Source organism: Streptomyces sp. NPDC058619 (genome assembly GCF_042717785.1).
GTDB lineage: Bacteria > Actinomycetota > Actinomycetes > Streptomycetales > Streptomycetaceae > Streptomyces.
This window is the reverse complement of record NZ_JBHXQN010000011.1, coordinates 3033-58620: the sequence shown is the minus strand read 5'-3', so window position 1 is coordinate 58620 and position 55588 is coordinate 3033. Positions and strand designations below refer to the sequence as shown.

At 73.8% G+C, this 55588-nt stretch carries 51 protein-coding genes, 1 other RNA gene, 2 pseudogenes and 1 riboswitch (1 of these 55 running past the window's edge); of the genes and pseudogenes, 30 read left to right on the top strand and 24 right to left on the bottom strand.

Annotated features, from left to right (window positions below; translation table 11 throughout):
* Nucleotides 1-360, top strand: the 3' portion of a protein-coding gene (locus tag ACFWTC_RS13670) for an RNB domain-containing ribonuclease (RefSeq protein ID WP_383925023.1). 1083 nt of this gene lie to the left of the window's left edge; the window shows 360 of its 1443 coding nt (coding positions 1084-1443); its start codon lies off the left edge, out of view; it ends in the stop codon at nt 358-360.
* Nucleotides 361-407: 47 nt separating this feature from the next.
* Here ACFWTC_RS13670 and ACFWTC_RS13665 read toward each other — a convergent pair whose 3' ends face one another.
* Both ACFWTC_RS13665 and ACFWTC_RS13660 read right to left on the bottom strand, forming a co-directional pair.
* Nucleotides 408-536, bottom strand: a complete 129-nt coding sequence (locus ACFWTC_RS13665; protein WP_383925026.1) for a hypothetical protein — start codon at nt 534-536, stop codon at nt 408-410.
* A gap of 8 nt (nt 537-544) precedes the next feature.
* Nucleotides 545-747, bottom strand: a pseudogene (locus ACFWTC_RS13660) (MerR family transcriptional regulator); the annotation flags it as partial.
* A gap of 78 nt (nt 748-825) precedes the next feature.
* Here ACFWTC_RS13660 and rnpB point away from each other — a divergent pair.
* Together rnpB and ACFWTC_RS13650 are read left to right on the top strand one after the other, a co-directional pair.
* An RNA gene (rnpB, locus tag ACFWTC_RS13655) (RNase P RNA component class A) lies at nt 826-1228 on the top strand.
* 148 nt (nt 1229-1376) lie between these two features.
* A complete protein-coding gene (locus ACFWTC_RS13650) occupies nt 1377-1727 on the top strand; it encodes a hypothetical protein (RefSeq protein ID WP_383925029.1) in 351 nt (116 codons plus the stop codon).
* Between the two features lie 95 nt (nt 1728-1822).
* Here ACFWTC_RS13650 and ACFWTC_RS13645 read toward each other — a convergent pair whose 3' ends face one another.
* The 3 genes from ACFWTC_RS13645 to ACFWTC_RS13635 are packed head-to-tail and all read right to left on the bottom strand — an operon-like array spanning nt 1823 to nt 4799.
* Nucleotides 1823-3202, bottom strand: coding sequence for a bifunctional RNase H/acid phosphatase (locus ACFWTC_RS13645; RefSeq protein ID WP_384027867.1), 1380 nt, complete (start codon nt 3200-3202; stop codon nt 1823-1825).
* The gene (locus ACFWTC_RS13640; protein WP_383925068.1) at nt 3202-3945 is read right to left on the bottom strand and encodes a zinc ribbon domain-containing protein; all 744 of its coding nucleotides are present in this window, start codon (nt 3943-3945) and stop codon (nt 3202-3204) included. Before ACFWTC_RS13640 ends, ACFWTC_RS13645 begins: the two co-directional genes overlap by 1 nt.
* Nucleotides 3942-4799, bottom strand: coding sequence for a Nif3-like dinuclear metal center hexameric protein (locus ACFWTC_RS13635; protein ID WP_384027868.1), 858 nt, complete (start codon nt 4797-4799; stop codon nt 3942-3944). Before ACFWTC_RS13635 ends, ACFWTC_RS13640 begins: the two co-directional genes overlap by 4 nt.
* A gap of 336 nt (nt 4800-5135) precedes the next feature.
* Between ACFWTC_RS13635 and ACFWTC_RS13630 the strand changes: the two genes are divergently transcribed.
* Nucleotides 5136-6206, top strand: coding sequence for a hypothetical protein (locus ACFWTC_RS13630; RefSeq protein WP_384027869.1), 1071 nt, complete (start codon nt 5136-5138; stop codon nt 6204-6206).
* Nucleotides 6207-6253: 47 nt separating this feature from the next.
* On the opposite strand, the gene ACFWTC_RS13625 is transcribed toward ACFWTC_RS13630, so the two are convergent.
* The 3 genes from ACFWTC_RS13625 to ACFWTC_RS13615 are packed head-to-tail and all read right to left on the bottom strand — an operon-like array spanning nt 6254 to nt 9177.
* Nucleotides 6254-7195, bottom strand: coding sequence for a 3-oxoacyl-ACP reductase (locus ACFWTC_RS13625; RefSeq protein ID WP_383925040.1), 942 nt, complete (start codon nt 7193-7195; stop codon nt 6254-6256).
* A gap of 24 nt (nt 7196-7219) precedes the next feature.
* Entirely contained in the window at nt 7220-8296 is a 1077-nt protein-coding gene (locus ACFWTC_RS13620) for a Zn-dependent alcohol dehydrogenase (protein ID WP_383925043.1), read from the bottom strand.
* A gap of 26 nt (nt 8297-8322) precedes the next feature.
* Complete coding sequence (locus tag ACFWTC_RS13615; protein ID WP_383925046.1) at nt 8323-9177, bottom strand: MaoC/PaaZ C-terminal domain-containing protein; 855 nt, start codon at nt 9175-9177, stop codon at nt 8323-8325.
* 262 nt (nt 9178-9439) lie between these two features.
* On the opposite strand from ACFWTC_RS13615, the gene ACFWTC_RS13610 reads away from it, so the two are divergent.
* The gene (locus tag ACFWTC_RS13610) at nt 9440-9799 is read left to right on the top strand and encodes a DNA-binding response regulator (protein WP_383925071.1); all 360 of its coding nucleotides are present in this window, start codon (nt 9440-9442) and stop codon (nt 9797-9799) included.
* 164 nt (nt 9800-9963) lie between these two features.
* Here the strand turns inward: ACFWTC_RS13610 and ACFWTC_RS13605 are convergent, their stop codons facing one another.
* The 5 genes from ACFWTC_RS13605 to ACFWTC_RS13585 all read right to left on the bottom strand — a co-directional run bounded on the left by ACFWTC_RS13605 (nt 9964) and on the right by ACFWTC_RS13585 (nt 16646).
* Nucleotides 9964-11151 (bottom strand): lipid-transfer protein, encoded by a 1188-nt coding sequence (locus tag ACFWTC_RS13605; RefSeq protein ID WP_383925047.1) that lies wholly within the window; start codon nt 11149-11151, stop codon nt 9964-9966.
* Nucleotides 11152-11204: 53 nt separating this feature from the next.
* Nucleotides 11205-13337: an acyl-CoA dehydrogenase gene (locus ACFWTC_RS13600; RefSeq protein WP_384027870.1), complete on the bottom strand. Its 2133-nt coding sequence runs from the start codon at nt 13335-13337 to the stop codon at nt 11205-11207.
* 105 nt (nt 13338-13442) lie between these two features.
* Nucleotides 13443-15449 carry a serine/threonine-protein kinase gene (locus ACFWTC_RS13595; protein ID WP_384027871.1) on the bottom strand — a complete coding sequence of 669 codons (2007 nt, stop codon included), beginning with the start codon at nt 15447-15449 and terminating at the stop codon, nt 13443-13445.
* A 128-nt stretch (nt 15450-15577) separates the two neighbouring features.
* Entirely contained in the window at nt 15578-15838 is a 261-nt protein-coding gene (locus ACFWTC_RS13590; RefSeq protein ID WP_384027872.1) for a DUF397 domain-containing protein, read from the bottom strand.
* Nucleotides 15798-16646: a Scr1 family TA system antitoxin-like transcriptional regulator gene (locus ACFWTC_RS13585; protein WP_383932204.1), complete on the bottom strand. Its 849-nt coding sequence runs from the start codon at nt 16644-16646 to the stop codon at nt 15798-15800. The genes ACFWTC_RS13590 and ACFWTC_RS13585 overlap by 41 nt, the downstream gene beginning before the upstream one ends.
* Nucleotides 16647-16730: 84 nt before the next feature.
* On the opposite strand from ACFWTC_RS13585, the gene ACFWTC_RS13580 reads away from it, so the two are divergent.
* The 5 genes from ACFWTC_RS13580 to ACFWTC_RS13560 all read left to right on the top strand — a co-directional run bounded on the left by ACFWTC_RS13580 (nt 16731) and on the right by ACFWTC_RS13560 (nt 21123).
* Entirely contained in the window at nt 16731-17216 is a 486-nt protein-coding gene (locus tag ACFWTC_RS13580) for an ATP-binding protein (protein WP_383932206.1), read from the top strand.
* A gap of 41 nt (nt 17217-17257) precedes the next feature.
* Nucleotides 17258-17899: a class I SAM-dependent methyltransferase gene (locus ACFWTC_RS13575; RefSeq protein ID WP_383932207.1), complete on the top strand. Its 642-nt coding sequence runs from the start codon at nt 17258-17260 to the stop codon at nt 17897-17899.
* Between the two features lie 111 nt (nt 17900-18010).
* Complete coding sequence (locus ACFWTC_RS13570; RefSeq protein WP_383932209.1) at nt 18011-19006, top strand: N-acetylmuramoyl-L-alanine amidase; 996 nt, start codon at nt 18011-18013, stop codon at nt 19004-19006.
* 151 nt (nt 19007-19157) lie between these two features.
* The gene (locus ACFWTC_RS13565) at nt 19158-19988 is read left to right on the top strand and encodes a hypothetical protein (RefSeq protein WP_383932211.1); all 831 of its coding nucleotides are present in this window, start codon (nt 19158-19160) and stop codon (nt 19986-19988) included.
* A 124-nt stretch (nt 19989-20112) separates the two neighbouring features.
* Nucleotides 20113-21123 (top strand): LLM class F420-dependent oxidoreductase, encoded by a 1011-nt coding sequence (locus tag ACFWTC_RS13560; protein ID WP_383932213.1) that lies wholly within the window; start codon nt 20113-20115, stop codon nt 21121-21123.
* Nucleotides 21124-21237: 114 nt separating this feature from the next.
* Here ACFWTC_RS13560 and ACFWTC_RS13555 read toward each other — a convergent pair whose 3' ends face one another.
* Nucleotides 21238-21660 carry a hypothetical protein gene (locus ACFWTC_RS13555; RefSeq protein WP_383932215.1) on the bottom strand — a complete coding sequence of 141 codons (423 nt, stop codon included), beginning with the start codon at nt 21658-21660 and terminating at the stop codon, nt 21238-21240.
* A 130-nt stretch (nt 21661-21790) separates the two neighbouring features.
* On the opposite strand from ACFWTC_RS13555, the gene ACFWTC_RS13550 reads away from it, so the two are divergent.
* A complete protein-coding gene (locus ACFWTC_RS13550) occupies nt 21791-22243 on the top strand; it encodes an adenylyltransferase/cytidyltransferase family protein (RefSeq protein WP_383932217.1) in 453 nt (150 codons plus the stop codon).
* 124 nt (nt 22244-22367) lie between these two features.
* On the opposite strand, the gene ACFWTC_RS13545 is transcribed toward ACFWTC_RS13550, so the two are convergent.
* On the bottom strand, nt 22368-23009 hold the full coding sequence (locus ACFWTC_RS13545; protein WP_384027873.1) for a hypothetical protein: 642 nt from the start codon (nt 23007-23009) through the stop codon (nt 22368-22370).
* 136 nt (nt 23010-23145) lie between these two features.
* Here ACFWTC_RS13545 and ACFWTC_RS13540 point away from each other — a divergent pair, with 136 nt between their 5' ends.
* Nucleotides 23146-23448 (top strand): hypothetical protein, encoded by a 303-nt coding sequence (locus ACFWTC_RS13540; protein ID WP_384027874.1) that lies wholly within the window; start codon nt 23146-23148, stop codon nt 23446-23448.
* A gap of 67 nt (nt 23449-23515) precedes the next feature.
* On the opposite strand, the gene ACFWTC_RS13535 is transcribed toward ACFWTC_RS13540, so the two are convergent.
* The 3 genes from ACFWTC_RS13535 to ACFWTC_RS13525 all read right to left on the bottom strand — a co-directional run bounded on the left by ACFWTC_RS13535 (nt 23516) and on the right by ACFWTC_RS13525 (nt 26737).
* Complete coding sequence (locus ACFWTC_RS13535) at nt 23516-24604, bottom strand: prenyltransferase/squalene oxidase repeat-containing protein (protein ID WP_383915408.1); 1089 nt, start codon at nt 24602-24604, stop codon at nt 23516-23518.
* Nucleotides 24601-25335 (bottom strand): class I SAM-dependent methyltransferase, encoded by a 735-nt coding sequence (locus ACFWTC_RS13530; protein ID WP_267725400.1) that lies wholly within the window; start codon nt 25333-25335, stop codon nt 24601-24603. Before ACFWTC_RS13530 ends, ACFWTC_RS13535 begins: the two co-directional genes overlap by 4 nt.
* A gap of 85 nt (nt 25336-25420) precedes the next feature.
* Nucleotides 25421-26737 carry a glycosyltransferase family 4 protein gene (locus ACFWTC_RS13525; protein WP_384027875.1) on the bottom strand — a complete coding sequence of 439 codons (1317 nt, stop codon included), beginning with the start codon at nt 26735-26737 and terminating at the stop codon, nt 25421-25423.
* Between the two features lie 239 nt (nt 26738-26976).
* On the opposite strand from ACFWTC_RS13525, the gene ACFWTC_RS13520 reads away from it, so the two are divergent.
* Complete coding sequence (locus tag ACFWTC_RS13520; RefSeq protein WP_383915406.1) at nt 26977-27600, top strand: TetR family transcriptional regulator; 624 nt, start codon at nt 26977-26979, stop codon at nt 27598-27600.
* 194 nt (nt 27601-27794) lie between these two features.
* Here ACFWTC_RS13520 and ACFWTC_RS13515 read toward each other — a convergent pair whose 3' ends face one another.
* A complete protein-coding gene (locus ACFWTC_RS13515) occupies nt 27795-28028 on the bottom strand; it encodes a ferredoxin (RefSeq protein WP_383915405.1) in 234 nt (77 codons plus the stop codon).
* A complete protein-coding gene (locus ACFWTC_RS13510) occupies nt 28028-29506 on the bottom strand; it encodes an aldehyde dehydrogenase (RefSeq protein ID WP_384027876.1) in 1479 nt (492 codons plus the stop codon). Before ACFWTC_RS13510 ends, ACFWTC_RS13515 begins: the two co-directional genes overlap by 1 nt.
* A gap of 208 nt (nt 29507-29714) precedes the next feature.
* Between ACFWTC_RS13510 and ACFWTC_RS13505 the strand changes: the two genes are divergently transcribed.
* From ACFWTC_RS13505 to ACFWTC_RS13475, 7 genes are all read left to right on the top strand, one after another.
* Complete coding sequence (locus ACFWTC_RS13505; RefSeq protein WP_384027877.1) at nt 29715-30845, top strand: MBL fold metallo-hydrolase; 1131 nt, start codon at nt 29715-29717, stop codon at nt 30843-30845.
* 113 nt (nt 30846-30958) lie between these two features.
* Nucleotides 30959-31039: riboswitch (cobalamin riboswitch) on the top strand.
* Between the two features lie 128 nt (nt 31040-31167).
* Nucleotides 31168-32418: a prenyltransferase/squalene oxidase repeat-containing protein gene (locus ACFWTC_RS13500; protein ID WP_384027878.1), complete on the top strand. Its 1251-nt coding sequence runs from the start codon at nt 31168-31170 to the stop codon at nt 32416-32418.
* A complete protein-coding gene (locus ACFWTC_RS13495) occupies nt 32418-33200 on the top strand; it encodes an SCO2322 family protein (protein ID WP_384074191.1) in 783 nt (260 codons plus the stop codon). Before ACFWTC_RS13500 ends, ACFWTC_RS13495 begins: the two co-directional genes overlap by 1 nt.
* A gap of 497 nt (nt 33201-33697) precedes the next feature.
* Nucleotides 33698-34780 carry an energy-coupling factor transporter transmembrane component T gene (locus ACFWTC_RS13490; RefSeq protein ID WP_383915419.1) on the top strand — a complete coding sequence of 361 codons (1083 nt, stop codon included), beginning with the start codon at nt 33698-33700 and terminating at the stop codon, nt 34778-34780.
* Nucleotides 34777-36708, top strand: coding sequence for an ABC transporter ATP-binding protein (locus ACFWTC_RS13485; RefSeq protein WP_384027879.1), 1932 nt, complete (start codon nt 34777-34779; stop codon nt 36706-36708). Before ACFWTC_RS13490 ends, ACFWTC_RS13485 begins: the two co-directional genes overlap by 4 nt.
* Before the next feature lie 101 nt (nt 36709-36809).
* Nucleotides 36810-37595 carry an ECF transporter S component gene (locus ACFWTC_RS13480; RefSeq protein ID WP_383915418.1) on the top strand — a complete coding sequence of 262 codons (786 nt, stop codon included), beginning with the start codon at nt 36810-36812 and terminating at the stop codon, nt 37593-37595.
* 345 nt (nt 37596-37940) lie between these two features.
* Nucleotides 37941-38384 (top strand): transglycosylase SLT domain-containing protein, encoded by a 444-nt coding sequence (locus tag ACFWTC_RS13475; RefSeq protein WP_383915399.1) that lies wholly within the window; start codon nt 37941-37943, stop codon nt 38382-38384.
* Between the two features lie 293 nt (nt 38385-38677).
* On the opposite strand, the gene ACFWTC_RS13470 is transcribed toward ACFWTC_RS13475, so the two are convergent.
* On the bottom strand, nt 38678-39847 hold the full coding sequence (locus tag ACFWTC_RS13470; RefSeq protein WP_383915398.1) for a steroid 3-ketoacyl-CoA thiolase: 1170 nt from the start codon (nt 39845-39847) through the stop codon (nt 38678-38680).
* 241 nt (nt 39848-40088) lie between these two features.
* Between ACFWTC_RS13470 and ACFWTC_RS13465 the strand changes: the two genes are divergently transcribed.
* Complete coding sequence (locus ACFWTC_RS13465) at nt 40089-41333, top strand: cytochrome P450 (protein WP_383915397.1); 1245 nt, start codon at nt 40089-40091, stop codon at nt 41331-41333.
* Nucleotides 41334-41506: 173 nt separating this feature from the next.
* Here ACFWTC_RS13465 and ACFWTC_RS13460 read toward each other — a convergent pair whose 3' ends face one another.
* Complete coding sequence (locus ACFWTC_RS13460; RefSeq protein WP_383915396.1) at nt 41507-43549, bottom strand: phosphatase PAP2 family protein; 2043 nt, start codon at nt 43547-43549, stop codon at nt 41507-41509.
* A gap of 362 nt (nt 43550-43911) precedes the next feature.
* On the opposite strand from ACFWTC_RS13460, the gene ACFWTC_RS13455 reads away from it, so the two are divergent.
* A complete protein-coding gene (locus ACFWTC_RS13455) occupies nt 43912-44250 on the top strand; it encodes an antibiotic biosynthesis monooxygenase family protein (RefSeq protein WP_383915395.1) in 339 nt (112 codons plus the stop codon).
* A gap of 77 nt (nt 44251-44327) precedes the next feature.
* Here the strand turns inward: ACFWTC_RS13455 and ACFWTC_RS13450 are convergent, their stop codons facing one another.
* On the bottom strand, nt 44328-44723 hold the full coding sequence (locus ACFWTC_RS13450; RefSeq protein WP_383915394.1) for a nuclear transport factor 2 family protein: 396 nt from the start codon (nt 44721-44723) through the stop codon (nt 44328-44330).
* A 105-nt stretch (nt 44724-44828) separates the two neighbouring features.
* Between ACFWTC_RS13450 and ACFWTC_RS13445 the strand changes: the two genes are divergently transcribed.
* Nucleotides 44829-45434 carry a GNAT family N-acetyltransferase gene (locus tag ACFWTC_RS13445; RefSeq protein WP_384027880.1) on the top strand — a complete coding sequence of 202 codons (606 nt, stop codon included), beginning with the start codon at nt 44829-44831 and terminating at the stop codon, nt 45432-45434.
* A gap of 83 nt (nt 45435-45517) precedes the next feature.
* On the opposite strand, the gene ACFWTC_RS13440 is transcribed toward ACFWTC_RS13445, so the two are convergent.
* On the bottom strand, nt 45518-47587 hold the full coding sequence (locus ACFWTC_RS13440; protein WP_384027881.1) for a DHA2 family efflux MFS transporter permease subunit: 2070 nt from the start codon (nt 47585-47587) through the stop codon (nt 45518-45520).
* A 676-nt stretch (nt 47588-48263) separates the two neighbouring features.
* Here ACFWTC_RS13440 and ACFWTC_RS13435 point away from each other — a divergent pair.
* From ACFWTC_RS13435 to ACFWTC_RS13405, 7 genes and pseudogenes are all read left to right on the top strand, one after another.
* Nucleotides 48264-48872 (top strand): peptidoglycan-binding protein, encoded by a 609-nt coding sequence (locus ACFWTC_RS13435; protein WP_383915391.1) that lies wholly within the window; start codon nt 48264-48266, stop codon nt 48870-48872.
* A 189-nt stretch (nt 48873-49061) separates the two neighbouring features.
* Complete coding sequence (locus tag ACFWTC_RS13430; protein ID WP_383915390.1) at nt 49062-49748, top strand: HAD-IA family hydrolase; 687 nt, start codon at nt 49062-49064, stop codon at nt 49746-49748.
* A 474-nt stretch (nt 49749-50222) separates the two neighbouring features.
* Nucleotides 50223-50817 (top strand): annotated as a pseudogene (locus ACFWTC_RS13425) (IS5 family transposase); the annotation flags it as partial.
* A gap of 457 nt (nt 50818-51274) precedes the next feature.
* Nucleotides 51275-51928 (top strand): HNH endonuclease family protein, encoded by a 654-nt coding sequence (locus tag ACFWTC_RS13420; protein ID WP_384027882.1) that lies wholly within the window; start codon nt 51275-51277, stop codon nt 51926-51928.
* Between the two features lie 117 nt (nt 51929-52045).
* Entirely contained in the window at nt 52046-53719 is a 1674-nt protein-coding gene (locus ACFWTC_RS13415; protein WP_384027883.1) for an alkaline phosphatase D family protein, read from the top strand.
* A gap of 285 nt (nt 53720-54004) precedes the next feature.
* A complete protein-coding gene (locus tag ACFWTC_RS13410) occupies nt 54005-54643 on the top strand; it encodes a DedA family protein (RefSeq protein WP_383915387.1) in 639 nt (212 codons plus the stop codon).
* Nucleotides 54644-54829: 186 nt separating this feature from the next.
* Nucleotides 54830-55384, top strand: coding sequence for a hypothetical protein (locus ACFWTC_RS13405; protein ID WP_383915386.1), 555 nt, complete (start codon nt 54830-54832; stop codon nt 55382-55384).
* Nucleotides 55385-55588: the final 204 nt, after the last annotated feature.

The window sequence follows — 55588 nt, the reverse complement described above, 5'->3', positions numbered from 1 at the left end:
GGCGAGCTGTGCGTGGCGGCGGCCGCCGGGGCCGGGACGCCCGAGTGGGTGCTGTCGGCGCTGGCGGCCCTGCCGCGGGAGATGGCCGACGGCACGCGGCGGGCGAACGCCGTCGAGCGGGAGTGCGTGGACCTGGTCGAGGCCGCCCTGCTCAGGGACCGCGTCGGGGAGGCCTTCGAGGCGACGGTGATCGACGTCCGGGAGCACGAGCCGCTGGTCGGCACGGTCCAGTTGGCGGACCCCGCGGTCGTGGGCCGCGTCCAGTCCGCCGGGCCGGCGCTCCCGCTGGGCGAACGCGTCCGGGTCCGGCTGACGGAGGCGGACCCCGGCACGGCGAAGGTCCTGTTCGCCCTGGCCTGAGCGGACGATGTGGACGGTGCGGGCGGGCCGGGCCGGGTCCGGGGCCGTCAGGCGGGCTGCCGCAGGGCGCCCACCAAGGCGCGCGGATCGTCGGCGTGGAAGCGGATCGTACGGGCCTCGCCCCGCCCGCCGAGCGGGCGGGTGAAGGGCAGGGGCCGGTTCAGCTCCACGGTCACCGAGGTCTGGCTGGTACGTCGCGGACCTCGTCGAGGGCGAGGCCGAGCTCGGTGAGCCGGCGCACGCGGGCGAGCAGGACGGCGTCGCGGATGCTGTAGGCCGGTAGCCGTTGGGGCGCCGCTCCGGTTCCGGGAGCAGCCCGACATGGTGGTAGTGCCGGATCGCCCGGGTGGTGAGCCCGACGAGCGCGGCGATCTCTCCGATCCGCATGCCCTCCAGTAGGAACCCTGCCGCTGCGTCAAGGTCAAGGCGGGGCGCGGCCCCGGGTAGCATGGTCGGCACGACAGACGAGTCGGCCGGGCGGCCGCGTCGGGGTCTCCGGATCCCGCCGAGGAACGTCCGGGCTCCACAGGGCGGGGTGGTGGGTAACGCCCACCCGGGGTGACCCGCGGGACAGTGCCACAGAAAACAGACCGCCTGCGGCTTCGGCCGCCGGTAAGGGTGAAACGGTGGTGTAAGAGACCACCAGCGCCTGGGGTGACCCAGGCGGCTAGGTAAACCCCACCCGGAGCAAGGTCAAGAGGATCCGTCCCCGGACGGGTCTGCGCGAACGCTTGAGGGCTGCCCGCCCGATGTTCGCGGGTAGACCGCACGAGGCCGGCGGCAACGCCGGTCCTAGATGGATGGCCGTCTCCCCGGCGACCGCGAGGTCTCCGGGAGACAGAACCCGGCGTACAGGCCGGCTCGTCTGCCGCTCTCCGCCCCGCCCCGGCTCACCCCGGGCCCGGGGCGGTTTTTTCACGCCGAGTCCCGTCCGGCCCGGCCCGCCGCGGGAGGGCGGCGGTCTCGCCTGGCGGACCGGGTCGCACCGGGTCCTCCCCGGGACGGATCCTTGGCCCATGAGCAGAGAACGGTGCGACAGGTGTGAACTGATCGTCGGCGAAGGCTGCGACTGTCCCGCCAACGGAAGCAGCCCCCGCGCGGTGGACGCGGCCACGGCCGCCCCCCGGGCCCGTCCGGGTTTCGCCTGCGACAGGATCCTGATCTCTCCCCAGGGGTACGCGCACGTCCCGCAGGGCTGCGTCCACTGCGTGGAGTCCCCGGAGGAGGCCGGGTGGGGGTGGATCCCCGACCCGCCGGCCGGGCAGTGGGCGGGGCTGGGCGAGGACCGCCCGGCGCGGGCCACCGCGGGCAACCTCGCCCGTACGGCCCGGCGGCGCTGTCCGGACTGCGAGCAATTCCTCGGCTGATCCGGCCCGGCGGGACCGCGCTCCGGCCGGCCCGTGCCCCGCGCGGCCCGTGCCGCGGCCGGTGGCGGGGCGACGGCGGCCGGCGGAACGGGGCGTCAGCGCAGGTGCGCGGTGTCGTTGAGCAGGCGGACCGAGGCGTTGCCGTCGGCGTAGTAGGCCACCTCCGACACCGAGGCCGCCGACAGCTCCATGCGGAACAGCGACTCCGGCGGGGCGCCCAGGGCCAGCCGGACCAGGATCTTCACCGGGGTCACGTGCGTGACCAGCAGCGTGGTGCGGCCCGCGTGCGCGGCCAGCAGCCGGTCCCGGGTCGCGGAGATCCGGCGGGTGGCGGCCGCGAAGCTCTCGCCGCCACCCGTGGGGGCCGCGCGGGGGGAGTCCAGCCAGGCCTGGAGGTCGTCCGGGAAGCGCTCCCGCACCTCGGCGAAGGTCAGCCCCTCCCAGGCGCCGAAGTCCACTTCGCGCAGGCCCTCTTCGACCGTCACGGTGAGCCCGAGCCGGTCCGCGACGGCCCGGGCGGTCTCGCGGCAGCGGCGCAGCGGGGAGCTGACCACCGCCTGGACGGTGCCGCGGGCCGCGAGGGACTCGGCGACGGCCGCCGCCTGGCGACGGCCGGCCGCGGACAGCTCCGGGTCGGAGCCGCCGCTGCCGGAGAAGCGCTTCTGCGGGGTGAGGGCGGTCTCGCCGTGGCGCAGCAGCACGAAGGTGGCGGGGGTGCCCATGTCGGGGCCCCAGCCGGGGACGGCCGTGCCCGCCGCCGCGGTCTCCGACGTCCCGGAAGCGGGAGACGCGTCCCCGCCTGCGTCCTCGCCCATGTCCGCGCCCATGTCCGCGCCCATGTCCGCGCCCATGTCCGCGTCCGCGAACAGCGTGTCGGCGCGGGCGGGCTCCGCCGCGGCGCGGGCGCGCGTGCCCGCGCCGGAGGCGAGGGCGGCCCGTACCGCCGACGCCCCGGCCGCGGCGTCCCCGACGGGACCCGACGGCGGCGGGGTGGCCAGGGCGCGGGCGGCGCCCCGGTCGAAGACCGCCGTGGAGCCCGACGGCTCCCACCGCTCGCCTCGCTTGCCCGCGTCCATCGCCTCGTTGGCGAGCCGGTCCGCGTGCTTGTTCTGCTCGCGCGGGATCCACTCGTACGTCACCTGCGCGCGCGGCAGGATCTTCGCCGCCTCCGCCGCGAGCGGCTTCATGTCCGGGTGCTTGATCTTCCAGCGGCCCGACATCTGCTCGACGACGAGCTTGGAGTCCATCCGGACCAGCACCTGCGCGTCCGCGGCGAGTTCGCGCGCCGCCCGGAGCCCGGCGATCAGGCCCCGGTACTCCGCCACGTTGTTCGTCGCGACGCCGATCGACTCGGCGCGCTCGGCGAGCGTCTCGCCCGTCGCCGGATCGAGGACGACCGCGCCGTAGCCGGCGGGCCCCGGGTTGCCCCGGGAGCCGCCGTCCGCCTCCACGACGACCCGGACGAGCCTCTGCATCAGACGCCCGAGTCGGCCGTACGGACCAGGATGCGGCCGCAGTTCTCGTGGCGTACGACCTGGTCGCGCGGCTGGGCCTTGATCTCGTTGACCTCGGCCATGTCGAGCTCCAGGCGGCAGCCCTCGCAGCGGCGCTGGTACAGGCGCGCGGCGCCGACCCCGCCCTGCTTCACGCGGATCTTCTCGTACAGCGCCATCAGGGCTTCCGGCATGGAGCCGACGATGACCTCGCGGTCCTTATCGATCTTGGCGACCTCGGCGTCGATCTCGGCGGTGGCCGCGTCGCGGCGCGCGGTGGCGTCCGCGGTCTCGGCCTCCAGGGAGGTGACCCGCCCGGTCAGGCCGGCGACCCGCTCCTGCGCGGCCTCCAGACGTTCCATGACCTCCAGGACCAGGTCCTCCAGGTCGCCCTGGCGCTTGGCGAGGGAGACGACCTCGTTCTGCAGGTTCGCCAGGTCGCGCGCCGAGACGCCGACGCCCGAGTCCAGCCGCTGCTGGTCGCGGGCGGCGCGCGTGCGCACCTGGTCCACGTCCTGCTCCGCCTTGGTCTGCTCGCGCGCGGTGTCGCTGGCCTGGGTCTGGGCGGCGACGAGGAAGTCGCGCTGCTGGACGAGGTCCTTGGTGAGCGTGTCGAGCTCGGCGTGCTCGGGCAGCGACTTGCGCTTGTGGGCGAGCTGAGACAGCCGGACGTCCAGGGCCTGGACGTCGAGAAGTCGGATCTGGTCGGCGGGCTCGGCGTTCAGTTGGGGGCTCCAGAGATAGAAGGGGTGCTTACGGACGGCGCGTGCGCCGTCCACGGGTCGGTGACCGTGCGCGAGACGTGGGTACGCAGACCCCAGCCGTGGCGCTCGGAGATCGCGTCGAGCTGCGCGGCGGCCTGCTCGCACCAGGGCCACTCGGTGGCCCAGTGGGCGGCGTCCACGAGGGCGAGCGGGGTCTGCTCGCGGGCCTCGGACACGGGGTGGTGGCGCAGGTCGGCGGTCAGGAAGGCGTCGACGCCGGCGGCCCGCACCTGGTCGAAGAGGCTGTCGCCGGAGCCGCCGCTGACGGCGACGGTACGGATGACCGCGTCCGGGTCGCCCGCGACGCGGACGCCCTGCGCGGTGTGCGGCAGCCGGGCGGCGGCGCGGGCGGCGAACTCGCGCAGGGTCTCGGGGTGGTCCAGCTCGCAGATCCGGCCGAGGCCGCGGCGGCCGGCCGGGTCGCTCGGGTCGGGTACGAGGGGTCCGGTGATCCGCAGGTCCAGGGCGCCCGCGAGGGCGTCGGAGACGCCGGGGTCGGCGGTGTCGGCGTTGGTGTGGGCCACGTGCAGCGCGATGTCGTTCTTGATCAGCGTGTGCACGACGCGGCCCTTGAAGGTGCCGGCCTCGACGGTGGTGGTGCCCCGCAGGTAGAGGGGGTGGTGGGTGACGATCAGGTCGGCTCCCAGCTTCACCGCCTCGTCGGCGATCTCCCGGACCGGGTCGACGGCGAACAGGACGCGGGTGACCTGGGTGTCGGGGTCGCCGCAGACGGTGCCGACGGAGTCCCACTCCTCGGCCCGCGAGGGGGGCCAGAGAACGTCCAGCGCGGCGATGACTTCAGAGAGACGGGGCACGGGCCAAGGCTACCGTCCGTGGCGACCGGCCCAAGGCCCCACCGGCCCCGGAGTCCGCGGGGCCGCCGGGCGGCGCGGGGCCGCCGGGTGCGGGGGCCGGCCCACCGGGGGGCGGGCGGTCGGGAGCGGGCCGGGAGCCGGTGGGGGCCGCCCGGACGCCCGGTACGGCACGCCTAACCGATTCTGCACCCCAATCGCCCCGTTATCGCACAGCACAATCGGCACCTTCCGCACAGCCGAATCGAGGCGTGGCCACCCGTATGTGTGAAGCGGAGTTGCTGGTGTTGTTCGGCGTGACGTGCGAAAACTAGCTTCCACTCCGGAGGTGACGCACGGATGACTGTCTGTGCCATCGAGATGACGACCACGACCCCGTTCACGATCGCCGCGGACGGGTCGTACGCCGCCCGGCTCGCCGGGGACGGACAGGCGCGGTACGTGGAGCGCTGGACCCTCGCCGGGCCCGAGGCGTACGCGGTGCCGCTGCCGCTCGCACAGCCCGAGGAGGCCGACAGCGAGGTGCTGCCGCTGGCGGACGGCCGGGTGCTGATCCACCGGCGGGTGGCGGACCGGCACGCGTTCGCCCTGCTGTACCCGACCGGCGCCGCCTCCGGGCCGCGCACCGGGGAGCTGTCCCTCGGAGCGGTGGACTGGGAGGAGGGCGTCCTGGTCACGATGCTGCCGCCGTCGCCGGACGGGCACTCGGCCTTCGCCCTGGCCTCGTCCGACGACGGGACCACGGTCTGGCGGGTGGCCGGCGGCCCCTTCGGGCCCCAATGGGTCGCCCGCCTCCCGGGACGGTGCTCCGGCGGCGTCTGGCTGGACCGGTCCGGCCGGCTGCTGGCCCTGGACCGCGAGCTGGACGGCACCGTCAAGGCCGTCGCCGTCGACGTGGGGTGCGGGCAGGTGTCGCCGCTGCTCCAGATCACCGAGGACAGCGACGACCGGCTGCTGCTGGCCGACCCCGACAGCGGGCTGCTGCTGCTCCGCTCCGACGCGCCGGGCGATCCGCGCCTCGGCTGGGGGGTGCTGGGCAGTTCCCTGCCGGTTCGCTTCCCCGAGTGCCTGCGCGCGGACGGGGCCTCGGCCGTGCCGTTCGCCGTGCAGCCGGGCCAGGCGCTGATGCCGGAGACCTGCGGGGTCGCGCTGCGGCTGGAGGGGGGCGGGCTCGCCCTGTGGCGGCCCGCCGACCGGCAGGTGTTCCGGCTCGGCGCCCCGGTGGGCTGGCTCGGGGGGACCGGCCTGTGGAGCGCGGAGGGCCGGCTGCACCTGCCGTACGCGACGCTCGAGGTGCCCTGCGGGATCCTCGGGATGAGCCTGCCGGTGACGCCCCCGCCGCCGGTCCGTGTGGACCCGCCGCCGGCGGCGCCGCGCCCGGTGCCGCTGCAGCAGGCTCCGCTGCGGTGACACCGGGCGCGCACGGGCCGGCGCCGGCGGACCGGCACCGGCGGCCGTCAGCCGTGCTTGAGGCCCAGCACCTCCGTGGCCGCGAAGGTCTCGTTCGCCGGGCGCGCCTCGTAGTGCGGGGTGAGGAGCTCGTCGAGCTCCTCGTAGGAGAAGGACTCCTTGGCGGTGTCGAACTTGGCCGCCACCCTGGGGCGTTCCATCACGACGACGATCCCGCCGTGTACGACGAACAGCTGCCCGTTGGCCTTGGCGGAGGCGGGCGAGGCGAGGTAGCCGACGAGCGGGGACACGTGCTCGGGGGCGAGGGCGTCGAGCTTGCCCTCCTCCGGGACCTGGAACCCGGCGAAGACGTCCTCGGTCATCCGGGTGCGGGCGCGCGGGCAGATGGCGTTGGCCGTCACCCCGTACTTCGCGAGGGCCAGGGCGGTGGAGGTCGTCAGGCCGACGATGCCGCCCTTGGCCGCCGCGTAGTTCGGCTGGCCGGCCGAGCCGCCGAGGAAGGCCTCGGAGGAGGTGTTGACGATCCGGCCGTAGACCGGGCCCCCCGCAGCCTTCGAGCGCTCCCGCCAGTGCACGGAGGCGAAATGGGTGGTGTTGAAGTGGCCCTTGAGGTGGACCCGGATGACCGAGTCCCACTCCTGCTCCGACATCGAGAAGACCATCCGGTCGCGCAGGATGCCCGCGTTGTTGACCAGGACGTCCAGCTTCCCGAAGCTGCTGACCGCCAGCTCGACGAGCTCGCGCGCCTGCTCGAAGTCGGCCACGTCACCCAGGTGCGCCACCGCCTGCCCGCCCGCGCCGCGGATCTCCGCGGCCACCTCCTCCGCGGGAGCGGCCGAGGCCTCGCCTGAGCCGTCCCGGCCGGGCTGGCCGAAGTCGTTGACGACCACGCTCGCGCCGAGCCGTGCGAGCTCGACCGCCTCGGCCCGGCCGAGGCCCCGGCCGGCGCCGGTGACGATGGCGGAGAGTCCCTCAAGTGGCAGTGACATCCGTACGGTTCCTCTCGAAACGGGTCAGAGTTCGATGCAGGTGCGCAGGGCGGTTCCGGTGCGCATCTGGTCGAGGGCGTCGTTGATCCCGGCGAGCTGCACCCGGTGCGTGATCAGGCTCGCCAGGTCCACCCGGCCGGCCCGCCACAGGGCGATGGTGCGCTCGTAGGAGCGGAGCACGTCGCCGCCGCCGTACATCGACGGCAGGATCCTCTTCTCGTCGAAGAACAGCGAGAACATGTCGATCTGGAAGGTGTCGTCCATGGCGCCGGCGCCGACCACGCACACGGTGCCGCCGCGCCGGGTCATCTTGTACGCGGTCTGGGCGGTGGCGGACTTGCCGACGACCTCGAAGACGTAGTCGAAGCCCTCGCCGCCGGTGATGCGGTTCTTGGCGTCGTCGAAGGCGTCCGGTGCGACGGCCTCGGAGGCCCCGAAGCGCAGGGCGGCCTCCCGCCGCGTCTCCACCGGGTCGACGGCGACGATCTGGGCGGCGCCCTGGACCTTGGCGCCTTGGATGACGGAGATGCCGACGCCGCCGCAGCCGATGACGGCGACGGAGGAGCCGGCCTCCACCTTGGCGGTGTTGATCGCGGCGCCGAGGCCGGTGGTGACGCCGCAGCCGATGAGGGCGGCGATGTCGAACGGCACGTCGTCGGGGATCGGTACGGCGCTCGCGGCGTCGACGACGAGTTCCTCGGCGAAGGTACCGGTGGCGGCGAAGCCGAAGATGTCGCCGCCCGCACGGCGGAAGTTGGGGGTGCCGGCGTTGACCAGGCTGGCCAGGCAGAGGTGGCCCTGACCGCGCTTGCAGGACGGACACCGGCCGCACGGCGGCAGCCAGCAGACGAGGACCCGGTCGCCCTGTTCCAGGTGCGTGACCCCGTCGCCGACGTCGGCGATCACCCCGGAGCCCTCGTGGCCGGGGATGAAGGGGGCCGGCTGCGGCAGGATCCCGCTCATCGCGGAGAGGTCGGAGTGGCACAGGCCGGTGGCCTTGACGCGGATCTTCACCTTGCCGGGACCGAGGCCCACGGCCTCCATGTCGTCGACGACCTCCAGCTTGTCCTGGCCGATCTCGCTCTGCAGTGCTGCGCGCACGGTGCGGCTCCTTCTGTCGGTCTGTCTTAAGCGTGTTCGACGACGGTGTCGGCGAGGACCGGCGCGTCGTCCCGGTCGGCGACGGTCACCGACACCAGGACGCGGCCGGGCTCACGCCACATCCGGATGCGCAGCGTCTCGCCCGGGAAGACGATCCCGGCGAAGCGCGTGCGGTAGGCGCGGACCCGGGAGACGTCCCCGTCCAGCACCGTGTCGACGACGGCCTTGAGGGTCATCCCGTACGAGCACAGGCCGTGCAGGATCGGCCGGTCGAAGCCGGCCAGCTTGGCGAACTCGGGGTCGGCGTGCAGGGGGTTCCAGTCGCCGGAGAGCCGGTAGAGCAGCGCCTGGTCCTCGCGGATGGTGCGCTCCTCGGTCCGGTCGGGCGCGCGCTCGGGCAGCTCCTCGCGGACGGAGGGCCCGCGCTCGCCTCCGAAGCCGCCCTCGCCGCGTACGAAGATCTGCGCGTCGCTGGTCCACAGCGGCCCGTCGGCGTCGGCGACCTCGGAGCGCAGGACGATGACGGCCGCCTTGCCCTTGTCGTAGACGGCGGCGACCTTGGCGGTGGTGGTGGCCTCCCCTTTGACGGGGATGGGCCGGTGCAGCCGGATGGACTGGCCGCCGTGCAGGACGGCGGCGAGATCCACGTCGATACCGGGGGCGGCGAGGCCGCCCATCATGGCCATGCCGGCGCCTGCGACGGTCGCGAAGCTGGGGAGGACGTGGAGCGTGGACTCCAGGGTGTAGCGCAGCTCGTCGGGGTCGGTGGCGGGCAGGCCCGCGCCGAGGCCGAGGTGGTAGAGCTGGATGTCCTTGTGGTCCCAGCCGATGTCCCCCCGGCGGGGGTCTGCGGCGAGGGCCTTGGCGGCATCGATCGGCATGAGGATGCTGCTCCTTGTCCTGTGGAAGACCTCGGCGCGGCCGTCCGCACCGTCGGCCGCACCGAGGTCGTATGCGGGACCGGCACGGGAGCACGTTCTAGAACGCGTTCTAGGACTGGGCCGGTGAAGGAATGTATAACGCACCCCCCAGCAGTTGGGAAGACTCCCGGCCCGACTCCTGACTGGACGTCAGATGCGATGTCCGCCGGGCGCGCTCTGTCCCGATCGGAGGCCGGAGGCCTAACCTGACCGGGTGGATGAAATGCCCGTTGCGCACCGGCCTGCCCGATCCCTGCGCGTGCTGCTGCACCCGCCGAACCCGGCGCTGGCCATACGGCTGGGCCTCCAGCCGGACATCGAGGTCGTACGGGACCAGCTGGCGCGCCCGGCGGTCGCACTGGTGGAGGAGGTGGCCTCGGTCGGGGAACTGCTGGCGGAGGACCCGGAGTGCCGGGTACTGGTCCTGACGGGGTCCGCGCACCCGGGCCTGGCGGCCGCCGTACTGGCCGCGGGGGCGGCGGGGCTGGTCCTGCGGGACGGTCCGCTGGAGGACCTGGCGGACGCGGTCCGCCGCGCCTCCCGCGGCGAAACGGTGGTCGACCCGGCCCTGACCGGCCCGTAACCCCGCCCCGGGGCTCCGCCCCGGCCCCCATCGCCCGGCTCCCCGGAACCCCGGTCCTTACCGCCACGCCGGCGTTTGAGGCGCGGGGTGCGGGGCGAGCCCCGGGAGGAGGTGCGCCGGCGGACCGGGCCCCGCCCGGGTGGGCCCGCCACCCCGCCGGGAGGCTAACGGCGCAGGAGCGTGACCACCGCCGCACCCCCCAGCCCGATGTTGTGGGCGAGGCCCACCCCCGCCCCCGGTACCTGCCGCGCCCCCGCCTCGCCCCGCAGCTGCCACACCAGCTCCGCCGCCTGCGCGAGCCCGGTCGCCCCCAGCGGGTGCCCCTTCGAGATGAGCCCGCCGGACGGGTTGACGACCCACCGCCCGCCGTACGTCGTCGCCCCGCTCTCCACCAGCTCCCCCGCGGCGCCGTCCCCGCACATGCCCAGCGCCTCGTACGTCAGCAGCTCGTTGATCGAGAAGCAGTCGTGCAGCTCCACCACGTCCACGTCCTCGATGCCGAGCCCCGACGCCTCGTACACCTGCCGCGCCGCCGCGGCCGTCATCGGCTTGCCGACCACGTCGATGCACGAACCCGACGCGAACGACGCCTCCGTGTCCGTCGTCATCGACTGCGCCACGATCTCGACCGCCTTGTCGTGCAGCCCGTGCCGCACCACGAACCGCTCCGAGACCACCAGCGCCGCCGCCGCGCCGTCCGAGGTCGGCGAGCACTGGAGCTTGGTCAGCGGGTCGTGGATCGGCTTGGCCGCCAGGATGTCCTCCACCGAGTACACGTCCTGGAACTGCGCGTTCGGGTTGTTCGCCGAGTGCCGGTGGTTCTTGGCGCCCACCGCCGCCAGCTGCGCGGCCGTGGTCCCGTACCGCTCCATGTGCTCGCGCGCCGCGTTCCCGAAGATCTGGGCCGTGGGCGGGGACATCTCGAAGCCGTGCCCGGCGGCCATGATCCCGTAGTGCCGGGCCACGGGCGAGGTCTTGAAGTCCCCGCCGTCCGCGCCACCGCCCAGCGCGCCCCGCTTCATCTTCTCGAAGCCGAGCGCCAGCACGCAGTCGCTGATGCCGCCCTCGACGAACTGCCGCGCCATCATCAGCGCCGTCGAACCGGTCGCGCAGTTGTTGTTGACGTTGTAGACCGGGACCCCGCTCAGCCCCAGTTCGTACGCCGCCCGCTGGCCTGCCGTGGAGGCCTGGAAGCAGTAGCCCACCGGCACCTGTTCCACCAGCCCGTAGTCCACGCCCGCGTCCGCGAGCGCCGCCGACCCGGCCTCCTTCGCCATGTCCCAGTACTGCCAGTCCCTCGACTCCGGCTTCTCGAACTTCGTCATGCCGACGCCCACGATGTACGACTTCATGTCCCTGCTGTCCCTTCGGTCACTGTGAGTCCGGTCAGTCCCCGTGCGTCCGGTCAGTCCCTGGGGAGGCCGAGGATCCGCTCGGCGACGACGTTCAGCTGGACCTGCGTGGTGCCCCCGGCGATGGTCAGGCAGCGGGACATGAGCATCCCGTGCACCGCCCGCTCCCCCGCCCCCTCCCGCACCGCGCCCGCGGGCCCCAGCAGTTCGAGCGCGAGCTCGGCGGTCCGCTGCTGGTGCGGGGTCTGGACGAGCTTGCGTACGGACGCGCCCGCGCCCGGCTCCAGCCCCGAGACCTGCTGGAGGGTGGTACGCATCCCGATGCAGGCCAGCGCGTGCGCCTCGGCGGCCAGCGCCCCGATCCGGGCCCGGTACGCGCCGTCGAGCGCATCGGAGCGGGCGATCAGCGCCTCCAGGCCGGTGTCGAAGGTCATCTGGTCGGCCATGTGGACCCGCTCGTTGCCCAGGGTGTTGCGGGCGACCTTCCATCCCCCGTCGGCCGCCCCGACGAGCGCGTCGGCGGGCAGTGACACGTCGTCGAAGTACACCTCGTTGAAGAGCGCCTCGCCGGTGAGCTCCTTGAGCGGCCGGACGTCGATGCCGGGGGTGTTCTTCATGTCGACGATGAAGTAGCCGAGGCCCTTGTGCTTGGGCGCGGCCGGGTCGGTCCGGGCGAGGAGGATGCCGAAGTCGGCGCTGTGCGCGGAACTCGTCCACACCTTCTGTCCGTTGACCCTCCAGCCGCCGTCCCCGGTGCGCTCCGCCCTGGTCCTCAGCGAGGCCAGGTCGGAGCCGGCTTCCGGCTCGGAGAACAGCTGGCACCAGGTGGTGTCCCCGCGCAGCGTCGCCGGCAGGTGCGTCCCGATCTGCTCCGGGGTGCCGTAGGCGAGCAGCGAGGGCACGACCCAGGTGGCGATCCCCAGGTCGGCGACCTTGACCCCGGCCGCCCGCAGCTCCTGCTGGACGACGAGCTGCTCGACGGGTCCGGCGCCCAGCCCGTACGGGGGCGGCAGGTACGGCGCCGCGTAGCCGGTCGGGGCCAGCACCCGCCGGGCGGCCGCCGGGTCGAGACCGCGCGCGTCCTCGACGGCGGCCCGGGCCCGCGCCCGGTGCGCCTCGGCCTCCGGCGGGAGCTCCAGGCGCAGCTCGCGCCGGGCGCCGGCCGCCGCGAGCCGGGCGGCCCGTACGCGGTGCCCGTCGCCGGGGCCGAGGAGCTGGCGGGCGACGAGCGCCCGGCGCAGGTAGATGTGGGCGTCGTGCTCCCAGGTGAAGCCGATGCCGCCGAGGATCTGGATGCAGTCCTTGGCGCAGGAGTACGCGGCGTCGAGCGCGGTTCCGGCGGCGAGGGCGGCGGTCAGCGACCGTACGTCGGCGCTCTCGTCCACCGCCCGCGCGGCGTCCCAGGCGAGCGCCCGGGCCTGCTCCAGACGGACCAGCATGTCGGCGCACAGGTGCTTGACCCCCTGGAACCGCCCGATAGGCCGGCCGAACTGCTCGCGCACCTGGGCGTGTTCGGCGGCGGCGTGCACCGCCCAGGCGGCGGTCCCGCAGGCGTCGGCGGCGAACAGTGCGCAGGCGAGGTCCCGGACCACTGCCGCGTCCAGCTCCAGGAGCCGCCCGGCCGGCACGGTGACCCCGCGCGCCCGCACCTCGGCGGTGGGCCGGGTGGGGTCGGCGGCCTCGTGCGTACGGACGTCCAGCGCGGCGGCGTCCACCGCGAACCAGCGGGTGCCGTGCGCGGCCTCGGCCGCGAGCAGGACGAGATCGGCCTCGCCGGCGCCGAGCACCGGGGGCGCGTCCCCGTCCAGCAGGTGGCCGCCGCCCTCGACGGCGACGGCGGTCAGACTTCCGGGGCCCAGCGCCACCGCGCCGACCCGGCCGGCGAGCGGCTCGGCCCCGGCCCGGTCCAGCAGTACGGAGGCCAGCGCGCTCGGCAGGTACGCCCCCGGCAGCGCCCCTCGCGCGGCCTCCTCCACCACGACGGCGAGGTCGAGCAGGGTGCCGCCCTCCAGGTGCGGCTCCAGCAGCCCCGACTCGGCCAGCGCGTCCCAGTAGGCGGGCCGCACCCCGGTCCGCCGCGGGCTGTCGAGCAACTTGCGCACCTCTTCGGGCGGCACGACCCGCGCGACCCAGCCGCGCACGGCCTCGGCCAACTCCCGCTGTTCCTGCGTGATTCCGATGCCCATGCGCGGCAGAGTAGAACACGTTCCAATCTGACGGAAGGTCAGAACTGAAACGCGTTCTTGCTTCGGGCCGCCGTATGCAGGGGCGTGCACGGCCGCCGCTTGGGGTCAGGAGCGTTCGTAGTAGTACCCCTCGGCGTGCGCGGGGCCCACGTTGTGCTGGAGCCCTACCGGCTCGCTCCTGCTGAAGAAGGACGCGTCCAGGACCCCGCAGAACTGGCTGGTGGACTTGCTCTTGTCCACCGCTGCGGCGCCGATGTTGATCCGGGACCCGCCGGAGGCCACCGACGTCACCTTTGCGGTGTTCTCGCAGTGGCCCATGGCGGTGTCGCTGATCAGCCGCACGGCCCCGGAGGACGCGATGGTCACCGTCACCGGCTGATTGATGTTGATCTGGTCCTTGTAGGTCCAGGAGCCGACGAAGTACGCGGGGACCGCGTTGCCGCCGGAGGAGCCCCCGCTCGGTGAGCCGCCGCCGCTCGGCGAACCGGAGCCGCCCGGAGTCGCGCCCGAGCCGCCGCCGGGGGTGGCGCCGCCGCCCGCGCCTCCGGCGGCGGGGCCCGAGCCGGTGCCCTTGGTCGCGCCGGTACCCGTACCGCCCGCTCCACCCGGGGTGTCGGCGCCGCCGCCGGGCGTCCCCGCGCCCGCCGCGGCGGCGCCGCCCGGGGTCGAAGCGCCGCCGACCTGACCGCCGACCTGACCGTCCGGCGCCGGGGCGGTGGGGTTCTGGGGGCCGGTCTCGCCCGGGGTCGGTGAACCTGCCGCCCCGGAGGGGGAGCCGCCGGGGGTGCCGGGCATCGCGGGAGCGCTCGCGGCCGGGGGCGAGGCCTGCGCTCCGGTGCCGCCGCCGAACGGCTGGATCAGGGCCACCGTGCCGCCGCCGACCGCGAACACCAGGACGGCCGGAACGGCGACGGTCAAGCGCCGCCTGCGCCCGGACCGCCCGCCCCCGGCGGTGGCACCCCCGACCGGCGGGCCGAGCTCCGGACCGGCCGAGGGGCCGGGCACGGGACCCGGCACCGGACCCGGCACGGATCCGGCCACCGGATCGGCGACCGGGGCGATGACCGCCCCGGCCACCGCCCCGCCGGACGCCCCCTCCGGCCGCAGATCGACCGTCGCCCGGTCGGTGCCACCGGCCGGGGGCCGCGCCTCCCGCTCGGGCGTCGCCTCCACGTCGAGCAGCCGCGCCGCCTGCTGCGCGAGGCGCGCCACCACCTTCGGGGGCAGCCACGCCCCGGCGAGCACCGCCGGACGGACCCGTTCGGGATCCTCCAGCAGCTCCTCCACGCCGGGCCGTTCGTCGACGCGCTTGGCCAGACACCGGGCGACGAACGCGCGCAGCGCCTCGTCCTCGATCCGCTCCAGCGCCGGCTCGCCCTCCACGATCTGGAACATCACCGCGTGCTGGTTGCTCGCGCCGTGCCCGAAGGGCAGTGCGCCCGTGGCCGCGTACATCAGGACGCAGCCGAGGGTGAACACGTCGCTCTTCGCCCCGGCGCGCTGCCCGCGCACCTGCTCGGGCGACATGAACCCGGGCGAGCCGACGACCAGGCCGGTGCTGGTGAGCAGCGACTCGACGGACGTCTCCAGGGCGCGCGAGATGCCGAAGTCGATGACGCGGGTGCCCTCGACGGTCAGCATCACGTTCGACGGCTTGAGGTCGCGGTGCACGATCCCGGCCGAGTGGATGTCCTTGAGCGCGTGGAGCAGTCCGTCGGCGAGGGCGTGTACGGAGCCCACGGGCAGGGGCCCGTACCGGCGCACGATCTGCTCCAGCGAGAGCCCCGGGACGTAGCCCGTGGCCACCCAGGGCCGGTCGGCGTCGGGGTCCGCGTCGAGGACGGGTGCGGTGTACCGCTCGCCGACGCGCCGGGCGGCGTCGATCTCGTGGCGGAAGCGGGCCCGGAACTGCGCGTTCGACACGTGCTCCTCGTGCACCACCTTCACCGCGACCGTGCGCCCGCCCTCGGACCGGGCCAGGAACACCCGCCCCATGCCGCCGGCGCCGAGCCGCCCCAGCAGCACGTACGGGCCGATCCGGCTCGGATCCCCGGCCGCGAGCGGCTTTATGCCGCCGTCGACGTTGTCGTCGTCATTCAGTGCACTGCTCATGCTGCCCGCCCCCGGTGGTCCCCTGTGGTCGTCCGAACCGGCCGCCCGGCCGGTCGAACCCGCCACAGACTAGGGCCAGTTGGATGCGGGATGAAGGCAAGGGCGACCGGACGGGACGACGGCCGCAGTCAGAGGCTCCGCACGAACTCCGAGAAGGCGGCCGGGGCCACGGTGAAGGCGGGCCCGCCGGGATTCTTGGAGTCCCGCACGGCGATCCGGCAGGGCTGCGCGGCGACCTCGACGCACTCACCGCCGGTTGTACCGCTGTACGAGGACTTACGCCAGACGGCGCCGCCGAGCGGGGCGCACTCGACGCACTCACCGCCGGTGTCACCGCTGTACGAGGACTTACGCCACCGCACGCCCGTCAGGTTCTGGATGGTGTCCATAGCGCTCCTCCAATACGCGGGCGATCAGCGCCGCCGAATCCTCCAAGGACAGCGCGGCGGCCTGCAGGTGATCGTAACGGAGCGAACCTTCCCTGAGAGCTACCGGATTGGCCGTCATGTGGCCCTGGACAAAGTCCTCCGTGTAGACGAGATCGGGGTCGTCGTCGAACCGCAAGACGGTGAACGATCCCATCAGCCCGGCATGCGATCCCGCCTCGAACGGCAGGATCTGCACCTTCACCCACTCCCGCCTCCGCAGCGCCAACAGGTGAGCGAGTTGGTTCCGCATGACCGCCCGGCCGCCGACCTCCTGGTGCAGTACGGCCTCGCTCAGCACGACCCACATCAGTGGCGGGTTCTCGCGGTCCAGGATGCGCTGCCGTTCCATTCGGGCGGCCACCCGCGCGTCGAGCCGCTCCTCGTTCCGTACGCCCAGCACGGCCCGCGCGTACTCCGGTGTCTGCAACAGCCCGTACACCAGCTGCGCCTGGAACGTGGAGATGTAGGCGGCCTTCGCCTCCATCTCGGCGTACGCCTGGAACCAGGTCGGCAGCTGGCTGCGCAGCACCAGGCCCGCCAGCCGCGAGAAGACCCCGCCGGTGCCCAGGGCGGCGTCGACCCGTTCCGAGAAGTCGCGGGTCGGGACCTTCCGCGCGGTCTCCACCTGGCCGACCAGCGAGGCCGTGCAGAACACGATCTCGCCCAACTGTCCCTGCTTCAGGCCGGCGTCCTCCCTGAGGCGGCGCAGTTCCGAGCCGTAGTAGTCCAGCGGCGAGGCGCTGGGGTCCAGATCACGGATGTTGACCATGAGGCGGTCACCCCCAAGTTCACGCGGTGTGGCGTTCGTTTCAAGCCGTAGCCGAGCGTAACCATCCCGCTCCACCCTGGTGCCATGAATCACGCAACTGACCTGCTCCCCGCGGGCATCGGCGACAGCTACCGCATGGGCTTCACCGTCGGTGAGCACTCGGCCCGGCCGATACGGCGGATCCTGCGGGCGTTCCTGCACCACTGGGGTCTGGCCGGGCTGGCCGGGGACGCGGAGCTGGCGCTGACCGAGCTGGTCGCGAACGTCGTGCGGCACGTGCCGGGGCGGGTCTGCCGGGTGGTGATCCTGCGGCAGCCGGACGGGCTGCGGGTCGAGGTGTCGGACGCCTGCCCGGACCCCGTCCGCCCCGCTCCCGCGCACAAGGGACCGGGGGAACCCGCCGAGGGGGGCCGGGGCCTGCTCCTCGTCGAGGCGCTGACCGACCGCTGGGGCTGCCTGCCGCTGCCCGTCGGCAAGACGGTCTGGTTCGAGTGCGACGCCCCGCGCACCGCGGACCCCGGCCCGCCCGGCCCCCGCCATGGACCGCTACCGGGCGGTAGGGCAACATGAGCGCCCAGGCCCGACCACCCCTCACCCCCGCCGGAGACGACATGGCCACCCCTCAGCCGGAGACCCTCGCCGCCTTCGAGGCCGCCAAGGGGTTCATGCCCGTACGGGAGGGCCTCGCCCTGTACGAGGCGGCCGTCGCCGCCGCCGCGCTCGGGCTCCCGCTGCTGGAGGTCGGCACGTACTGCGGCCGCTCCACGATCCTGCTCGCCGACGCCGCCCGCGAGGCCGGGGTGGCCGCGATCACCGTGGACCACCACCGCGGCAGCGAGGAGCAGCAGCCCGGCTGGGAGTACCACGACCCGACCGTCGTGGACCCGGAGGTCGGCCTGATGGACACGCTGCCCACCTTCCGCCGCACCCTGCACGCGGCCGGCCTGGAGGACCACGTCATCGCCGTCGTCGGCCGCTCCCCGCGGGTCGCCGCGGCCTGGGCCGGTCCGCTCGGCCTGGTCTTCATCGACGGTGGCCACACCGACGAGCACGCCACCGGCGACTACGAGGGCTGGGCCCCGCACGTCGCCGTGGGCGGGACGCTCGTCATCCACGACGTGTTCCCGGACCCGGCCGACGGCGGGCAGGCCCCGTACCGGATCCACCAGCGCGCCCTGGCCTCCGGGGCCTTCGAGGAGACGTCCGTCACGGACTCGCTGCGCGTGCTGCGCCGGACCGGTCCCGGCCTGTAGGGCGCGTACCGACCCGGCACATAAGCACACCGTCCCGGCATATAACCGCACCGCGCCCCCGGATGGCCCAGGGTCCGTACGGGGGCGGGAGCGCAGGTCTAGCATCGCCGCGTGCGCTACGACGACAGTTCCCCCTCCCCCGAGTCCGGCTCTGCGGTCAGCCCGGACCGTCCCTGGTACGCCCGCCGCTCCACGCTCGTCGTCGCGGCCGCCGCGGTCGCGCCGGCCTGCCTGGCGGGCTGGCTGCTGACCCAGGTGCTGGTCTCCGACGGAGCCGGGGAGCGGCCCCCCGGGGCGTCCGCGGCGTCCGGCCCGGACGCGAAGCCCGGCGCCGCCCCGGCGACGGGCAGCCCCTCGGCTTCGGTCTCCACATCGGCATCCGCCTCCGCCTCACCCTCCCCGGCGGCCTCCGCGGCGCCCGCCCCGGCCAAGGGACCGCTGACCGGCCGGACGGTCGTCATCGACCCCGGCCACAACACCGGCAACTTCAAGCACAGCAGGGAAATCAACAAGCAGGTGGACATCGGCACCAACCGCAAGGAGTGCGACACCACCGGCACCACCACGAACTCCGGCTACATGGAAGCCGAGTTCACCCTCGATGTCTCGCTCCGCCTCAAGGCCGTCCTGGAGGCTCAGGGCGTCAAGGTGGTCCTCACCCATCAGGCCGACCGGCCCTGGGGGCCGTGCATCGACGAGCGCGCCCGCATCGGCAACGAGGCGGCCGCCGACGCCGTCGTCTCGGTCCACGCGGACGGGGTCTCGGCCGGCAGCCGCGGCTTCCACGTCATCCTCCCGGCCACCGTCAAGGCGGGCGGCGCCGACACCGCGAAGATCGTCGGACCCTCCCGCGAACTCGGCGAGCGGATCGCCGGGAACTTCGCCCGGACCACCGGTTCAGCCCCCGCCAACTACCTGGGCAGCGGGACCGGACTGGTCGTCCGCAACGATCTGGGCGGACTGAACCTGTCAACCCGCCCCAAGGTGTTCATCGAATGCGGCAACATGCGTGACGCCAAGGACGCGGCGCAGTTGACGAGTCCGGAGTGGCGGCAGAAGGCGGCCCAGGGCATCGCGAACGGCATCGTCGGCTTCCTCGGCGGGTAGTCCCCACGGGCGGTCCCGCCGGGACCGCTCGCCGCCCCGATCCCCTCGGACCCCGGTGACCTCCGTACCATGGTGCCGCCCGCCCCGCTCCAGGCACGCTCTGCGACCGCGGCACCACGACACGACCGAGACCGAGAAGGACACCTAAGACGTGAACATCCGCTCCCTCACTCGAGGCGACGGCGTGGTGATCGGAGCAGCGGTGCTGCTGTTCATCGCCTCGTTCCTCGATTTCTACTCCGCCACCGGTACCGACCTCCCGAGCGCCTGGGACACCGACGTCTACCGGCTGGTCCTCCCCAGCGTCTTCCTGATCGGCTTCATCGCGGCCGGCCTGCTCGTCGCCGCCCGCTTCCAGCCGGAGACGCGCAAGGTGCTGGGCCTTCCGCTCGGCGCCTGGGGCACCGTGCTCGCGGTGTCGGCGGCCTGGTCCGCGCTGTGGGCGCTGATCACCTGCCCGAGCGGGATCGACCTGGGCGCGGGCGCCGTCATCGCCTTCCTGGCGACCCTGCTCCTCGCCGGCGTGGCCCTGTTCGGCTCCAAGGTCCCGGCGCTCGCCGGCGGCCTGGTGCCGGAGCCGAGGCCGGCCGCGATCCCGCCGTACGGCGGCCAGCCCCAGCCGGGCGCCGGCTACGGCTACCCGGGCGGGCAGCAGCAGCCGTACGGCAACACCCCGCAGCCGGTCCCGCCCTACGGCGGCACCCACGAGCCCACCCCGGCCCCGGCCCCCGGCCCGGGTCCGCAGGACGCGTCCCGCGGGGGCCAGCCGGCTCCGGCCGCGGACTTCACCCCGTTCTGGTTCGCGGTCCCGGTGGCCCGGCCCCTCTTCGGCGAGGACGGCTCCCCCGCCCCCATCGCCGAGCTCGCGCCGGGCACCTGGTACCTGGCCGTCGACCAGCGCGGCCCGGCCACGCTGATCGCGCAGACCCAGGACGGCCGCCGCGGCGTCCTCAACGACACGTCGAACATCCAGCGCGGCTGAGCCCCCGCGCCCCCGCGCCTCGGACCGTCGGCAACGGCCCCCCGCCCCCTTCCGGGCGGGGGGCCGTTGCCCTACAGTCACCTGACGCATCGTCAGGAACGGCATCGCGCGGAGGGGACCGTACATGCGCCTGGGACTCGCACTCGGCTACTGGGGCCGCGGCCCCCACCCGGACCACCTCGACCTCGCCACCGAGGCGGAGCGCCTGGGCTACGACTCCGTGTGGACCGCCGAGGCCTGGGGCTCGGACGCCTTCACCCCGCTGACCTGGATCGCCGCGCACACCTCGCGGATCCGCCTCGGCACGGCCATCGCGCAGATGGCCGCCCGCTCCCCCACCGCCACCGCCATGCACGCGCTCACCCTGGACCACCTCTCCGGCGGCCGGATGATGCTGGGACTGGGCCTGTCGGGACCGCAGGTCGTCGAGGGCTGGTACGGGCGCCCGTTCCCCGCGAGCCCGTTGACCGCGACCCGCGAGTACGTCGACGTCATCCGCCAGGTCCTGCGGCGCGAGGGCCCGGTCGCCCTCGACGGCCGCTTCCACCAGCACCCGTACCGCGGGGAGGACGGCACCGGCATCGGCAAACCGCTCAAGCCCATCACGCACCCGCTCCGCGCCGACCTGCCGCTCCTCCTGGGCGCGGAGGGCCCGAAGAACATCGCCCAGACCACCCGCATCGCGGACGGCTGGCTCCCCCTCTACTGGTCGCCGACCCGCACCGACGTCTACCAGGCCTCCCTCGCCGACCTCCCCGACGGGTTCATGATCGCGCCGATGACCCGCGCCGAGGTCTGCGACGACGTCGCCGAGGGCCTGCTCCCCGTCAAGGCCATGCTCGGCTTCTACATCGGCGGCATGGGCCACGCGGCCCGCAACTTCCACGCCGACCTGATGGCGCGCATGGGGTACGGGGACGAGGCCCGCCACATCCAGGAGCTGTTCCTCGCCGGCCGCAAGGAGGAGGCGGTCCTCGCGGTCCCGGACGCCTTCGCCGACGAGATCTCCCTGATCGGCCCCCGCGACCGGATTGCCGAACGTCTGGAACTGTGGCGCAAGGGCCCCGTCACCGACCTGCTCCTGACGGCCCCGGACCCGCACACCCTGCGCGTCCTGGCGGAACTCAACAGCTAGCCCCGGCCCCGGAGGAGCACCCCGCGGCGGTTCGGAATCCGGTGGATCCCCCGCCGGCCCGAACCGGTCGCACGCCGCCCCGGGCACGGCGCCCCGACTGCACCGAAGCCGGCTCTAGTTCCGGTTCTCGGTGCCGGCCTCGGCGTCGGGGTCATTCCCCGGCCGCGGGACCACCTCCAGGAGCTCCCGCAGATCCAGTGCCATGACGGCGATCTCGATGGTCCCGCCGTCCCCGTACGCGCAGGTCACGATCCGCGAGCCGGGGTTGATGGACATCGCCTCCTTCACGGAGGGCGCCCGGACCGCCGCGGCCCGGCCGTCCGGCAGCGGGACGGGCTCACCCCGTACGGGGGCCCAGCGGGCCTCGCCCTCTTCGGCGTACACCCGGCCCGGGCGCCAGCGGCCCGCGCCGGCCGGCTGCCGGGCCATGCAGGGGATCCCGGGCACCGGTCCGGCGGCCACCCGGCGCAGGTGCTTGCGCCGCAGCAGCCAGCCGGCCCCGGCCGCTGCGAGCAGGGCCACCACGATTTCGATCACGCCCCATTGAAACAGGCCCGACCGCTCCCGCCACCCCTGGCCGACCCCCGCGCGAGCACCAGGCCAGGGCTGCTCTAGCATCAGGCAGCCCCGCGTACCCGAGGGGTATCGCACCGCGCTGGAGAACCCCTTGCCCCGCATCATCGGCTACGCATCCGGTGTCTTCGACCTGTTCCACGTCGGACACCTCAACCTGCTCAGACAGGCCCGGGCCCACTGCGACCATCTGGTCGCCGGGGTGCTCGTCGACGAGGTCGCGGCCCACAAGGGGCACGCCCCCGTCATCCCGCTCCACGAGCGGCTCGAAATCGTCCGCTCGGTGGAGTTCGTCGACGAAGCCGTGGCCGACAACACGCTGGAGAAGATGGAGGCCTGGCACGACGTCGGCTTCCACCGCCTGTTCAAGGGCGAAGACTGGAAGGGCACCGCGCGCGGCGCCCGATGGGAGCGCGATTTCGCCGCCGTGGGCGTCGAAGTGGTCTACCTGCCGTACACCACGCACGTCTCCAGCACGAAGCTCCGGCAGATGCTCCAGGTCCTCGTCGACACGAGCGGCCGGCGCGAGGCCGTGTCCCCGCTCTGACCGGCCACCCGCTTCGGGGCGGCGCACCCGGGCGGCGGACCGGGCGGCTGCGAAAGCGCGGCCGCCCGTCGCCCGGTCGCGGGGGCCCGCCGGGCATCTTCCCGCCGGGCACCCGCTGCGCCGGCTACCCGCCGAGCTGGGACACGCTCGGGACCTTGTCGGTCACCGTGGCCCCCGCGCTCTTGCCGGCTTCCTTGACGCCGTTGATGACGTCCTGGAAGGCGCCGACGTCGGCGTCGCCCGCCTGGCCCTTGCGGAGCTTGGTGCCGAGCCCCTTGAGGGACTCGATGCCCGCCGTCAGCGGGACCAGGGCCTTCGAGAGCAACGGGTCGCCCTTGGCGTTGGCGGCGGCGGCCTTCAGCCGGTTGTAAGCGAAGGCACCGGCGAGACCCGCCTTGACCAGCGCGAACGTACGTCCCTTCGCTCCCTTCTTGAACTTGCCCGCCTGGTACGGCTTGATGATCCACTGGTACGTCGCCCCGGCCGCGAGCCCGGCGTTGGCGACGAACCGCGTCTTGGCGAACTTCTGCTTCTCGGCGCTCGTACTGGGCGACGGCGTCACGGCGGCGGCCTCGTCGGCCTCGTTCGCGGCCGGCACCGCGGCCGCGAGGGCCGCCAGCTCGGCCGCCGAGGCCATGGAGATGCTCTCGCCCTGGGCCCTGCTCTCACCGCCGCCGCCGCACGCGGTGGCACCGGCCAACAGCGACGTGGACAGGACCACGGCGGCGAGGGATCGACGGAATCGGACGGTTGTGGGTACGGCCACGATTGCCTCCGGGGACTGAGGTGTCTTCCGCAGCCTCGCCCGGGATGTCCTGATCCGCCCTCCAGGAGGGCCCGTTCGGGTGCACGTTCGTCTTTACGGCACGTTTACGACACGCCCGGGCGGCAATACGGGGTGCATGACATCACACACGCGGACGCGTACCCGGGGAAGCAGTCAGGCAGGCCGTGCCGTCGCGCTGGTGGCGGACGTGCTCGCCCTCGTGATCGGCCTCTGGATCCTCCTGTACCTGCTGGAGGCGAACCAGGCGAACGGCCTCGTCGACTTCATCCACGACGCCGCCAGCTGGCTGGCCGGCTGGTCCTACGACCTCTTCACCTTCAGTCGCGAATGGGTCCAGGTCGTCGTCGGCTACGGCGTCGCTGCCGTGGCCTACCTCCTCATAGGCCACGCCGTCGCCGGCTGGCTCTACCGCCGCTGACGCCGCTGACGCCGCTGCTCCGGCTGACGCCGGTCCGGCGGCACCGGCGTCAGCCGGAGCAGCGGCGTCAGCCGCAGCAGTCGGGCTCCAGCCCGGCCGGGAGCGAGGCCCCGCCGAACACCTCGGTGGTGGCCTCGTCCCCGCCCAGCGCCGCGACCGCGAGCAGCAGGGACCCGGCGGTCCACGTCGTCTGCTCCACCGGCCAGACCGCCTCGTCCTGGAACACGTAGCCCGTCCAGTACATGCCGTTGTCGGCGCGCAGGTGCGTGATCGACCGCAGGACCTCCAGGGCCCGGTCGGACTCCCCCGTCGCCCACAGCGCGAGCGCCAGCTCGCAGGACTCCCCGCCCGTGACCCACGGGTTCGGCAGGACGCAGCGCACCCCCAGGCCGGGGACCACGAACTCGTCCCAGCGCTCCGCGAGGCGCTCCGACGCCTCGGCTCCGGTCAGGGCCCCGCCCAGGACCGGGTAGTACCAGTCCATCGAGTAGCGGTTCTTGTCGAGGAAGCGCTCCGGGTGGCGCCGGATGGCGTGGCGCAGGGCGCCCGCCGCGAGCTCCCAGTCGGGCTGCGGCTCCTCGCGGTGCTCGGCGATGGCCAGGGCGCAGCGCAGCGCCTGGTGGATGGAGGAGGAGCCGGTCAGCAGGGCTTCGGTGACGGGCGTGCCGTCGGCCTCCCGCTTCCAGCCGATCTCGCCGCCGGGCTGCTGGAGGGTCAGTACGCACTCCACGGCCGCGTAGACGGCCGGCCACATGCGGTCCAGGAAGGCGTCGTCGCCGGTGGACAGGTAGTGGTGCCAGACGCCGACGGCTATGTACGCGGTGAAGTTGGTCTCCCGGCTCGGGTCCTGCGGCGCGGCGGTGTCCACCCCGTCGGGCCGGTCGGCGTAGGCCGCGTACCAGGAGCCGTCCCGGTTCTGGTGGCGGACCAGCCAGGCGTACGCCCGCTCGGCCGCCTCGTGCTCGCCGGCCGCGTCCAGGGCCATGGCGGCCTCGGTGTGGTCCCACGGATCGAGGTGGTGGCCGCGGAACCACGGGATGGCCCCGTCGGACCGCTGCGCGGCGAGGATGCCGGCGACGGTCAGCGCGGCCTGTTCGGCGGTCAGTACGCCGTCCAGGACGAGGTGTTCCGGCTCGGTGCGCCCGGGTGAGGTCACTGGGCGGCGCCGACGGGGAGGTGCGGCTTGGTCGCGTACGCCACGAAGGACTTGCCGATGACCGGGTTGAGGGCCTGCTCGGCGAGGCGGGTGGCGAGGGGCTTCTTCATGATGTCCCAGACCAGGAGCTTGTGGTACGCCTTGACGGGCAGGGCCTGGTCGTTGTCGACGCCGAAGGCGCACTTGAGCCACCAGTACGGGGAGTGCAGCCCGTGGGCGTGGTGCGTGCCGTACGGCTTGAGGCCGGCGGCCTCCATCTTGCCGAGCAGCTCGTCGGCCTTGTAGATGCGGATGTGGCCGCCCTCTACCTCGTGGTAGGCGTCGGAGAGCGTCCAGCAGATCTTCTCGGGGCCGTAGCGCGGGACGGTGATGGCGATGCGGCCGCCGGGCTTGAGGACCCGGACCATCTCGGCGAGGACGCCCTTGTCGTCGGGGATGTGCTCCATGACCTCGGAGATGATGACGACGTCGAAGGAGTCGTCGGGGAAGGGCAGCGCGAGCGCGTCGCCCTCCATGGCGGTGGCGGTGGCGCCGGCCGGGGCCTCGCCGGCCTCCTTCATGGCGGCGAACCACTTGGCGACCTCGCGGATCTCCTCGCCGTTGCGGTCGACGGCGACCACCTGGGCGCCTCTCCGGTAGCACTCGAAGGCGTGCCGGCCTGCGCCGCAGCCCAGGTCGAGTACGCGGTCGCCTGCGGCGAGCGGGAACCGGGAGAAATCGACGGTCAGCACGGGGTCCTGCCTTCGCGGTCGCGGGGGTGGAGGGGGTGGGGGTGGGGGTGGGGCGTGGATCGGGGGGATCGGCCGGGGCGGAAGGTCACCGGGTACCGGGGGTGCGGGCGGCGGCCGCCGCGATGGCGGCGCGGTAGTGCGCGGCGGTGCCCTCGGCGGCCTTGGCCCAGGTGAAGCGGGTCAGGACCCGTTCGCGCCCGGCGGCGCCGAGGCGGGCGCGCAGCTCGGGGTCGCCGAGCATCCGGCCCAGCGCGGCGGCCAGGGCGCCCGCGTCGCCGGGGGGCACGGCCAGGCAGGTCTCGCCGTCGGTGCCGGCGACCTCGGGGATCGCGCCGCCGGTGGTGGCGACGAGCGGGGTGCCGGTGGCCATGGCCTCGGCGGCCGGCAGCGAGAAGCCCTCGTACAGGGAGGGGACGCAGGCGATCTGGGCGCTGCGGACGAGGTCGACGAGTTCGGCGTCGGTGATGCCCTTGACGAAGCGCACGGCGGCCTGGAGCCCGTACGTCTCGATGGCGCGGGCGACCGGCCCCTTCTCGGCGCGCTTGCCGACGACGACGAGGTGGGCGGCCGGCTGCTCGGTGCGCAGCTTGGCGAGCGCCTCGACGAGGTGGACGAGGCCCTTGAGGGGGACGTCGGCGCTGGAGGTGGTGACGATGCGGCCGGGGACCTCGGCGACGGACTCGTCGGGCGACCAGAGGTCGGTGTCGGCGCCGATGTGGACGACGTGGATGCGCTCGTCCCGGACGCCGAGGTGCTGGGCGATCTCCTGCTTGGAGGAGCCCGAGACGGTCAGCACGGAGGGCAGCCTGCGGGCGACGCGGCCCTGCATGCGGGTGAAGCCGTACCAGCGGCGCACGGAGGCGCGCTTGCGGCGGTCCTTGGCGGCGTCGAGGTCCAGCTGCCGGTCGACGGTGATGGGGTGGTGGATGGTGGTGACCAGCGGCGCGCCGAGGTCGCCCAACAGGCCGTAGCCGAGGGTCTGGTTGTCGTGGACGACGTCGAACTCGCCGGCGCGGGCGGCGAGGTGGCGCCGGGCCCGGAGCGAGAACGTGAGCGGCTCGGGGAAGCCGCCGGTCCACATGGTGGCGACCTCGACGGCGTCGATCCAGTCCCGGTACTCGTCGCGCTTGGGGGTCCGGAACGGGTCGGGGTGCCGGTAGAGGTCCAGGCTCGGCAGCTCGGTGAGCGTGGCGCCCGTGTCGAGGACCGGGTAGGGCTGCGCGCCTATGACCTCGACGGAGTGTCCGAGGCGCACGAGCTCGCGCGAGAGGTGGCGGACGTAGACGCCCTGCCCGCCGCAGAACGGGTTCCCCTTATAGGTGAGCAGTGCGATGCGCATCGGGCGGTCGCCGTCAGTGGCGGAGCCCGCGAAAGGGCTTGTCATCATGGCCTCAGCGGTCACTCTCGGCCCCCATCTCCCTGCACTTTCGCCGGAGCGTAACCGCTCGGATAATGTAGAACAAGTTTCAGACTTGATCCGTCGGAGACCATTGAATCTACCGGCCGGAAACTACACCGTAAGAGGCGGAGCAGGTGATTCGCGCCACGACTCCGGCGCCTGGCATGCTGACCCCGGATCAGCCCGGAACCTGCCCCCCATCCACCCCCGCACACGACACGGAACGCCATGGAACGGGACACATGACAGCGGAAGCGAAGGCCGTCACCACGCCGGCGTCCCCTCCCCTGACGGAGCGCCAGGAGGCGCGCCGCCGCCGGATCCTGCACGCCAGCGCCCAGCTGGCCAGCCGGGGCGGTTTCGACGCCGTGCAGATGCGCGAGGTCGCGGAGTCGTCCAGCGTCGCGCTGGGCACGCTGTACCGGTACTTCCCGTCCAAGGTGCACCTGCTCGTCGCCACCATGCAGGACCAGCTCCAGCACATGCACGCCACGCTGCGCAAGCGGCCGCCGGCGGGCGACGACCCGGCGGCCCGGGTCGCGGAGACCCTGATGCGGGCCTTCCGCGCCCTCCAGCGGGAACCGCACCTGGCCGACGCGATGGTGCGGGCGCTGACGTTCGCGGACCGCAGCGTGAGTCCCGAGGTGGACACGGTGTCCCGGCTGACGACGGCGATCATCCTGGACGCGATGGGCCTGGAGGCCCCGCCGACGGCCGAACAGCTCTCGGCGGTCCGCGTCATCGAGCACACCTGGCACTCGGCGCTGATCACGTGGCTGTCGGGCCGCGCCTCGATAGCCCAGGTCAAGATCGACATCGAGACGGTCTGCCGGCTGATCGACCTGACGTCCCCGGAAAAGGCCTGATCCCGCCGGTGCAAGGCCCCCGCCGTCGCCTTTGATGATGTGGTGGCCGTCAGGACGACGGGCTCCGAACCGCGGCCCCTACCCATTTACTCGCACGCATGAGGTCCCCGCCTCCGTCGACGTCGCCGGAGGCGGGTCCGCCGGTGATCGTCGCAGGAGTGTGCCACAGCCCCCGGACCGGGCCTGACCGGGGGCTACTCCTCCGGGGGGAAGACCGGTTCGCCCGTGGCGGCCAGGGTGATCAGGATGGCTTCGACCGGGCAGCCCTCCGCCGCCGTGAGGACCGGCTCGTTCGCGTCCGTCTGCGCCGTGCGCGGGTGCGCCTGGCGCGCGGTGTCGAGGGCGAAGCCCTCCGGGGCGTGGTTCACGCACATCCCCGAGCCGATGCAGACCCCGCGGTCCACCTCGACCTGCCAGCGGTCGCCCATCAGGCCCCCGCCTCGGCAGCACCCGCCGCATAGCCCGCGGGCAGGTGGATCATCTTGTGCTCCAGGTACTCGCCGAGCCCCTCCGGGCCGAACTCCCGCCCCAGACCGCTGTTCTTGTAGCCGCCGAACGGCCCCAGCATGTCGAGGCTGAAGGTGTTCACGTTGAAGGTGCCCGTGCGGACCTGGCGGGCGAAGTCGATGCCGTGCTCGACGTCGCCCGTCCAGACGCTGCCGCTCAGGCCGAACTCGGAGTCGTTGGCGATGCGCAGGGCCTCCGCCTCGTCCCCGTACGGGATCAGGCAGACGACCGGCCCGAAGATCTCCTCCTGCGCGATCCGCATGGAGTTGTCGACGTCGCCGAAGAGGGTGGGCTCCACGTACCAGCCCCGCTCCTGGTCCGCCGGGCGGCCGCCACCGGTGAGGATCTTCGCGCCCTCCTCCTGGCCGATGCGGATGTAGCCCAGGGAGCGCTGCTGCTGCCGCCGGGCCACCAGCGGGCCGAGCTGGGTGGCGGGGTCGAGGGGGTCGCCGACGACGAGCGCGCCCGCCGCGGCCGCGAGGGCCTCGGCCACCTCCCCGTACCGGCTGCGCGGCGCGAGGACGCGGGTCTGGGCCACGCAGGCCTGGCCGTTGTTCATCCAGGCCGCGGGCACGATCCCGGCGACTGCGGCCGCCACGTCGGCGTCCGGCAGGACGACGGCGGCGGACTTGCCGCCGAGTTCGAGGGTGACGCGGGTGAGGTTGCGGGCGGCGACCTCCATCACGCGCCGCCCGGCGGCGACCGAACCGGTGAAGGCGACCTTGTCGACGCCGGGGTGCCCGACCAGGTACTCGCTGACCTCGCGGTCGGCGGGCAGGATCGACAGGACGCCCTCCGGCACCCCGGCCTCGCGCGCGATGTCGGCGAGGATGTAGGAGTCGAGGGGGGCTTCCGGGGAGGGCTTCAGGATGACGGAGCAGCCGCTCAGGAGCGCGGGGCCGAGCTTCGCGGCCGCCACGAACTGCGGCACGTTCCACGGGATGACGGCCGCGACGACCCCCACCGGCTCGCGGCGCACCAGGATCGGCCCGAGGGCGCCCTGGCGGTGCTCCTCGTACGGGTAGGCGCGCGCGACGGTGATCGCGGCGTCGTAGACCATCATCGGGCCGAGCGCCTGGGCCAGGACGCTCCAGGAGTACGGGGAGCCGTTCTGGGAGCTGATCGAGCGGGCGATCTCCTCGTGCCGGACGGCGATGGCGTCCTTGATCCGGGAGACGACCGCGATCCGCTCCTCCAGGCTCATCCGCGGCCAGGGCCCGGAGTCGAAGGCCCTGCGCGCCGCCGCGACCGCCCGGTCGACGTCCGCCTCCGAGGCGTGCGGGACGGAGCCGATGACCTGCTCGGTGTGGGGGGAGACGACCCGGATCGTCCCGGTGCCCAGCGGATCCGTCCACTCCCCGCCGATGAACAGCTGTCCGTGTTCCACGAGCTCCGTCATGGCTGATGCCTCCTGCGGCTTGGCGTTCCCGAACTGATACCAGTTCTAGTTCCAGGAGTCCACGGCCAGGGCAGAACGACGGAGAAGATCCAACGACTAGTCAGATGGGCCCGAAGATGGTCGACTTGGGCTACTACTGCAACAAGTTCTCGTTCGCCGTCGGGTGTACGGACAGGTGCACCGACAGGTTCACAGACAGGGGGCCCTCATGCCGGAGGACACGTCGCACACCACCCCGCAGGCACCGCCGCGGGTGAGGCCGCAGGCGGCCCCGCACCCGGCCCCGCCGACGCCCCCGCGGGTCACCGACCACGGCGGAGGCGTCTGGGCCGTCAAGGTCCCCATCCCCGACAACCCGCTCGGGCACACCCTCGTCCACGTCCTCGACACCGACCGCGGCCCGGTCCTCATCGACACCGGCTGGGACGACCCCGACTCCTGGGACGCCCTCGCCGGCGGCCTCGCCGCCCTCGGCACCTCCGTCTCCGACGTCCACGGCGTCGTCATCACCCACCACCACCCCGACCACCACGGCCTGTCCGGCCAGGTCCGGGAGGCCTCCGGGGCGTGGATCGCCATGCACGCCGCCGACACCGAGGTCGTCGTGCGCACCCGCGCCTCCGAGCCCGGCGTCTGGTTCGACTACATGAGCGAGAAGCTCGCCGCCGCCGGAGCCCCCGAGGAACACGTCGCCCCGCTCCGCGCCGCCCGGGCGAGCGGCCGCCTGCGGACCCTGCCCGGACTGCGGGCCGCCGTCCCCGACCGGGAGATCGTCCCCACCGAGCTGCTCCCCCTCGCCGGCCGCCGGCTGCGGGCCGTCTGGACCCCCGGCCACACCCCCGGCCACGTCTGCCTCCACCTGGAGGAGGAACACCCCGCCCGGCTCCCCGGCAACGGCCGCCTCTTCTCCGGGGACCACCTGCTGCCCGGGATCTCGCCCCACATCGGCCTGTACGAGGCCCCCGACGAACACGGCGTGACCCGCGTCACCGACCCCCTCGGCGACTACCTCGACTCCCTCGAACGCATCGGCCGGCTGCGCCCCGCCGAGGTGCTCCCGGCCCACCAGCACGCCTTCACCGACGCCCCCGCCCGGGTGCGGGAGCTGCTGGACCACCACGAGGAGCGGCTGACCGGGCTGTGGGAGCTGCTCGCCGAGCCGCTGACCCCGTGGGCGCTGGCGGAGCGGATGGAGTGGAACCGGCCCTGGGAGCAGATCCCGTACGGCTCCCGGAACATCGCCGTCTCGGAAGCGGAGGCGCACCTGCGGCGCCTGGTGAAGCAGGGCCGCGCGGAGGCGGTCCCGGGCAGCGACCCGGTGGCGTACCGGGCGCTGTGAGCCGTACGGGCACCCCCGCGGCCGCGGCCCGGTAAGGGGTGCGGCAGGCCGGCGCCCCGGGCACGGGAGCTACGGGCCGGTACAGTGGGCAGGTCGTCCACACTTCCGTACGGGGGGAAGCCGGTGCGATTCCGGCGCTGACCCGCAACCGTGACCCGCCCCGGCTCCCACCGGGGCGGGGAGCCGGAATGCCCCGTAGCGGAGGTGCGCGGCTCGTGCCGCCGGGTCCCCCGGCGGCCGGCACCGTCGAGGTATACGGAGCCGGAGCCCGGTGCCTGCGCGTGCCTGCCTCCCGCTCCCCGGCACGAGAGGCATCCGCCCCATGATCGTCCGCCGCAGCGCCGCCGCGCTCGCCGCCTCCGCCGTGCTCTGCGTGGGTGCCGCCCCCGCAGCCCTCGCCGACACCGCGCCGCCCGCCTCCCCGTCCGCGCCCCCGGTGATCCCCTCCGGCCTGTACGGCAAGAACGACCCGACGTACGACGGCGTGTGGCGGCAGTCCTTCGCGCTGCTCGCCCAGCACACCGTGGGCGTCAAGCCCGCCCCGCAGGCCGTCGACTGGCTGGTGGGCCAGAGTTGCGCGAACGGTGCCTTCGCCTCCTTCCGCGCCGACACGGCCGCGGCGTGCGACGACAAGACGATGTACGACACCAACGCCGCCGCCGCGGCCGTGCAGGCCCTGAAGGCCCTCGGCGGCCAGGACGCCGCGGTCGCGAGGACCGTGGGCTGGCTGAAGTCCGTGCAGAACGAGGACGGCGGCTGGGCGTACGTCCCGGGCTCCCCGAGCGAGGCCAACTCCACCGCCCTGGTGATCAGCGCGCTCGCGGTGGCCGGCGAGAAGCCGGCCGAGGTCCGGTCCAAGGCCGGGAAGTCGGCGTACGAGGGCCTGTTCCCCTTCCAGCTCGGTTGCGCCGCCGAACCGGCCGCCGACCGGGGCGCGTTCGCGTACCAGCCGGTCGACGGCAAGCTCCTCGCCAACCCCGACGCGACGGCCGCCGCGACGCTCGCCGGGCTCGGCAGGGGCGCGGCCGTGCCCCAGTCGACCACGGACACCCCGGCGGCCCCGCTGGTCTGCCCGGCGGCCTCCGCCGACCCGGCGGCCGCCGCTCAGGGCGCGGCCGGCTACCTCGCGGAAGCCCTCAAGAAGGACGGCCACCTCACGGCCCTGACCCCGGGCGCGGACCAGCCGGCCGCCGACACCGGCAACACCGTCGACGCGGTGATCGCCCTGGCCGCGGCCGGACACGAGCAGTCGGCGGCGGGCGCACTGGAGTGGCTCAAGGCCAACTCGGCCCCCTGGGCGAAGGACAGCCCGGCGGCCCTCGGCGCGCTCATCCTGGCCGCGCACGCCACGGGCGCGGACCCGAAGTCCTTCGGCGGAGCCGACCTCGTCGCCCAGCTGAACGCGACCGGCCCGGCCCCGCAGGGCGCGGACACCGGCGCCAAGAAGGTGGACAGCGGCAAGGACGGCGACTCGGGCAGCCAGAACGTCTGGTGGATCGTCGGCGCGGGCGCCGCCGCCGGCATGGGCATCGGCATCCTGCTGAGCGGCCGCCGGAAGAAGAACCAGCTCTGATGCGCCGCCGTCCGCCGCCGCACCCGACCGGCCCGGAGGGGCACGGCTCCCGGGGGCCCGGCCCGGACCGGGCTCCCGCCCGCCGTGGTCCGGCCGCCCGGGTCCTGGCCTTCACGCTGGCCCTCGGTACGGTCCTCTCCCTCCTGGCCGCCGGCCCGGCGCTGGCGGCGGGCTACCGCTACTGGTCCTTCTGGGACGGCGCGGGCGGCGCGGGCGGCGCGGGCGGCGCGGGCGGCCGGTGGACGTACGCCACCCAAGGCCCCTCGATGGCGCGCCCGGCGGACGGCTCCGTGCAGGGCTTCCGCTTCGCGGTGAGCAAGGACGCCGGGGACGAGGCGGCGCAGCCGCGGTCCCCGGCCGACTTCGCGGCGGTCTGCGGGAGCACCGACCCGGTGGCGGGCCGCAAGCGCGTGGCCCTGATCGTCGACTTCGGCGTCCCCGCGGACGCCCCGGCGGGCGAGGCCCCGCCCCAGGACGCGCCGCGCACGGCCTGCGCGCACGTGGCGCCGGACGCGACCACGGCCGAGGCACTGGCGGCGGTCGCCAAACCGCTGCGCTACAACGGGGCGGCGCTGCTCTGCGCGATCTCCGGCTACCCGAAGCAGGGCTGCGGGGAGCCGATGGAGGACGCCCCGGCGGCCACCGGCTCCCCCTCCGCGGCGCCCTCGTCCACGGCGTCCCGGGGCGGCGGCGGCCCCTCGGCGGGCCTGCTGGCCGGCATCGCCGCGGTGGCGGCCCTGGCGGCGGCCGGCATCTGGCAGTCCCGCCGCCGCAACCGATGACCCCGCCCGCCGCCCTCCCCGACCGGGCACCCGGCCCACGGGACAACACGGCGCACACGCCGAAGCCCGGCCACCCCGCCCCACCCGCCACGGCGCGGGCCGTGGCGGGGCAGCCCGGCGCGGCACGACCCGATGTGACGCAGCCCGGCGCCACGCAGCCCGACGCGGCGGAACGGGGCGCGGCACAGCCCGGCGCCGCGCGAGCTGCCGTCGGCCGGGCCCGCTCCGGACGGCCGGAGGGCGGCCCCACTTCCGGGTCGGAGCCGGGCGCGGCACACGCCGGTCCGGGCGGACCCGCCGGCCCGCCGGCCGGAGCCCCGGACCGTCCCCGCCCCCGCGCCCTGGCCGGCTCCGGCTCCGGCTCCGGCCCGCGCACCGGTCGGCCGGACGGCGGGCCCGCGCAGGGGGTTCCGTACGGCCGCCGCGGTGGCGCCCGGCAGCCGGCCGGCCCCGCGCCGGGGGCCCCGTACGAGCGCCGCAGGCCCTGGCAGCAGCCGCTGGCGACCCGCGGCAACGCCCTGCACGCGGGCGCGTGGTGGCTCTGGGCCCTCGGCCTGGCCACGGCCGCCTCCCGCACCACCAACCCGCTCGTCCTCGGCCTGATCGTGGGCGTGGCCGGCTACGTCGTCGCGGCCCGCCGCACCTCCGCGCCCTGGGCCCGCTCCTACGGGGCGTTCCTCAAGCTCGGCCTGTTCGTCATCGGCCTGCGCCTCCTCTTCTCCATGCTGCTCGGCTCCCCCATCCCCGGCTCGCACACCCTGTTCACGCTCCCCGAGGTCCCGCTGCCCGCATGGGCGCAGGGCATCCGGTTCGGCGGCAGGGTCACCGCCGAGCAACTGGTCTTCGCCTTCTACGACGGGGCCAAGCTCGCCACGCTCCTCGTCTGTGTGGGCGCCGCGAACGCGCTCGCCAACCCGGCCCGGCTGCTGAAGTCCCTCCCGGCCGCCCTGTACGAGGCCGGGGTCGCCGTCGTCGTCGCCATGACCTTCGCGCCGAACATGGTGGCCGACGTCGTCCGGCTGCGGACCGCCCGCCGGCTGCGCGGCCGTCCCACCGGCGGGGTCAAGGCCGTCCTCCAGATCGGCCTGCCGGTGCTGGAGGGCGCCCTGGAGCGCTCCGTCGCCACCGCCGCCTCGATGGACGCCCGCGGGTACGGCCGGACGGCCGACGTCCCGCCCGCCGTCCGGCACACCACCAACGTCCTGACCCTCGGCGGCCTGCTCGGCATGTGCGCGGGCACGTACGGGCTGCTGGCCGCGCAGGGGGCCGCGTACGGGCTCCCCGTGCTCGGCATCGGCCTGGTCCTGGCCCTCGCGGGCCTGCGGCTCGGCGGGCGCCGCTCGGTGCGGACCCGCTACCGCCCCGACCGGTGGGGCGCGCGCGCCTGGCTGGTCGCCGGGTCGGGAGCGGCCGTCGCCGCCCTCCTCGTCCGCGCGGGCACCCTCGACCCGGAGGGCCTGCACCCCGGTGTGGTCCCGCTGGTCGCGCCCACGCTGCCGATCTGGCCGGCTGCCGCGGTCCTGATCGGCCTGCTGCCCGCCTTCGTGGCACCCGTACCGCCCAAGGAGGCTTCGCAGTGATCCGCTTCGAGCAGGTGTCGGTCACCTACGAGGGCGCGGGTGCCCCCTCCCTCCGGGGGGTCGACCTGGTGGTCCCGGAGGGCGAGCTGACACTCCTCGTGGGGCCCTCGGGCGTCGGCAAGTCCACCCTGCTGGGGACGGTCTCCGGGCTCGTCCCGCACTTCACCGGCGGGAGGCTGAGCGGCCGCGTGACGGTCGCGGGCCGCGACACGCGCACGCACAAGCCGCGCGAACTGGCGGACGTGGTCGGCACGGTGGGCCAGGACCCCCTCGCGCACTTCGTGACGGACGTGGTGGAGGACGAGCTCGCGTACGGGATGGAGTCCCTGGGCCTGGCTCCCGCGGTGATGCGGCGCCGGGTGGAGGAGACCCTCGACCTCCTCGGCCTGAACGAGTTGCGCGACCGGCCCATCGCCACCCTCTCGGGCGGGCAGCAGCAGCGGGTGGCGATCGGCTCGGTGCTGACCCCGCACCCGAAGGTGCTGGTGCTGGACGAGCCGACGTCCGCGCTGGACCCGGCGGCCGCGGAGGAGGTCCTGGCCGTGCTCCAGCGGCTGGTGCACGACCTCGGCACCACCGTCCTGATGGCGGAGCACCGGCTGGAGCGGGTGGTGCAGTACGCCGACCGGGTGCTGCTCCTGCCCGCCACGGGGGCGGCCCCCGTCCTCGGCACCCCGGCCGAGGTCATGGCCGTCTCGCCCGTCCACCCGCCGGTGGTCTCCCTGGGCCGCCTGGCGGGGTGGTCCCCGCTCCCCCTGTCGGTCCGCGACGCCCGCCGCCGGGCCACCCCCCTCCGCACCCGCCTGACACACTCCCCGGCCGCGGCCCCGGCGGCCCCTCCAGCCCCGCCTGACCGCGCGCAATACCCAGCCCCCACCCGATCCAGCCCTCCCGGCGCACAACACCCGGCCCCTCCAGCCCCGCCGAACCCGCTTGACCACACGCAACACCCGGCCCCCACCCGATCCGACCCTGCCGGTGCACAACACCCGGCCCCTCCAGCCCCGCCGGCGTTTGAGGCGCGGGGGTCCGGGGGCGGAGCCCCCGACAGCGGAGCCCCGGGGCTGCTCGCGCGCCTGCTCCGGCGCACCGGCCCGCCCGCCGAAGCCCCCGCCACGGCGAACCCCACGGGACCCGCCGACGTCAGGAACCTCACCGTCCGGCGCGGCCGCACGGAGGTCCTGCACGGCATCGACCTCACCGTGGCCCCCGGCGAGGTCATCGCCCTCATGGGCCGCAACGGCGCCGGCAAGTCCACCCTCCTGTCCGCCCTCGTCGGCACCCTCGCCCCCGCGTCCGGTTCCGTGACCGTCGGCGGCCGCACCCCGCACCGCACCCCGCCGCCGGAGATGGTCCGGCGCGTGGGTCTCGTACCGCAGGAGCCCCGCGACCTCCTGTACGCCGACACCGTCGCGGGCGAGTGCGCCGCCGCGGACTCCGACGCCGGCGCGGCCCCCGGCACCTGCCGGGACCTGGTCACCGCCCTGCTCCCGGACGTCGCCGACGACACGCACCCCCGGGACCTGTCCGAGGGCCAGCGCCTGGCCCTCGCCCTGGCCCTGGTGCTGACCGCCCGCCCCGCGCTGCTCCTCCTCGACGAGCCCACCCGCGGTCTGGACTACGCCGCCAAGGCCCGCCTGATCGAGATCCTGCGGACCCTGGCGGTGCAGGGCCACGCCATCGTCCTGGCCACCCACGACGTGGAGCTCGCCGCCGAGCTGGTGCACCGGGTGGTCATCCTGGCCGGCGGCGAGATCGTCGCCGACGGGCCGACCGCCGAGGTCGTCGTGTCCTCCCCTGCCTTCGCCCCCCAGGTGGCCAAGATCCTGGCTCCGGGCCACTGGCTCACGGTGACCCAGGTGGCCCGGGCGCTCGCCGCCGGCGGCTCCCCCGCCCGCGACCCCCTCGACCCGGCGGAGGCCCCGTGAGCCGCCGCACCGCAAGCCGCACCGCGGGCCCCGCGGCCGGCCCGGTACCGAGCCGCGCATCCGGCCGCGCACCCGGCCGTACCGCGAGCCGCCCCGTACGGATCGGCCCGCGGGCCGCGGCCGCCCTCGTCCTGGTCACCCTCATCGGCATCGCCGCCTTCGGCTGGCCGCTCCTCGCCGACCGGCAGTCCGGCCTCGCGCACTCGCAGGACGCCCCGTGGCTCTTCGCCGCGCTGCTGCCCCTGCTGGTCGCCGTGGTCGTCGCGACCATCGCGGACAACGGCATGGACGCCAAGGCGGTGGCGATGCTCGGCGTCCTCGCGGCCGTCGGGGCGGCGCTGAGACCGCTGGGCGCGGGGACCGCCGGTTTGGAGCCCATGTTCTTCCTGATGGTGCTCAGCGGCCGCGTCCTCGGTCCGGGCTTCGGGTTCGTCCTCGGCTCGGTGACCATGTTCGCGTCCGCGCTGCTGACCGGCGGGGTGGGTCCGTGGATGCCGTTCCAGATGCTGGCGCTGGGCTGGTTCGCGCTGGGCGCGGGGCTGCTGCCCGGCCCCGAGCGCATCCGGGGCCGGGCGGAGCTGCTGATGCTGGCGGCGTACGGCTTCGTGGGCTCGTTCGCGTACGGCACGATCATGAACCTGCAGGGGTGGGTGATCCTTCAGGGCATGGGCCAGGGCATCTCCTTCCACCCCGGGGACCCGGTGGGGGCGAACCTGGCGCGCTTCGTGGCGTACTGCCTGGCGACCTCGCTGGGCTGGGACCTGGGCCGGGCCGCGCTGACCGTCGTACTGACACTGACGCTGGGGGCCACGCTGCTGAAGGCGCTGCGGCGGGCGACCCGCAAAGCGGCGTTCGATGCGCCGATTTCCTTCGATTCGGGGGTTTAGTCCCTTTTCGGGCACCCCCTGAAAGGGGTACGAATGGTCGCGGAGCATGAGATTCGGGGCTCTCGCCGGTGACCCGCCCCACAGGACCCACGTCACATACGAGCCGGGGTAGTAGTCCTTAATGGGCCCTTATCACCCCCTCTGAACCGCTCTCCACCTGCACGGACGATGATCAGGGCGCAGGGGGGCCGATCCTCACCCACTGCGAGGGCCGCTAGTAAGTGCGGTCGTTGCCAGGGGGTCGGGGCGTCTGTAGAACTGGATGAGTCGCAAGGCGGCCCGGGTGGTTCACCCGCCGCCGACGAACCCCTCTCCACCGCGTGAGTGGCTCACGCATGCTCCGGCATGCATGCGGCAGATCCTGTCCCCTGTGAAAGGTTTTCCGTGTCCAACGCCGTCATCCGCCGCATCGCCGCTTCCAAGAAGACCCTCGTGGGCTCCGCCCTCGCCCTGGGTGTCGCCGGTTCGATGCTCGCCACGGTTCCCGCGCAGGCCGCCCCGATGAACGCCAAGGCGATCGCGCAGCAGATGATCAAGGACCCGGCGCAGTTCGCCGCGTTCAACAACATCGTGTCCCGCGAGAGCGGCTGGAACCACACCGCCACGAACTCCTCCTCGGGCGCCTACGGCCTGGTCCAGGCCCTGCCGGCCTCGAAGATGTCCTCCGCGGGCTCCGACTGGAAGACCAACCCGGCCACCCAGATCAAGTGGGGCCTGGACTACATGAACTCCCGCTACGGCAGCCCCGTCGGCGCCTGGAACTTCTGGCAGTCGCACCACTGGTACTAAGCCGACCCGGCTTGGCATCCCCGTGGCAGCAGACACCGAAACAGCATCACCAGCACCATCCGTCCCGGCTCCCGCACCAGCGGTAGAAGCACGAGTGAACGCGGCAGAACCAGCAGTACGAACAGCACAGGCAGCGCAGGCAGCACGAGCAGCGCGAACAGCGCGAGCCGTGCAGGCAGCGCGAGTAGCACGAGCGGCACGCATGCGAAGGCCCCGACGGCCGACCTCCCCAGGTCCGGCCACCGGGGCCTTCGTCTTCCCATCCCACTGGGTTCAGCGCGCGCCCGCGGGGGTCACAGGCGCTGAATGATCGTGCCGGTCGCCAGCGCGCCTCCCGCGCACATGGTGATCAGCGCGAACTCCTTGTCGCGGCGCTCCAGCTCGTGCAGCGCCGTCGTGATCAGCCGGGCGCCGGTGGCGCCGACCGGGTGGCCGAGCGCGATGCCGCCACCGTTGACGTTGACCTTCTCCAAATCCTGGTCGAAGACCTGGGCCCAGCTGAGGACCACCGAGGCGAATGCCTCGTTGATCTCCACGAGGTCGATGTCCTTCAGCGACATCCCGGCCTTGCCGAGCACCGCACGCGTCGCGTCGATCGGCCCGTCGAGGTGGAAGTGCGGGTCGGAACCGACGAGCGCCTGCGCCACGATCCGCGCGCGCGGCCGCAGCTTGAGGGCGCGGGCCATCTTCCGCGAGGCCCACATCACGGCGGCGGCCCCGTCGGATATCTGCGAGGAGTTCCCGGCGGTGTGCACGGCAGTCGGCATGACCGGCTTGAGCCGCGCCAGCGCCTCCATGCTCGTGTCCCGCAGCCCCTCGTCCCGGTCGACCAGCCGCCACATGCCCTGCCCGGCCGCCTGCTCCTCCTCGGTCGTCGGCACCTGCACGGCGAACGTCTCGCGCTTGAAGCGCTCCTCGGCCCAGGCGGCAGCGGCCCGCTCCTGGGAGAGCACCCCCAGCCGGTCGACGTCCTCGCGGCTCAGACCGCGGTGGCGGGCGATCCGCTCGGCGGCCTCGAACTGGTTCGGGAGGTCGACGTTCCACTCGTCCGGGAAGGGCTTGCCCGGGCCGTGCTTGGATCCCGAGCCCAGCGGCACCCGGCTCATGGCCTCGACGCCGCAGGCGATGCCGATGTCCATGACGCCGCCGGAGATCATGTTGGCGACCATGTGGTTGGCCTGCTGGGAGCTGCCGCACTGACAGTCCACCGTGGTCGCGGCGGTCTCGTACGGGAGCCCCATGGCGAGCCAGGCGTTGCGGGCGGGGTTCATCGACTGCTCGCCGGCGTGGGTGACGGTGCCGCCGACGATCTGCTCGACGCAGTCGGGCTGGATTCCGGTCCGTGCCAGGAGTTCGCGGTAGGTCTCGCCGAGCAGGTAGGCGGGATGGAGGTTGGCGAGCGCGCCCCCGCGCTTGCCGATGGGGGTGCGTACGGCTTCGACGATGACGGGTTCCGCGGCCATGAGCTCGTCCTCTCCTGCACAGCGCCAGCGCGGCGGGCCGTCCCGGCGCCCCGCCCGAACTAGTACGCGTTCTAGTTCTCCCCGCAGTCTTATGACTGGGAGCCCCGCCACGCAAGGGTCTTGCACGCGGCCTGCACGGATTCCACACGCAACAGTTGGCGCGCCGACCCTTGTCACTTCTGGAACTCGTCACTACCTTCGAGCCAACTTCTGATGGGCCGTCAGACTTTGGAGTCGCCCGATGTCCTGCCCCGCGCTGCCCGAAGGCTTCGACGCCACCGACCCCGACCTGCTCCAAAGCCGCGTCCCGCTCCCGGAGTTCGCCCGGCTGCGGCAGACGGCTCCGGTGTGGTGGTGTCCGCAGCGGCGGGGGATCACCGGCTTCGACGACGAGGGCTACTGGGTCGTGACGCGGCACGCGGACGTCAAGTACGTGTCCACGCACCCCGAGCTGTACTCCTCGACCACCAACACGGCGATCATCCGCTTCAACGAGCACATCCCGCGTGATGCCATTGATGCCCAGCGACTGATCATGCTGAACATGGATCCGCCAGAGCACACCCGCGTACGCCAGATCGTGCAGCGGGGCTTCACCCCGCGGGCCGTCCGCGGCCTGGAGGAGGCCCTGCGCGACCGCGCCCGGAGGATCGTCGAGGAGGCCGTGGCCGCGTCGGCCGACGGCAGCTTCGACTTCGTCACCCAGGTCGCGTGCGAGCTGCCGCTCCAGGCCATCGCCGAGCTGATCGGCGTACCGCAGGAGGACCGCTCACGGATCTTCGACTGGTCGAACAAGATGATCGCCTACGACGACCCCGAGTACGCGATCACCGAAGAGGTCGGCGCCAACGCGGCCATGGAGCTCATCGGCTACGCCATGAACCTGTCCGCCGCCCGCAAGGAGTGCCCGGCCAAGGACATCGTCACGCAGCTGGTGGCCGCCGAGGGCCAGGGCAACCTGGGCTCCGACGAGTTCGGCTTCTTCGTGCTGCTGCTGGCCGTGGCGGGCAACGAGACCACGCGCAACGCCATCAGCCACGGCATGCACGCCTTCCTGACCCACCCCGAGCAGTGGGAGCTGTACAAGGCCACCCGGCCCTCGACGACGGCGGAGGAGATCGTGCGCTGGGCCACGCCGGTGGTGTCCTTCCAGCGCACCGCCACCCAGGACACCGAGCTGGGCGGCCAGAAGATCAAGGCGGGCGACCGGGTGGGAATGTTCTACTCCTCCGCCAACCACGACCCCGAGGTCTTCCGGAACCCGGAACTCTTCGACATCACCCGCGACCCGAACCCGCACCTCGGCTTCGGCGGCGGCGGCCCGCACTTCTGCCTCGGCAAGTCCCTGGCCGTCATGGAGATCGACCTGATCTTCAACGCCCTGGCCGACGCCCTCCCGGACCTCCGCCTGACCGGCGAGGACCCGCGCCGCCTGCGCGCGGCCTGGCTGAACGGCATCAAGGAACTACGCGTAACCCGCACCTGACCCCCACCACCAACCGCCCCGGCCCCCCACCCAATCCAGCCCCGCAGACGCCACACCCAGCCCCGCCGGCGCCCCATTCCAGCCCAGCCGGCGTTTGAGGCGCGGGGGTCCGGGGGCAGCGCCCCCGGGAAACGCGCCCCGCCCCACCGACGGCAGGGGCGCCGGCACCCCCCTCAGCGCCGCCGCGCAGCGACCGGCACCCCCGCGTCCGCTCCCACCTCCGCCGCCCCGCGCGGCTTCGGCAGGGACACGCCCGCCGCCGAGGCGACGGCCCCGCGCGGCCCGGACAGCACGTACACGAGCCCGAATCCGGCGGCCACCACGACCGCCCCGCCCACCGCGTCCAGCACCCAGTGGTTCGCTGTGGCGACGATCGCGCACACCGTGATCAGCGGGTGCAGCGCACCCAGCAGCTTCTGCCAGCCCTTCGGGGCCAGCACCACGATCACGATGCCGCACCACAGCGACCACCCGAAGTGCAGCGAGGGCATTGCCGCGTACTGGTTGGAGATCGCGGTCATGGCCCCGTACGACGGGTTGGCCAGGTCCTGCGGCCCGTGCACCGTGTCGATGAATCCGAGCCCGGGCATCAGCCGCGGCGGTGCGAGCGGATACAGCCAGAACCCCGCGAGCGCGAGCACGGTCGCCAGGCCCAGGGAGGCCCGCGCCCACCGGTAGTCGCCGGGGCGGCGCCAGTACAGCACGCCGAGGATCGCCAGCGGGACCACGAAGTGGAAGGAGGTGTAGTAGAAGTTGAAGAACGCCTCCAGCCAGGGGGTGTTCACCACGGCGTGGTTCACGGCGTGCTCGATGTCCATGCCGAGCGCCTTCTCGATCCCGTGGATCTGGTCGGCGTTCCCCTCGGCAAGCGACCGGCTCGTCGGCGCGGCGGCGCGGATGTGCGAGTACAGCGAGTACCCGACCCGTATCAGCAGCAGCTCCAGCAGCAGGTTCGGGCGCGAGAGCACCCGCCGCCAGAACGGCAGCAGCGGCACCCACGCCCACCGGGCGGCCGCCGGACGCCCGTACGCGGTCGGTACTGGGGCGCCCCAGTGCGGCGCCGACCGCGGCAGGAACGGTACGGCGCAGGCCGCGGCCAGCGCGGCGAGCAGCAGCACGTTGTCGCGTACGGGCGCCAGGGCGGCCAGGTTCGGCAGCAGCACGTCGCTCGGCAGGGTCAGCGCGAGGACCACGGCCACGGGCCACACGGGCCGGTCCGCCGCACGGGTGCCGACCTTGCCGGCGACGGCGAGCAGCACCCACAGCAGCTGGTGGCGCCAGCCGACCGGGGACACGGCGACGGCCGCGCACCCGGTGATGGCGACCGCGAGCAGCAGTTGCCCGTCGCGGGCGTAGCGCACGGCGCGGCGCAGGCCGATCCACACGACCGCGGCGGCGAGGACGGCGTACAGCGCGATCTCGGCGGGTCCGGTGAGCCCGAGGCGCAGCAGCGCGCCGTGCACGGACTGGTTGGCGAGGCCGTCGGGGGCGCCGCCGAGGCCGGTCCCGGCGAGGTGCTGGGACCAGTACGTCCACGAGTCGCGCGGCAGGGCCGCCCAGGACAGCGCGGTGGCGCCGGCGAAGGCCGCGGCGGCGGTGCGCGCGGCGGGGCGGCGCCCGGAGAGCCACAGCAGCGGAGCGAAGAGCAGCAGCGCGGGCTGGAGGGCGGCGGCGAGGCCGATCAGGAGACCGGCGGGCCGGTCGGCGGGGACCCGGAAGACGGCCAGCAGCACCAGCAGGACCGGCAGGACGGCGGTCTGGCCGGGCGAAGCGGCCTCGCGGACGGGCAGCGAAACCATCAGCAGCGCGGTCAGGACCGGCGCGGCCAGCAGCGCGGTGCGCCGCGGCACGGGATCGGGCAGGCCGCGCGCGGCGACGAGCCCGATGGCGGCGACGCACAGCAGCATCACGCAGGTCCAGGCGACCTCCAGCGACGGTGCGGCGAAGCCGGTCAGCGGTTTGAGGACCAGGCCGGCGAAGGGGGTGCCGGTGAACTGCCCGGCGCCGGCCTCGTAGAGGGAGCCGGGCAGACTGCCGGGGAGGTGGAACCCGCTCAGCCAGTCTCCGGGCGGCACGCGCAGCACCGCGGTGGCCTGTCTGACGGCGAGCGCGCCCGCCAGCGCCCACAGCAGGAGGCGGGCCGCCCCGAGTCCGCCGCTACCGTCTATGTCCCCGGCATGTCCGTTCGCACCACTGTGCTCCGCCGCGTTCGCCACGCCTCGCCGGCCTCCCGCCCTGTTGACCGCAACCCCGACTTCGCCTGGCTGCCGCGCTTCATACCGCGTGTGATTACCGGGACGACGATATCCCCCGCGCGATGCCCCGGACGGCCCGCTCGAACAACCGGAAGATCAACAGACCGCCGCGGGCCCGCCCGGAGGCTCGCCGACAGCCGCCGACGGGCTCTCCGACGGGCTGACTGACAGGCCCGCGGCAGGCCGTCGACAGGCACTCGGGTGACTCTTCCGGAATGCCGGGTGTCCCCTTCACGACGCCACGACGGGCCCGTATAGGAGACTGCAGACACGTCGTCAAGGCCGGGTTCGACGCCCGGCCCGTGTTACCTGAGAGGTGTCATGTGCCTAGCGTGGTAAAGATCAACGCGCTCACCGTCCCGGCCGAGCAGCGGGAGGTGCTGGAGAAGCGCTTCGCCTCCCGGGCGGGCACAGTGGAGGACTCGGACGGCTTCGAGTGGTTCGAGCTGCTGCGCCCGGTGGAGGGCACCGACCAGTACCTCGTCTACACCCGGTGGCGTTCGGAGGAGGACTTCCAGGCCTGGATGGAGGGGCCGATGAAGGCCGCTCACCAGGGCGGGGGCGGCGGCGAGGGCGGCGGCGAGCGTCCGAAGCCGGCGGCCTCGGGTTCGTCGGTGTGGTCGTTCGAGGTCGTGCAGCAGGCGGCGCCGAAGAAGGCCTGACATCGGGTCCGGAACGGGTCCGGGGCCGGTTCGATCCTGCTCCTGCCTGCTCCGGACCCGGACCCGGCTGGGCTCGGCTAGCTCCAGAAGGCGTCCATCTCGTCGATGTCCTCGGTGCACTCGTCGATGTCGGTGATCTTGTGGCCGATGACGGTGAAGAACAGGCCGCCGCGGATCTCGATGCCGCGGTCCCCCCGGTCCGCGCGGGACGTGTGGAACGTCATCACATGTCCGCGGCCGTCGGCGAGGACCGTTTCCAGGTGGACGTGGATCGTGCCGTTCGTCTCCTGCCCGAGCCGCCGGTAGAGGTCGAGGACGGCTTCGCGCCCCTTGTGGTGCCCGGACAGCGGGCTGCTGCCGGGCACGTGGTGGATGACGTCGGCCGTCATCAGCGTGCTCAGCGTCTCCATGTCGCCCTTGCCGAACGCCTCGTAACCGCGGCGGATCAGGGCACAGTCCGGATGCTCCGACATGACGGTTCACACCCTCCACGTGCACGGATGGTCTTTTTCCTATCATCGGTCCGGGGGTGTGGATATTCCACACGGGGCTTCCGGCGCGAACTCCACAATGACCCCATGAACACATACAGCGAACAGCGCGAACAGACCACGAGGGCCGCGGCGCCCACCACGAGCGCAGGCCGCACCGGTGACACGATCACCGGCGGCGCGTGCCGCTCCCGGTCGGGTGCGTGGACCGTGGTGCCCGAGCACGTCACCGCCCCGGACGCCGTCCTCCTGCGGCGCGCGTACTACGCGGAGGTCGCCGGCCGGTACTGGAACCGGCCGGTCACCGAGACGGAGGTCGACGAGGGACTCGTGGAGTTCCCGGACGACGGGCTGGTACCGCCGACGGGCCGGTTCGTCGTCGGCCGGTGGGACGGCGAGCCCCTGGCGTGCGGCGGGATACGCCGGCTCGACCCCGCCACCGCCGAGCTCACCAAGGTGTACGTCGACCCCCGCGCCCGCGGAACCGGAGGCGGCGCGGCCCTGCTCGCCGCCTTGGAGGCACAGGCGCGCGAGATGGGCGTCGAGCGCGTCCGGCTGGACACCCGGTCGGACCTCGTGGAAGCCAGGGCGCTGTACGCGCGGCACGGGTACGCGGAGATACCGGCGTACAACTCCGGCCCGTACGCGGAGCACTGGTTCGAGAAGACCCTGCGGCCCACCCCCTCCCTCTGACCTCAGATGTCGTGGCCTTGATCTCGGCCTCGGCCTTGCCCTCGCACGGGCGTGGCGGGGCCTCGCGGGGGCGGGGATGAAGGCTAGGGCGCGGCGTGGTCGCGCCGCGGGGCGGCGTCGTATGGCTCCTCGGCGTCGGAACCGCAGAGCTCCGTGTTGATCTCCCGGACCAGTGCGATCAGGTCGCTCGGGCGGTCCGGACCCCACCAGTCGCCGAGGAGTTCGGCGAGGGAGTCCTCCCGGGCGGCGGAGAGCCTGGCCGCGCTCTCGCGCCCCGCATCGGTCAGGACCAACGGCAGCCCGTCCCGCACGGCGAGGCCGCGCCCCTCGATCTGGCGGGCGGCGTCCGTGATGACCTTCAGCGGCACGTTCGTGCGTTCGGCGAGCTCGGCGGGGTCGGCGAAGCCGTACTTGTTGATCCGCAGCAGCAGCCAGCTCGCGGCGGGCAGCAGGTCGTAGCCGGCCTTCTCGGTGATCTTCTCGTACACGTGCCGCCGACCCTCGCGGGTGCCGAGCACCGACAGGGCGCGGGCGACCTCGTCGCGGGATGAGCGCTGAACCGGGTTGGAGGCGAGGGTCTCCGTCACGTCGGGAGCGGTGACCGAGCCGCGGAGCGTGTCCTCCTTGAGGAACCAGGCGACGACGAAGGCGATGAGGACGATCGGCACCGCGTAGAGGAAGACGTCGGTGATGGCGGTGGAGTAGGCGTCGAGCACACGCGTCTGCAGGTCGGCGGGGAGCTCGGCGACGGAGCGGGGATCGGCCTCCAGCTGGGCCGGCCCGACGCCGGGTGGCAGCGTGACGCCCACGAAGGCGGCGGCGAGTTGGTCGCCCAGACGGTTGGTGAAAACCGTGCCGAAGATCGCGACGCCGAAGGAGGCGCCGATGGAGCGGAAGAAGGTGGCGCCGGAGGTGGCGACGCCGAGGTCGGCGTAGCTGACGGCGTTCTGCACCACCAGGACGAGCACCTGCATGACCAGGCCGAGTCCGGCACCGAAGACGAAGAAGTAGACGCTCATCTCCCAGGTGGAGGTGGTGCGGTGCAGCTGGTGCAGGAGGAGCAGACCGACGGCGGTGACGGCGGTTCCGGCGATCGGGAAGACCTTCCACCGGCCGGTGCGGCTGACGATCTGACCGGACGCGGTCGAGGAGATCAGCATGCCGATCACCATCGGCAGCATGTGGACTCCGGACATGGTCGGTGACACGCCCTGGACGACCTGGAGGAAGGTCGGCAGGTAGACCATCGCGCCGAACATCGCGAAGCCGATGACGAAGCTGATCACCGAGCAGAGGGTGAAGGTGCGGACGCGGAACAGTCCGAGCGGCAGGACGGGTTCGGCGGCCCTGCGCTCCACGAGGACGAAGACGAGGAGGAGGACGGCGCCGAGGACTGCGAGACCGACGATCCGGGCGGAGCCCCAGCCCCAGGTGCCGCCGAGGGAGGCGACGAGCACGAGGCAGGTGGCGACGCAGGCGATGAGGAAGGTGCCGAGGTAGTCGATGGTGTGCTTTGAGGAGCGGGCCGGAATGTGCAGGGCGGCGGCGATGACGAGGAGCGCGACGAGACCGATGGGGAGGTTGATGTAGAAGACCCAGCGCCAGGACAGGTGGTCCACGAAGAGGCCGCCCAACAGCGGGCCCAGCACGCTGGTCGCACCGAAGACACCGCCGAAGAGGCCCTGGTACTTGCCTCGTTCACGGGGCGGGACGATGTCGCCGACGATCGCCATCGACAGCACCATCAGCCCGCCGCCGCCCAGGCCCTGCAGGGCGCGGAACCCGATGAGCTGAGGCATGTTCTGGGCGATGCCGCACAGGGCCGACCCGATCAGGAAGAGGACGATGGCGTACTGGAAGAGCTTCTTGCGGCCGTACTGGTCGCCGAGCTTCCCCCACAGCGGGGTGGCCGCGGTGGCGGCGAGCATGTAGGCGGTGACGACCCAGGACAGGTGGGCCATGCCGCCGAGGTCGCTGACAATGGTCGGCAGGGCGGTGGAGACGATGGTCTGGTCGAGCGCGGCGATCAGCAGGCCCAGCAGCAGCGCGCCGATCGAGACGAGCACCTCGCGGGAGGCGTGCTCGGCGGCGGGGCCGGACTTCTGCGGGCCGGAACCGGAGTCCGCGGCCTCCCTGGTCACATCCTGCGCCATCGATTCCTCCTCAGGCCGGATCAACATCTCCATCCTGAGCGGTGTGTCCTGTTATGGCCTCTCGGGCGGGTTGGGAGGGCCTTGACGGGTCTGCATAATCGCAGGCAATGGCCAGGGAGGGATTCCAGTGAGCGGTAAACACTGTCCGGACTGCGGCGCATCCGGCGCCGGCTGCGGGTGTGCGCCGAGTGCGGGTTTCGACCCCATGCGCATCCGTCCGTACGTGACGTTGTCCGACCCCGGGGTGCCGGACGCCCCGGAGCCTCCGCCGTCCGTACCGCACGGGGTGACCCCGGCGCCGCAGCCACCGGTACCGCCGATACCGCGCCGGGTGGCGCCGGCGTCACCGAACGACACCCCGGCGTACGGCACACCCGTGCCGCCGTCGCACCCGACGTGGCCGACGGGCCCGGGCGCCGGGGCGGGTGCGGGCGCCGGGCTGGGTGCGGGCGCCCGGCTGGGGCAGGGACCTGCTGCCCGGGTGCCCGCGGCCTGGGCGGGCCCGGAGCCGGGTTCGGGCGCGGGCGCGGGCCGGGGGTCGACCCCCGCGGGGTCGCCGCCCGGGCCGGACGACACGGTGCAGCTGCAGGCCGTACCGCCGGGCGGCTCTCCCGCGCCCGGCGGTACGCGGGGCGGAACGTCCGGCGGGGGGCCTACGTACGGGTACGAGTTCGGGGTGGGGGGTGGGGGCGGGGGCCCGGAGAAGCGCACCGGCTCCGCTCCCCGGCGGCTGCTGCCGCTCCTGCTCGGTGCCGCCGCCGTGGTCGCCCTCGGCGGCACGGCCATGGCGCTGTGGACGATGCCCGACTCCCCCGGCGACGAAGTGACGCTGCTCGACGCCAAACCGTCGGCGCCCGTGGTGAGCCTCGCCCCGCCCGACCCCTCCCCGACCCCGTCCGCCTCGGCGTCCGGCCCGTCGCCCTCGGCCTCGCGTTCCCCGTCGCCCAGCGCCTCCCGGTCGGCGTCCCCGTCCGCCTCGCCGAGCGCCTCCCGGTCGGCGTCCCCGTCCGCCTTCGCGAGCCCGTCACCGAGCGCGAGCCGCTCCGCCGGCCCCAAGCCCTCGGCGCCTGTGCAGGGCCCGACCCTGCGGTACGGGGACTCGGGTGCGGACGTTGAGAAGCTGCAGCGGCTGCTGGCGGACCAAGGCCTGTACCGCGGCAGGATCAACGGCCAATTCGACGCGCGGGTGGAGCGGGCGGTGTCGACGTTCCAGTACGAGAACGGCATCGACGGCGAGGAGTGGGGCGTCTACGGCCCCGTGACCCGCCGCGCCCTGGAGGGCTAGCGCGGAGCAGCGCCACTTGCGGCCGGGCCCGGAAGGCCGGCCCCGGAAGGGACAGGGGTCACACCCCGCTCGGTGGCGCGAACCGCTCCGCGTTTTGTATCGTGTAGGAACAAAGTGGTTCCGCCCTCACTCCCTGACCGGTGGGCGGAACCACTTGTTCTCTTTTCCCGCCCGTCTGGAGCCCCGCCGATGCCGGCCAGCACCGCCACCGCCACCGCACCCGTCGTCCTCAGCGCCAAGGCCCTGCTCCTGGACATGGACGGCACCATCGTTAACTCCGACGCGGTGGTAGAGCGCTGCTGGCGCGATTGGGCGCTCTCCCACGGCCTGGACCCGCAGGAAGCCCTCAAGGTGGTCCACGGCCGCCAGGGGTACGCCACCATGGCCGTCCTGCTCCCGGACCGCCCGATGGAGGTCAACCACGCCGAGAACGCGGTGATGCTCGCCCGCGAGACCGCCGACACCGACGGCGTGGTCCCGGTCGCGGGCGCCCCTGAGTTCATGGCCTCGCTCGACGGCCTGGCGCACGCCCTGGTCACCTCCGCAGACGCGGCCCTGGCCACGGCGCGGATGACCGCTGCCGCCCTGCCGATGCCCCACGTACGGGTCACGGCCGAATCCGTCGAGTCCAGCAAGCCCCACCCCGAGGGCTTCCTCAAGGGCGCGGCCGCCCTGGGCGTGGACCCGGCCGACTGCATCGTCTTCGAGGACTCCGCCGCCGGCATCGCCGCAGGCCAGGCGGCGGGCATGCGCGTCATCGGCGTGGGCCCGCGCGCGGGCGCCCACGCCCCCACGGTCCATGTCCCCGACCTGACGGCCCTGCGCGTCACGTCCACCCCGGACGGCTCGATCCACGTGACGGTGTCGGAGGCGTAAGCCGGAGCCGCACACGAGCCCGCCACGCTCCCGTAGTCGACGTCAGCCGCCCACCGCCCGGTGGGCGGCTGACGTCGTCCTGCGCTGATCGCACCCGGCGGGAGACCGGTCCGGGCTACCCCGCCGGTCCGGACGGTCAGCCCGCGACCGCCGTATTGCAGAGACCCCGCGGCCCTCGCCCTCCCGGACGGTCGCCGACGCCGGCTTCACACTGCCCCGGCCGCCCGGTCGGGCAACCTGGCGCAGATCAGGACCGCGCGCACCCCTCCGCGGGGTACGACGCCCGGCCCTGACCGCCATCGGCGACGTACGCGCCCGGCAGGCGATCGCGGGCCTCGGCATCCAGGGCGGGCCCACCCGGACGACGCACGCAGCGCCACCGAAGCGATCACCAAGATCGCGGTCCGGCCGCGGCGAGAACGCCCCTACGGACGAGCTTCGCCGACCTGACACTCGGCGCCCCATGACCACACGCCAAGTGGTGGCGGCCTTCGCCGAGTGGGTGACCACGCGGCATTGGCCGCGATCATCTTCACCGCGGCTTCCGGCTGCACCTGGCCGCAGCTCCCGCCGGTGTTCGGGCCGAGCTGGCAGATGGTCTATCAGCGGTTCGCCCGGTGGAGCCGGGCTCGCGTCCGGGCCCGGCTCCACCGCGTCGTCCTCGACGAACTCGGCGCCAGCGGCGGGCTGGACTGGTCGCGGTGCGCGATCGACTCGGTCAGTCTGCGGCCGTCAAAAGGAGGCCGCTGACCGAGCCGAATCCGACTGACCGTGGCAAGTCTGAATCCCGAATTCACCTGATCACCGACCGGAACGGACTGCCTCTCTCGCCGGGCAACTCGGGTGCCCACATGCACGACAGCCTTGGCCGTGAACCGCTCGAACGAGGCATCCCGCCCGTCCGTTCCCACCGCGGCCCCCGCAGGCGACGGCCAGCGAATTGCACGCCGACAAGGGCTACGAATACGACGGCTCGCACTCACCCGGCCCTGGTGGCGAGGTACATCCACACCTCGAGAGCACGCTCGCGATCTGCGAAGTTGCCCACTCGGGCGATGATCCGAGCCGGATCGGCTCTGTCGTCAACAGTCACGTCGCCCTCCACGGCTCGGGGCGATCATGCCAGATCAGCCGCAGAATCCGTCTGGCACCCAAGCCGGCCAGCCTCCGGCCCGGTGTCTCTCGCTGACCCCGTTCAACAGCAGCCGCCACCCAAAGGAACGACGTCTACGCGCTGACGCCGTCCGCCCCCCTCGACCCAGGGTCCGCGACGCCGCGGGGCGTCCGTAACGACTCCTTGATGCAGAACGCCCGGCGCCCGCCCCGGCCCGTCGCGCGCCGGAGGGCCGCCAACGGGACGGAATCTCAACTTCCTTTTAAATCAGCGGCCTTGGACGCCTTGATGTGACGTGCCCATGTCGTCAGGCTGTCATCTGGCGCCCACCCGAGCGAAACCCGGCGCCGCAAGCATGGCCACACCCCACCGGGGCCGTACGGCCACACCCCCCCGCATCCAGGGAGCCCTCATGGCACTCACCTCCGTTGTCTACGCGCGTCGAATCGGCGTGCTCGCCTCGGCCGCCGCACTCGCCGCCCTGACGTCCCTCGTCAGCGCGCCCGCCGCCCAGGCCGCCCCGCCCACCCCCATCAGCGCCTCGGCCGCCCGCTCCTACCTCGCGACGGTCACGCCCAGGGCCGAGGGCTCCACCAGCGGCTACAGCCGCGACCTCTTCCCGCACTGGAGCACCGTCTCGGGCAGTTGCAACACCCGCGAGACCGTCCTCAAGCGGGACGGGGTCAACGTCGTCCAGGACTCCGCCTGCGCCGCCGTGAGCGGGAGCTGGTACTCCGAGTACGACGGCGCCACCTGGACCGCGGCCTCCGACGTCGACATCGACCACATGGTTCCGCTCGCCGAGGCCTGGCGCTCCGGCGCCAACGCCTGGACCACGTCCAAGCGCCAGCAGTTCGCCAACGACCTCACCCGCCCGCAGCTCATAGCGGTCACCGACAACGTCAACCAGGCCAAGGGCGACCTCGACCCCGGCAAGTGGCTGCCCTCGCGCACCGCCTACCGCTGTACGTACGCGCGGATGTGGGTCCAGGTGAAGCAGCACTACGCCCTCAGCATGGACTCCGGTGAGAAGACCACCCTGGGCAACGTCCTCAGCGGCTGCTGACACCCGCCCGGACCGGCCCCTCCAGCCGATCTTTCCCCCGTCAGGGGGAGGCGTGGCTCCCCCTCCCCGTCGTACCGTGATCACAGGGGACCGGGGACACGGAGGAGGGGGAGTCGCATGGCCGGACTGCGTCTGGGGCCACTGCTGCGCTACGTCGACTGGGACACGGGCGGTTCGGCCACGATATGGGTCGAGGCCGACCGCCCGTGCACGGCCGAGGTGCGGTGCGCCGGCGGGGCGGGCGGCAGCGTGCGCACCTTCCAGGTGGCGGGCCACCACTACGCGCTGGTGCCGGTCACCGGCCTGACGCCGGGGGCCACCACGGCGTACGAGGTGCTGCTCGACGGGGACCGGGTGTGGCCGCTGGCCGACAGCTCCTTCCCGCCGAGCACGATCAGCACTCCCGCGGTAGCGAGCTCCAGCCGGTCCGCGCCGGGGCCCGGGCTGCGCGTCACGTTCGGCTCGTGCAGACAGGCCGCGCCGCCCGCCGGCGGGCTGCGCGGGCCGCACGGCGCGGACGCGCTCGACACCCTCGCGGCGCGGCTGGCCGCCGACCCTGAGGCCGTGCGCCCGGACGTCCTGCTGCTGCTGGGCGACCAGGTGTACGCCGATGCGCTGTCGCGGGAGACCCGGGCGTGGATCGCGGCCCGGCGGGATCTGCGGGAGGCCCCCGGCGCCCAGGTCGCGGATTACGAGGAGTACACCCGGCTCTACTACGAGTCCTGGCTGGACCCGGAGATCCGCTGGCTCCTGTCGACGGTGCCGAGCCTGCACATATTCGACGACCACGACGTGATCGACGACTGGAACACGAGCGAGGCGTGGGTCGCGGAGATGCGGGCCACCCCGTGGTGGCGGGAGCGGGTGCTCAGCGGGCTGATGTCGTACTGGGTGCACCAGCACCTGGGCAACCTCTCGCCCGCCGAGCTCGCGGAGGACGGGCTGTATGCCGAGATCCGCGCGACCCCGGACGGTACGGAGCCGCTGCGCGCCTTCGCGGCCTCGGCGGACACCGCTCCGGCGACGGTCCGCTGGAGCTACCGGCGGGACTTCGGTCGGACCCGGCTGCTGATGGTGGACACCCGGGCCGCGCGGGTCCTGGCGGAGGACGCGCGGTCGATGCTCGATCCGACCGAGCAGCAGTGGCTGCGGGACAACGCGCTGGCGGGGCACGGGGCGTACGACCACCTGCTGATCGGTTCCTCGCTGCCGTGGCTGATGCCGCCGCTGATCCACGACGCCGAGACGTGGAACGCGGCGCTGTGCCGGGGTGACCGGGGTCCGCGGTGGGCGCGGATCGGGGAGAACCTGCGACGGCGCAGCGATCTGGAGCACTGGGCGGCGTTCCCGGCCTCGTTCGCGGCGCTGACCGACCTGATCGAGGAGGTGGGGACGGGGCCGCGGGCGCCGGCGACGGTGTGCGTGCTGTCGGGCGACGTGCACCACGCGTATGTGGCCGAGCCCCGAATACCCAGCACGGCGCGGCTGTTCCAGCTGACGTGCTCGCCGGTGCACAACTCCATCCACACGGCGGTGAAGCTGGGGTTCCGGCTGGGCTGGTCGCGGTGGGGGCGGTGGCTGGGGCGCGGCTTCACCCGGCACGGCAGGACGGGCCGGCCGCCGGTGGCCTGGCGGCGTACGGGCGGTCCGTGGTTCGGCAATCAGCTGATGACGCTGGCCCTGTCCGGGCGGACGGCGCGGCTGCGGCTGGACCAGGCGCACAAGGACCGCAAGGGCGCCCGGCTGGTGACGGTGCTGGACCGGGAGCTGACCGGGTCGGAGACGACGTAGGCATGGCGGGTCAGGGGGACGGTGCGGCTGCCGGCGCGGACCGGTGTCGCGGCGGGCGGCCCACGGGAAGGCGGTGCGGCCCGGGGCACCCGCGGGACCGGGAGCCACGGGACCGGGAGCCGCGCGGCCGGGAGCCACGGGACCGGGCGCCACGGGGTGGCCCCGGGCGTCCGCGTGGTGGACGCCCGGCGTACCCTGTAGGGCTGTCAAGCCGCTCCTGCCGCTCCCCCGCGACGTCGCGGCGCTTCATGCCGCTGCACGTCAACCGGACTGGGGAGTCCCGCCTTGTTTGAGACTCTGGGGTCGCTGACCGCGAGCCCATGGATCTACGCCGTGGTGGCGGTGTCCGTCGTGCTCGACGTCTTCCTGCCGGTCCTCCCGAGCGGGGTGCTGGTGATCACCGCGGCGGCGGCCGCCGCCGCGGCCGGTGCGGCGGGTCCGGTACCGGTGACCGCTCAGGTGCCCGACATCCTGGCCCTGCTCGTGATCGCCACGACCTCGTCGGTGCTGGGCGACATGGCGGCGTTCCGGCTGGCCCGGCGTGGCGGGGCCCGGCTGGACCGGGCCATCGCCCGGTCCCGGCGGCTGACCCGGGCGCACGAGCGCCTGGGCACGGCACTGGCCCGGGGCGGCGGCGCCCTGGTGGTGATCGCCCGCTTCGCTCCGGCGGGCCGCTCGGTGGTGTCGCTGGGCGCGGGCAAGACGCACCGCAAGGTGATGGAGTTCCTGCCCTGGTCGGTCCTGGCGGGCATGGCCTGGGCCGGTTACAGCGTGTCGCTCGGCTACTTCGGCACGCAGTGGCTCGGTACCCAGTGGCTCGGTACTGCGGTCTCCCTCGTCGCGCTGTTCGCCGGCGGCGCCCTGGCCGCGTACCTCGTACGCCGCCCCTACCCGGCGAGGACCGCGGCGGCCCCTGCGGCGTAGCGGAACCCCACACGGCTCGTCCGGGTGAACCGGTTCCCCCGGGCGGAGCAGCGACTCACCCGTTCGCCCGGCCCCGATCGCCGCCCCGGGGCCCGGCTCCTAGCGTGCAGAGCACGGTGCGCAACCGAATCCGCGTCACATCCGTGCCATGGCCGCGCCGTTTCGAGGAGCCGAGGAGTTCTCTCCATGCCCGCCACGCCGCACGCCCCGCCGCAGTCCGAGCCCGCCCCGCACTCCGGGTACGCCGGGCGCTCCGCCCCCTCCGCCCCGCGCCGCCTGCTGGCGGTCGCCGCCGTGACGCTCGCCGTCGCCGCCGCGACTCCCGCCGCGCTCGCCTACGCCGCCCCCTCCGCCAGCGTCTCCCCGAGCACCGTCGCCCCGGGGGCCCGGGTCGGGCTCAACGTCGAAGGCTGCGGTACCAAGACCGGCCGGGCCACGTCCAGCGCCTTCGGCGAGGTGCAGCTGACGCCCGGCAACCTGGAGGCCACGAACCTGTTCGGCAGCGCCACCGTCTATCGCGACGCGAGCGCGGGCACCCACCGCGTCACCTTCGAGTGCGGCGGCGTCGGCGGCCAGCGCGTCACCGCCAACCTGTACATCACCCCGGGCGCCGCGCGCGGCGGCGAGGGCGGCAGCATCGGCTCGATGAGCCCGGCGCAGATCGCCGTGGGCGGCGCCTTGGCCGTGGGCGCACTGGGCGCCGGCGTATGGGTGATCCGCCGCCGCGCCTCCGCGGTCTGACGGCCGTCGCCGCCGGCGCGCCCCCGGGAGCGGAACCCGCTCCCGGGGCGCACGGGCGCGACCACACAGACTCACGCGGCGGCACGATCACGCACGCCATGACGCCGTCACGCGGTCACGCGGTCACGCGGTCACGCGGTCACGCGGTCACGCGGTCACGCGGTCACGCGGTCACGCGGTCACGCGGTCACGCGGTCACGCGGT

What these genes read in the sequence shown, in the direction of transcription:
- ACFWTC_RS13600 (WP_384027870.1), bottom strand. Translation starts at nt 13,337, where the DNA reads ATGGGCATCGGAATCACGCAGGAACAGCGGGAGTTGGCCGAGGCCGTG.
- ACFWTC_RS13590 (WP_384027872.1), bottom strand. Translation starts at nt 15,838, where the DNA reads ATGGACACCATCCAGAACCTGACGGGCGTGCGGTGGCGTAAGTCCTCG.
- ACFWTC_RS13630 (WP_384027869.1), top strand. Translation starts at nt 5,136, where the DNA reads ATGACTGTCTGTGCCATCGAGATGACGACCACGACCCCGTTCACGATC.
- ACFWTC_RS13605 (WP_383925047.1), bottom strand. Translation starts at nt 11,151, where the DNA reads ATGAAGTCGTACATCGTGGGCGTCGGCATGACGAAGTTCGAGAAGCCG.
- ACFWTC_RS13575 (WP_383932207.1), top strand. Translation starts at nt 17,258, where the DNA reads ATGGCCACCCCTCAGCCGGAGACCCTCGCCGCCTTCGAGGCCGCCAAG.
- ACFWTC_RS13510 (WP_384027876.1), bottom strand. Translation starts at nt 29,506, where the DNA reads ATGACGGAGCTCGTGGAACACGGACAGCTGTTCATCGGCGGGGAGTGG.
- ACFWTC_RS13450 (WP_383915394.1), bottom strand. Translation starts at nt 44,723, where the DNA reads ATGTCGGAGCATCCGGACTGTGCCCTGATCCGCCGCGGTTACGAGGCG.
- ACFWTC_RS13430 (WP_383915390.1), top strand. Translation starts at nt 49,062, where the DNA reads ATGCCGGCCAGCACCGCCACCGCCACCGCACCCGTCGTCCTCAGCGCC.
- ACFWTC_RS13415 (WP_384027883.1), top strand. Translation starts at nt 52,046, where the DNA reads ATGGCCGGACTGCGTCTGGGGCCACTGCTGCGCTACGTCGACTGGGAC.
- ACFWTC_RS13475 (WP_383915399.1), top strand. Translation starts at nt 37,941, where the DNA reads ATGCATGCGGCAGATCCTGTCCCCTGTGAAAGGTTTTCCGTGTCCAAC.
- ACFWTC_RS13420 (WP_384027882.1), top strand. Translation starts at nt 51,275, where the DNA reads ATGGCACTCACCTCCGTTGTCTACGCGCGTCGAATCGGCGTGCTCGCC.
- ACFWTC_RS13580 (WP_383932206.1), top strand. Translation starts at nt 16,731, where the DNA reads ATGAATCACGCAACTGACCTGCTCCCCGCGGGCATCGGCGACAGCTAC.
- ACFWTC_RS13515 (WP_383915405.1), bottom strand. Translation starts at nt 28,028, where the DNA reads ATGGGCGACCGCTGGCAGGTCGAGGTGGACCGCGGGGTCTGCATCGGC.
- ACFWTC_RS13505 (WP_384027877.1), top strand. Translation starts at nt 29,715, where the DNA reads ATGCCGGAGGACACGTCGCACACCACCCCGCAGGCACCGCCGCGGGTG.
- ACFWTC_RS13440 (WP_384027881.1), bottom strand. Translation starts at nt 47,587, where the DNA reads ATGGCGCAGGATGTGACCAGGGAGGCCGCGGACTCCGGTTCCGGCCCG.
- ACFWTC_RS13500 (WP_384027878.1), top strand. Translation starts at nt 31,168, where the DNA reads ATGATCGTCCGCCGCAGCGCCGCCGCGCTCGCCGCCTCCGCCGTGCTC.
- ACFWTC_RS13560 (WP_383932213.1), top strand. Translation starts at nt 20,113, where the DNA reads ATGCGCCTGGGACTCGCACTCGGCTACTGGGGCCGCGGCCCCCACCCG.
- ACFWTC_RS13465 (WP_383915397.1), top strand. Translation starts at nt 40,089, where the DNA reads ATGTCCTGCCCCGCGCTGCCCGAAGGCTTCGACGCCACCGACCCCGAC.
- ACFWTC_RS13445 (WP_384027880.1), top strand. Translation starts at nt 44,829, where the DNA reads ATGAACACATACAGCGAACAGCGCGAACAGACCACGAGGGCCGCGGCG.
- ACFWTC_RS13610 (WP_383925071.1), top strand. Translation starts at nt 9,440, where the DNA reads ATGCCCGTTGCGCACCGGCCTGCCCGATCCCTGCGCGTGCTGCTGCAC.
- ACFWTC_RS13625 (WP_383925040.1), bottom strand. Translation starts at nt 7,195, where the DNA reads ATGTCACTGCCACTTGAGGGACTCTCCGCCATCGTCACCGGCGCCGGC.
- ACFWTC_RS13470 (WP_383915398.1), bottom strand. Translation starts at nt 39,847, where the DNA reads ATGGCCGCGGAACCCGTCATCGTCGAAGCCGTACGCACCCCCATCGGC.
- ACFWTC_RS13520 (WP_383915406.1), top strand. Translation starts at nt 26,977, where the DNA reads ATGACAGCGGAAGCGAAGGCCGTCACCACGCCGGCGTCCCCTCCCCTG.
- ACFWTC_RS13650 (WP_383925029.1), top strand. Translation starts at nt 1,377, where the DNA reads ATGAGCAGAGAACGGTGCGACAGGTGTGAACTGATCGTCGGCGAAGGC.
- ACFWTC_RS13645 (WP_384027867.1), bottom strand. Translation starts at nt 3,202, where the DNA reads ATGCAGAGGCTCGTCCGGGTCGTCGTGGAGGCGGACGGCGGCTCCCGG.
- ACFWTC_RS13585 (WP_383932204.1), bottom strand. Translation starts at nt 16,646, where the DNA reads ATGGTCAACATCCGTGATCTGGACCCCAGCGCCTCGCCGCTGGACTAC.
- ACFWTC_RS13615 (WP_383925046.1), bottom strand. Translation starts at nt 9,177, where the DNA reads ATGCCGATCGATGCCGCCAAGGCCCTCGCCGCAGACCCCCGCCGGGGG.
- ACFWTC_RS13405 (WP_383915386.1), top strand. Translation starts at nt 54,830, where the DNA reads ATGCCCGCCACGCCGCACGCCCCGCCGCAGTCCGAGCCCGCCCCGCAC.
- ACFWTC_RS13595 (WP_384027871.1), bottom strand. Translation starts at nt 15,449, where the DNA reads ATGAGCAGTGCACTGAATGACGACGACAACGTCGACGGCGGCATAAAG.
- ACFWTC_RS13540 (WP_384027874.1), top strand. Translation starts at nt 23,146, where the DNA reads ATGACATCACACACGCGGACGCGTACCCGGGGAAGCAGTCAGGCAGGC.
- ACFWTC_RS13495 (WP_384074191.1), top strand. Translation starts at nt 32,418, where the DNA reads ATGCGCCGCCGTCCGCCGCCGCACCCGACCGGCCCGGAGGGGCACGGC.